This is a genomic window from Rhodoferax sp. (genome assembly GCF_028688795.1).
Taxonomy (GTDB): Bacteria; Pseudomonadota; Gammaproteobacteria; order Burkholderiales; family Burkholderiaceae_C; genus Rhodoferax.
In genome coordinates this window covers 57,363-115,033 of record NZ_JAQTXM010000006.1, presented here as the reverse complement: position 1 = coordinate 115,033, position 57,671 = coordinate 57,363, and the positions used below count along the sequence as shown (strand labels likewise).

The following is a 57,671-nucleotide window of genomic DNA, read 5'->3' as shown; positions in this document are numbered from 1 at the left end:
ATTTTGGATGGCGTGAGCTCCAGCGTGTAAGCCGAGTAATTGCTGGCCAGCACAACACCGTTGCGGTCCAGGATCAGCCCCCGGTTGGGCACGATCGGCACGATGGCGGTGCGGTTGTTTTCTGCCTGGGCGAGCAAGTCATCGTGGCGCACCACCTGCAGAAAAATCAGGCGCGCCACCACCAGCCCAAAACACATCAGCACCACCAGGCTGGCCACCAGCACGCGCACTCGAAAGCGCGCCAACTCAAGCTGAACGTTGCGGATGACGGTCATGGCACCAGGGCGTCAGCAGTCAGACTGCTCACAGCGGGCGGTTGGCGTCAGGGTTGGGCGCGCGCCTTTGCGGTATCAGCAGCAGCACGCTGACCAATGGCCACAGTAGTGCCTCAAGCAAAGGCGCCAGCAGCATCGACCAGCCCGGCGCATCACCACCAGCCAGCAGGCGCACCACCAAGGCCAGGGCGTGCGCCGTGACAAACAGTGGTAACACTTGCGCAGCTTGTGACGGCACACTGAACCACAACAGGCGGCGGTGAATGGCAATGGCCAGAAAGCTTAAAGCCGTGTAGGCCAGCGCATGTTGGCCCAGTAGGGCGCTTTGGTGCACGTCCACCGCCAGACCCAGCACGAATGCCGTGCCCACACCCACGCGCAAGGGCTGGTGTACGGTCCAGAACACCAGCACCAAAGCCAGCACATCGGGTTGCCAGGCAGCGCGCCCCAGCAAGCCCATGTTGATCAGCATATTGGCCGTCAGGGCCAGCACCAGGCTGCTCCAGATGAACAAGGGGCTGGCGGGCAACAGCAGTTGCTGGCCACGCGGCATGATCATGGCTTGGCTCCTTTTTTGACCGGTGCTGCTTCAGGCTCCGGACGCGCCAGAATTTGACCGGCCAGCGGGTGCAAGACCAGCACATGCAGGCTACCAGCCACCCCGGCCACCGGCGCGCAGGTGATGCGTGCAAATGCTGAGTCGGCGCGTCGCTCAATCTTGAGCACTTTTGCCACGGGCAGGCCAGGCGGGTAGATGCCATCGACGCCGCTGGTGGTCAGCAAGTCGCCGGCGACCATGTCGACATTGGCATCGATAAAGCGCAGCTCCAGCGTGCCGCTGCGAGACGCCGAGTCGCCAAACGCCAGTGCGCGCACGCCGGTGCGCACATTGAGCACGGGGATCGCCTGGTTGCGATCAGTGACCAGCGTGACCTCGCTCACCAAAGGGTAGACCCGGGTCACCTGACCCAGAATGCCGGCCTCGTCGAGCACAGGCGCGCCCGGCAGCACGGCGGCCAACGCGCCTTTGTCGATGATCACTTTGCGGCTGTAGGGGTCGGCTGCGTCGTACAGCACTTGGGCCGCCAGGGCGGGAGTGTTCAGGCGCTCACGCATCGCCAGCAGCGCACGCAAGCGCGTGTTCTCAAGCGTTAGTTGTTCCACCTGCAAGGCACGCTGTGACTGCAGCCCCAGCTGGTATTGCGCCGCAGCTTCTTTGGTTTGTGAGGTGTTGAGCGTCTCAAAGTACTGGCTCCCACCCTGCGCCCATATCACCGGTCGCAGGGCAACCCATTGCACCGGGTACAAGGCGGCAGCAAGCAAGGTTCGCAACGGCTGGGTCACATGAAAGCGTGCATCGGCCACCATCAGCAACAGCGCCAGCGTGCTGAAAAGCATCAATTTAGACAGGGCTGATGGGCCCTGTCTGAAAAAGGGTGGGGGCGTTCCGTCCAGCGTACCAAGCGGCATCGCTGCTCAATCCGCTTATTCGGTGGTAAAAATGGAGCCCAGACGTTCCATCTGCTCCAGCGCCATACCGCAACCGCGCACCACACAGGTCAGCGGGTCTTCGGCCACCAACACCGGCAGGCCGGTTTCTTCGGCCAGCAAGCGGTCAAGGTCGCGCAGTAGGGCGCCACCGCCGGTGAGCATCATGCCGCGGTCGGCAATGTCCGCACCGAGCTCGGGCGGGGTTTGCTCCAACGCATTTTTGACGGCCGACACAATGTTGTTGATCGGGTCGGTGAGAGCTTCCAGGATTTCGTTGCTTGAGATCGTGAAACTGCGCGGCACGCCTTCGGACAGGTTGCGGCCACGCACTTCCATCTCTCGCACTTCGCTGCCCGGAAAAGCTGAGCCAATGTTCTTCTTGATGGCCTCTGCGGTCGGTTCGCCAATCAGCATGCCGTAGTTGCGGCGAATGTAGTTGATGATGGCCTCATCGAACCGGTCGCCACCCACGCGCACGCTGCCTTTGTAGACCATGCCGCCAAGCGAGATCACGCCGACTTCGGTGGTGCCGCCGCCAATGTCAACCACCATTGAGCCCGATGCCTCTGACACCGGTAAGCCGGCGCCAATGGCAGCCGCCATCGGTTCTTCAATCAGGTAGACGTCGCTGGCACCGGCGCCCAAAGCGCTCTCGCGAATGGCGCGCCGCTCAACCTGGGTGGAGCCGCAAGGCACACAAATGATGATGCGCGGGCTGGGGCGAAAGATGGAGCGCGGGTGCACCATCTTGATGAATTGCTTGAGCATTTGCTCGGTCACGGTGAAGTCGGCAATCACGCCGTCTTTCATCGGGCGAATCGCCTCGATGTTGCCGGGTACTTTGCCTAGCATGGCTTTGGCTTCCTTGCCGACAGCCTGGATGGTTTTTTTGCCTTGAGGGCCGCCTTCGTGGCGAATGGCCACCACGGAGGGTTCGTCTAGCACAATGCCCTTGTCGCGTACGTAAATCAGGGTGTTGGCGGTGCCAAGGTCGATGGCAAGGTCAGTCGAAAAATACTGACGGAAGGTTCCAAACATGGATAGGTCCTCTGGGGCACAGGAGCGCTTCGGCTCGCATGTCGCCCGGTAATGTTGTCAAAAGGGTGTGTTGTCAGTGAAAAGCCGCGCGCGGAAGCGTCACTGGTCAAAGGCGAGATAATAACCCATCGCCTGCGAGCAACGCCCCGAAAAGTCGGGCTTTGCGTAGTTTTACACCCTGTTTCGAATGCTAATCCATGTCACTTTCTGCTGCCGATATTGACCGCCTGGCCCACCTGGCTCGCCTTGGGCTGGCCTCTGACGAGCGCGAGCGCCTGCGCCCGCAACTGAATGATTTTTTTGGCATTGTGGAGAAAATGCGTGCCGTGGACACCACCGGCATCACCCCGTTGGCACACCCACTCGACATCATGGGCGACGTGGCCTTGCGCTTGCGTGACGACGTGGCCAGTGAACCCAACCAGCGCGAAGCCAACCAGCGCAACGCCCCGGCACTTGAAAACGGTCTGTTTTTGGTGCCGCGGGTGATCGAATAAAAATACCATCAATTCATCATGACCCAAATTTCAGCTGATCTGCATGATCTGACGGTGGCCCAATTGGCCGCCCTGTTGCGCGAGCGCAAAGTTTCCGCGCTTGAGACCGCCCAGCATTTTTTGACCCGAGGCGCAGTTCATGCCGGTCTGGGCGCTTTTCTGGATGTTCAGCCCGATGCCACGCTGGCACAAGCCCGTGCGTCTGACGCGCGTCTGGCCTCTGGCACAGCTGGAGCCCTTGAGGGCGTCCCGTTGGCGCACAAAGACATTTTTGTGACGCGAGATTTTGCGTCCACGGCGGGCTCCAAAATGCTCAAGGGCTACATCTCCCCTTTTGATGCCACCGTGGTGGCCAAGTTAGGCGCTGGTGTGCCGGGCGGTGCTCTGGGGGCTGGCATGGTGACTCTGGGCAAGCTCAATTGCGACGAATTCGCCATGGGGTCAGCCAATGAAAACTCGGCCTACGGTCGGGTCAAAAATCCGTGGGACACCACTTGCACGCCGGGTGGGTCGTCTGGCGGCAGTGCGGCAGCGGTTGCGGCGCGGCTGACGCCAGCGGCGACGGGCACCGACACCGGCGGCTCGATTCGCCAACCCGCCTCGTTTTGTGGCGTGACGGGCATCAAGCCCACCTATGGTCGTGCGTCGCGCTACGGCATGGTGGCGTTTGCCTCCAGCCTGGACCAGGCTGGCCCCATCGCCCGCACCGCCGAAGACTGTGCCTTGTTGCTCAGTGCCATGTGTGGCCCTGACCCGGACCGTGACTCCACCTCGCTGGATGCGCCCGCCGAGGACTTCTCTCGCTCGCTGACGGCTGATCTGGCTGGATTGCGCGTGGGTGTGCCCGCCGAATTTTTTGGTGAGGGGCTGGCGCCTGATGTGCGGGCGGCTGTTGATGCAGCGTTGACGGAATTTGAGAAACTGGGGGCCAAGCTGGTGCCGATTTCTCTGCCGCGCACAGAGTTGTCCATTCCGGTCTACTACATCATTGCCCCGGCAGAAGCGTCCAGCAACCTGAGCCGGTTTGATGGTGTCAAGTTTGGCTTTAGGGCCGACAAGTACACCGATTTGAACGACATGTACTTGCAAACCCGCGCCCAAGGTTTCGGCGATGAGGTCAAGCGCCGCATCATGATCGGCACCTATGTGCTTAGCCATGGCTATTACGACGCGTACTACCTGCAGGCGCAAAAAATCCGCCGCATGATTGCGGATGATTTTCAGCAGGCCTTGAAGGTCTGCGATGTGATCGCCGGGCCGGTGGCACCCACCGTGGCCTGGAAGCTTGGGGGGCACAGTGACCCGCTGGCAGATTATTTGGCCGATATTTTCACGCTCCCAGCCTCGCTTGCGGGTTTGCCGGGCATGAGTTTGCCGGTAGGTTTTGGTGCCGGGAACTTGCCCGTGGGCCTGCAACTGATTGGCAATTACCTGCAGGAGGCGCGACTGCTGAACGTGGCCCACCGTTTTCAGCAAGCCACCCATTGGCATGCCGCCAAGCCACAAGGAATCTGAACATGAACACAACTGTCGAAGAGAAAAAACCAGCGACCAAGTCTCTGTTGGTGAGGGGTTACGAAGTGGTGATTGGGTTTGAAACACATTCCCAGTTGTCCACGAAATCCAAGATTTTCAGCCGTGCCCCCACCGCGTTCGGCGCCGAGCCCAATACTCAGGCGTGTGCTGTGGATTTGGCGCTGCCTGGTACGTTGCCGGTGATGAACAAGGGTGCGGTCGAGCGTGCCATTGAATTCGGTTTGGCTGTAGGGTCACACATTGCACCGCGCAGTGTTTTTGCCCGCAAAAACTACTTTTACCCCGACCTGCCCAAAGGCTACCAGATCAGTCAATTTGAGATCCCGGTGGTGCACGGAGGCGCGGTCGAGTTTTACCTGGGCGATGAGAAAAAATCGGTTCGACTGGTGCGCGCCCATCTGGAAGAAGATGCCGGCAAGTCGCTGCACGAAGATTTCATTGGTCAAACTGGCATTGACTTGAACCGTGCCGGTACGCCGCTGCTGGAAATTGTGACCGAGCCCGACATGCGCTCCAGCGCAGAGGCCGTGGCCTACGCCAAAGAGCTGCACAAAATTGTCACCTGGATTGGCATCTGTGACGGCAACATGCAAGAGGGTTCGTTTCGCTGCGATGCCAATGTGTCGGTGCGCAAGCCCGGCGCAGAGCTAGGTACGCGCCGCGAGATCAAGAACCTCAACAGTTTCAAGTTCATGCAGCAGGCTATTGATTACGAGATTCGCTGGCAGATTGAAGAGCTTGAAGATGGCCGTGCCATCCAGCAAGCCACCGTGCTGTTCAACGCCGACACCGGTGAAACACGGGCCATGCGCACCAAGGAAGACGCCGCAGACTACCGCTATTTTCCTGACCCCGACCTGCCGCCTTTAGTGGTGGCGCCAGAGTGGGTAGCGCGTGTGCGTGCCGAGATGACCGAGTTGCCGCGTGTGATGGCCCAGCGCTTTGTGGACGATTTCGGCCTGTCCGATTACGACGCCACGGCCCTGACGCAAAGCCGCGAGGTGGCAGCGTATTTTGAAGCCGCCGCCAAGGCCTGCGGCCAGCCCAAGCTGGTCGGCAACTGGATCATGGGTGAGTTGGCGCGTCGCGCCAATGTAGATGAGATCGAGATCGGTGCTGCACCAGTCACGCCAGCGCAACTGGCGCAATTGGTGACACGAATTCAGGATGGCACCATCTCTAACAACGCCGCGCGTCAGGTTGTGGATGTGCTGTGGTCGGTGCCAGGCAGCGATGTTGATGCCGTCATCGAAGCCAAAGGCCTCAAGCAGATGAATGACACCGGGGCACTGGAAAAAATTGTAGATGCCGTGTTGGCGGCTAACCCGAAGAATGTGGACGAGTTTCGTGCCGGCAACACCAAGGCGCTCAATGCTTTGGTGGGGCAGATCATGAAAGGCAGCCAGGGCAAGGCGAACCCGCAGCAGGTCAACGATTTGTTGCGACAAAAACTGGTGTCTTAACTGACCTTGTTCGCTACTTGGCAGTTTTGGCCGCTGCGTTCATGTTCCAGAGCGGTTGCAGGCGCGACAGCTCTTCGTCAAAGCGTGCATTGGTTCGCGCCATTTCGTTGTCTTTGTCTGCCAAAAACCGGCCTTGCGCAGCCAAGGCTTGCGCCACTGCATCTAGCTGTTGGCGCAGTCTGACAGGTGCTTTGCTGGGGTCTTTGGTGTAAAAAGCCATCTCATCAAGAAGCTTGCCCCGCTCTGCGAGCAGTTCGGTCACGCGCAGCACAGCCGCTTGTTTGACCAGCATCACCTGGCGCAGCGATTCGGCTCTTTCCTTCTGGTGTAGCGACTTGTTCGGGTAGCGAATCAGCAGGGCACGGTCCCGCTTTTTATCTTCCTCCAAGCGCGTCCGTTCCTGTTGCATGGCACGAGCTTTGGTTTCAATATCGTTGTGTTCCTGCGCCGTCAGGTTTGGTCCAATTCTGGCTTTGACGGTGCCACTGGGGTTCAGAATTTGCTGCTCCCTGTCAACGCATTCGGCGATCTTTCGGTCCGACGTGAGCTTGCGGCCTTTGGCGTCAATGCAAGTGTAGATCTCTGGCGTGGGCGCGGTGGTTTGCGCTGCAAGTGTTGTGCAGATGGCCCCCAACAGCGCCGCTGCCAGGGGGCGCGTTAGCCCTAGGCGCGGGGTCAAAGGCATGAGGCTGCCCCGCTCACACCGTAGCGCGCGCGGTAGGCGCGTACACGCTCTTGCGCGTCAGCCAAGCCAGCCACGCTGTGTTTTTCCAGATACAGCATCAGGTCATCCAGTCGGGCAATGGCACACACCTGCAAACCTAATTGCTGTTGCACATATTGCACCGCGCTGTGTGCCACGTTTTGCCCGGCTTCGGTGGCCTTTTCTTGCCGGTCCAGCGCAATCACAACCGCATGTGCGGTTGCACCCGCGGCCTGGATCAGGGCGATTGACTCGCGTGCGGCTGTGCCGGCCGACATGACGTCGTCCACAATCAGCACACGGCCTTTGAGGGGGGCGCCGACCAGCGTGCCACCTTCGCCGTGGTCCTTGGCTTCCTTTCGGTTGTAGGCAAAAGGAACATTGCGACCGAGCCGTGCCAGCTCCACGGCCAAGGCAGCGCCTAGGGGAATACCCTTGTAGGCGGGGCCAAAAATCATGTCAAATTCAATGCCGCTGGCCAGCAAGCGCTGCGCATAAAATTGTGCCAACCGACCCAGCTTGGCGCCATCGTCAAACAGGCCGGCGTTGAAAAAATAAGGGCTTAGCCGCCCGGCTTTGGTTTTAAATTCGCCAAAGCGCAGCACACCACAATCTACCGCAAACTGAACAAATTCTTGTGCCAACGCGTCCTGTTGAGGGGTTTGCTCGGCATGCAATTCACTACGCTCTGTCATGGAAAAATCCTTGTTCAAATTAACCAGCCTCAACCTCAATGGTATTCGCTCAGCCAGCAGCAAAGGCCTGCAGGCCTGGGTCAGCCAAACGGCACCTGATTGTATTTGTGTGCAAGAAGTCAAAGCCCAGGCTAGCGATGTGGTGGGCCGCTTTGAGCAGATGGCCGACTTGAATGGCTATTTTCATTTTGCACAGAAAAAAGGCTACTCGGGCGTGGGGGTGTACACCCGCCAAGAGCCGACCGACGTCAAGGTGGGGTTTGGCCACCCTGACTTTGACGCGGAAGGGCGCTACGTAGAACTGCGTTTCGACTCAGGCCAGGTCAAGCGCTCCATCATCAGCTGCTACTTTCCCAGCGGCTCGTCCGGCGAAGAGCGCCAGCAGGCCAAGTTCAGGTTTCTGGAAGAGATTTACCCACACCTTCAGCGCTTAAAGGCAGAGCGTGAGTTTGTGCTGTGCGGCGATGTCAACATTGCACACCAGGCCATTGATTTGAAAAACTGGAAGAGCAACCAGAAAAATTCAGGCTTTTTGCCCGAAGAGCGCGCCTGGATGACCAAGTTGCTCAGTGAGGGTGGTCTGGTAGATGTTTACCGCCAGTTACACCCGGACACCACGGATGAAGCCTACACCTGGTGGAGCAACCGGGGGCAGGCTTACGCCAAGAATGTGGGTTGGAGACTCGATTACCATTTAGCCACGCCGGCATGGGCCGCGCAAGCACGTCATGTGTCTATATACAAAGGCGAGAAGTTTTCAGATCATGCACCCATCAGCATTGAATATGCTATTTAATTTATAGCTGCTTACGCTTATTAAATAAGGGTTAGAGTTGAAAAAGTCACATATTTTCTGGAGTTGCCTGGTTTGGCTTGGCTTGGTGGCACCTGCGGCTTTGGCGGTACCAGCAAACGAGGGGCCGGCCGTGGCTTTTTACTATGGCGACAACCCGCCCTGGAGCGAGCTGCAGGCCTTTGATCTGGTGGTGGTGGATCCGGACCATGTGCCAGATCCGAAAGCCATTGGCTTGACGCATACCCGGCTGGCGGCTTATGTGGCGCTGGGCGAGGTGCAACCCTCGCGAGGCTATGCCACAAAAATCCCGGCGACCTGGCTGGTCGGCGAGAACAAGGACTGGGGCAGCCGACTGATTGACCAGTCGCGCCCTGAGTGGCCCCGGTTTTTTACCGACAGCGTCATTGCGCCGTTGTGGGACAAGGGTTACCGAACCTTCTTTCTTGACACGCTTGATTCCTATCACTTGTTTGCCAAAACGCCTGAAACCCGGGCGATACAAGAGGCTGGCATGGTGGCCGTGATGGAGGCTTTGGCAACGCGCTACCCTGACATCAAATTGATTTTTAACCGTGGCTTTGAGATTTTGCCGCAGACGCACAAACGGGTGGAGATGGTGGTGGCAGAGTCGCTGTTCCAGGGGTTCGATGCGGGCAAGGGCCAGTACAAGGTGGTGCCTGCAGAGGACCGCGAGTGGCTCACAGGGCAGTTGCGGCGGGCCAATGAGGCATACCAGTTGCCCGTGGTGGTGATTGATTACGTGCCGCCAGCTGAGCGCGAGTTGGCCCGTGCAACAGCCAAGCGCATCAAGGATGCGGGCTTCACGCCTTGGGTTGCGACGCCTGATCTGGCCTCGTTGGGCGTTGGGGCCGTCGAGGTCATGCCGCGGCGTGTGGCGGTGATTCACAGCGTCTTGAAGGACGACTATGCGCTGCGTCAAATGGCGCCGGTGCGTTATGGTGCGATGCCCTTGCAGTACCTTGGGTTCATACCCGAGTACTTTGACGCGCAGCATTTGCCTGGTTTCTCTTTGCCGGGCCGTTACGCCGCAGTACTGCTTTGGCTTGATGCCACGCCCTCGGAGGCAGATCAGCGTGTCTTGCTGGCCTGGTTGGAAAAACAGCGTGCGGATCAGGTGCCCATTGCCATGCTTGGCGCGCCCACTTTTTTGATGGAAGCGCCATTGGGCAAAAAGCTGGGTTTTTCATTGCCTCCGGCTCGTGCAAGCACCCAGCCTGTGCGGGTGGCCCAAAAGGACGCCATGCTGGGTTACGAGCGTGCAGTTTCCGCACCTGTTGATGACTTTTATCCGTTGGCCATTCAACTTGGTCGACCACTGCTCCAGCTGGCACGCGGGTCGGACACACAGGTTGCTGCGGCGCTGACACCTTGGGGTGGTTATGTGTTAACCACGCATTCTTTGGTGGCGTTACCGGGTGAGTCTGGCATTCGCTGGGTGATTGACCCCTTCGCATTTTTCAAGCAGGCGCTGCGCTTGCCTGACCTACCTGTGCCAGATGTCAGCACCGAGTCGGGCCGACGCATGCTCATGGTGCACATGGATGGCGATGGTTTTATCAGTCGCTCGGAATTGCCGGGGAACCCCATGGCAGGTGCGGTAGTGCGTGATCGCATTGTCAAAACGTACCCCATTCCCATGACAATTTCGGTGATTGAAGCCGAACTGTCACCACAGGGCCTGTACCCGGGTTTGTCCAGTGCGGCTGAAAAAATTGCCAAAGATATATTTGCAGCACCCAATGTGGCGATGGCCTCACACAGCTATTCGCATCCGTTTGTTTGGCGCAAAGCCAGTGCGGACGATGCCAATGAAGGCTACAACCTGCGTTTGCCGGGTTATCAGTTTGATCTGCAGCGCGAAATTGAAGGCTCAATCAGTTACATCGAAGACCGCCTGGCCCCGCCAGGCAAAAAGGTCAGCATGTTTTTCTGGACCGGTGACTGTATTCCTGGCAGTGACGCACTGTCTTGGACCAAAAAATTGCAGGTGCAAAACATGAACGGCGGCGACACCATCGCCACGCGTTCACAACCCACCGTGACGCAAGTTGAAGGGCTGGGTGTACCGCGTGCTGGCGGCTACCAGGTCTTTGCCCCCAATCAAAATGAAAACGTCTACACCAACAACTGGACGGGCCCGTTTTATGGTTTTGAGCGGGTCATTGAAACGTTTGAATTCACCGAAACCCCAAAGCGCCTGAAACCGATCAACATCTACTTTCACACCTACCTCACGACCAAGGCGGCAGGCATGAAGTCGCTCGACAAAGTGTTCACTTATGCGTTGGCACAGGAAACCACGCCGGTGTATGTGGCTGATTACGCGCGCAAAGTGCTGGATTTCCAGACCGTGGCCGTAGCCCGCACTGCCTCCGGTTGGCGCGTGCGTGGTGCCCATGATTTGCGCACTTTGCGCCTACCCGCCAGCATGGGCGCACCAGACCTTGCCACCAGTGAATCGGTAGCTGGTTTTGCCAGCTACCAGGGCAGCGTGTATGCGCATTTGAGCGCCGGTTCGGCTGAATTGGCATTGCGGGATACGGCTTCAGACGCCGTTCGCCTGGTGTCCGCCAATGGTCGAATTGAGGGCTTTGAACGCGTGCCTAATGGCTACCGCTGGAGCCTGAGTGCCTATGTGCCGCTCAGATTCACTTTGGCGAACGCTCAGGCGTGTCAGGTGCGTGTGGGTGGACGGTTGCTAGCGCCCAAGCGCCACGTCGACGGACTTAGTTTTTTTGAGATTCAAGACCATGTTGCCAGACCGCTCGAAGCGATATGCCGGGGTTGACGGCCAAATAGCCCGCCTGGAGCTGGCTGCCAATTGGCAGCTGCTCATGGTGGCCTTGCTGGTTGTTGCGTTACTGACGGCCATTTTTCCACGCAATGCCCTGATTGAGCAGTTGTACCAACAGCAAACGCTGGATGATTTGACACTGTCCTATGTGCAAAACATCTACCGTAGCAACCCCAAAAATGCGGATGCGGCCTTGTTGTTGGCCAGAACGCAGCAGCTTGACTTGGACATCCCCAGGCTGGAGTCCTTGGTGCTCGACCTCACCATCTCCGGCGATGTGCGGCAGCGCAACGAGGCGCGTGCCATGTTGCTGAGCGCCTATCGGGATCAGCTGGGCAAACCCATTGACAAGGCGGCGGCAAGTCAGCTGACGGCACGTCTTGTGAGCTTGATGCAAGCGGCCAAAGTCGATGAGCTGCCAGAAAGTTTGGCACGGGCGTTTGGAGACGAAGCGTTCACGCTGAACAGGCCTCAGCTTGGGATAGATTTTTACCGGAAGCTGCACATTGAGCAGTCTGTTGGTGTTCTGGAGGGCTACGGTAACAAGGCCTTGGGCAACGGGCAACACGCAGCCGCAGCCACTTACTACTTCATGGCGCGTGAGCTGGCTGAGTCTGTCGAAGAATCGCGCCGCTTGTTCCAGCGCGGTGTTAGCACGCTGATGGCTGCCAGCCTGTTCAAGCAAGCCATGGAGGAAGCCCGATCACGGTTGGGCGATCTGGCAGATGACCCGCAAACCTTGCGATTTTTGTCGCGCACGGCCATGTCGGCCGGTGACCCGGTGGCGGCTGCAGACTACGCGCGCCGGCTGGTGTTCAGATGAGAGGCTCGGCGTTGATGAACTTGCGTGGATGGCTGCCGCTGCTGGCACTGGTCTGGCCGATCAGTTCGATGCAGTTGGCTCAGGCAGCACCGCCGCTTGCACCCCTTGCAGCAACCGCCGACGCAACGGAGTCGCTGCGTCCCTTTGAACCGCAGGACTTCTCTTTGGCCTTCGACGTGTTGCTGGGTGCAGGTGATTTACAGCGCGCTTTTCTGGTGGCGCAGCGGGCGGTGCAGGTGTTGCCCAACGACCGCCAATGGCGGCGCAAATTAGCGCAGGTGAGTGACTGGACAAAACGGCCCGAGGTGGCCGCGCAACAGTGGCTGGCTTTGTTTGCCCTGGGTGACCGAACCGAAGACACATTGCAGGCGGTGATTCGTTTAGCACCTTTGGCAGATCAGCCAATGCTGGCATTGCAGGCTTGGGCAGAGCTGGCCAAGCAGCAGCCATTGACCGATGTGCAGTGGCAGGATGTGTTCAACTTGTACGAAATGGCTGCGGAGCCGTTGCAAGGCTCCCAGTTTTTCGAGGCGCAGTTTGCCGCTCGGAAGAACCCTAATTTGCTGGAGTTTTCAGCCCGTTTGGCAGAGAGATCCGGTGAAGATGATCGGGCCCAGCGCCTGTATACCCAGCGCGCAAATATGCAGCCGTTTTCGATGGATGTGACGCTCAGGGCCGTGGTGCTCATGATTCGGCGGGACAAGATGCAGGACGCCCTGGCTTTGCTGCAGGCTCATCAGCATCAGGTGCCGGCTCAGGCGATGGCCTACTGGCATCTTTTGGGCCAAGTGGCTTGGGAGGCGGGTGCTTACGACGCGGCGAAAGCGGCTTATGCGCAGTATGTGGGCCAGCCCGAGGCAACGCTTGAGGACTGGTATCGGTTGATTTTTCTGGTGCGCCAGGAGCACCCGGCGCAGGCTGCTGACCTTGCGTTTCAGGCGTATAAGCGCTTCGGAGCGGTAGATCAACTCTTATTGGCTTTGGGTGTCTATGCGGAGTTGGGCGACATGGCAGCGCAATCCCGCCTGTATGCTGAGTTGGGTGGCACGGCCACAGAAGCGCTGTCCAAAGACACGCGGTTTTTGATGTTGCGCGCGCAGTTCTACCAGCGTCAGAAGAAATCGGAGTTGGCATGGACAGACTACCGTCAGGCACTGAAACAAGCGCCCAAAAGCGCAGAGGTGGTGCTGGCAAACTTGTGGTTTTTGATCGACGGCCAGCGTGTTGAGTTGTTGCCTGCACTGATGCGCGAATATGGTGCACAAGCGGCGGCAGACCCGGCATTTTGGCAAGCTTTTGCGGCGGCAAGCCAGGCTCTGGAGCGTCATCGCGAGGCTGTTTTTTGGTACGCCAAGGCAGCGGCGCAAAACCCCAACGACCCCCTGATGCTGTTGAACTACGCCGATGCCCTGGATCGCACCGACCAGCGTGGCATGGCTGACCGCATGCGACGACATGCCTGGCTACAACTCAAACAGAAATACCCTCAGGCCCAGCCTGCTCAGGCGGCCATGCAAAGCTCGGAATTGCTGGCGCTGGCGCGGTTGCGGCTGATGGACCAGCCGGGCGATGCGGGTCAGGCCTTGGTGCGTCAATGGGTCAGCCAGATGCGTGGCTTGCCAGATGCACCGGCCACCGAGCAAACAGCCGTGCTGGTGCTGGGCTGGGCGATTGTGAAAGAGCAGTTCAACAACGCGCGCGCCTGGATGTGGTCGCGTTATGCCCGCCAGAGCCAGTTGGCACCGCCGCTTTGGGGCGACAGCCAGACTGCGTTGCAACTTCACGAAACCCAAACCATGGACCGGTTGCTGACGCGCCACGGCGAGGCGCTGCCGATCTACAACCGCTACGACACAGCGTATGCGCTGGGTCATGTTCAGCAAGCCGTTGACATGGCTTTCAAAGGCATGTCGCAACAAGACGACGAGCCCTTATATGACCGCTATCGCCAGCACGTGCCCGGACACGCCAACTATGTGCAGCTGGGCCTGGGTGTGGCGCATCAAGGTGGCTTGAATAGCCATGGCCTGCGATTTGAGACCCGGCTGGTGATCAACCCCAAACTGCATCTGACCTTGAGCGGCTCACGCCTGCAGCAGACTGGGGTCGACCCGTTGTTACAGGCGCTCAGCCCAGCGACAGACCGCCTGGCCAGCGTGCAGGCGCGCTGGTTGGGTGAGCGAGGCGACACCAGCTTGACGATTGCCCGGCGTGATGAGCTGAACGGTCTGATGAGTTTTCGCCTGCAGCAGAGTGTTCAATTGGGTGGGCGCCTGAACCTTGAGGGGGGCGTCGATTTCAGAACCGAGTCCACGGTGAGCTTGCCGATGCAAGTGGCAGGCTATGAAAACAGCGTGTATGGTGCCGCAAATTACACCTTGGGCAAGCGGGAATACTTCAGGATTGCACCGCGTTACTCGCGCTATTTCACCCAGTTTGGCGACGAATTAGGCAACGGCAGGATGCTTGACATGGAATTTGGCTACCGCATTCGCACCGAATACCCAGACTGGCGGCTGCGGGCATTTTTGACCCGGCAGCTGTTTTCACGGCCAAGCTCCTACAGCCAAGGGTTAGCGGCGCGCCTGCCTGCAGATTTTGTGAATGCTGTTATTCGAGATCTAAACCCAGCGGACCAGGCCACCTACTTCATTCCCGACAGCAGCACCACTTGGGGCGCTTGCTGGGGCATGGGCGAAAACCTTGCGGGTCAAAATCTGCAAACCACTTACACACGCGCCTGGCGCCCATTTTTTGACCTTTGCCTCAACCATAATACGTTGAATGGCTTAGGCTTGAACCGCATTTTTGGGCTGGCGGGGTCAGTCACAGGGGAAGATCATTTGTTGCTGCAACTGCAAAATGGCGACGGCGCACAACCCGGCAGTTCGCCAACCAACTCGCTGGCGGTGCGTTACCGGCGGTATTTTTAGGACTTTTATCATGACATTTTTAAAGTATTTCTGGCTCGGGCTGTGCATGCTGGTGTTGTCAGGGTGTGCCACATCTATTCAATCGTCAGCTAAGCGCGAGCCGCTTGACCCGGCGGCAAAGTGGGTGCTGCTGCCGATTGCCAACAACACCGACACGCCGCAGGCAGGGCTTTCGGCCGAGGCCATGGTTGAGCACCAGTTACGCACGCGCGGCATTCTGGGTGTGCAGCATTACCCCGCCAGCCTGTCGCGCGACAGCCTGTTTGAGCCCACCGAGCGCAAGGTGACCGAAGAAGCCCAGGCATGGGCACGGGGTCAGGGCGCGCGGTATGCCGTGCTCGGCAGCGTGCAGGAGTGGCGTTATAAGGTGGGCATAGACGGTGAACCTGCCGTTGGCATCGCCTTGAAGGTGCTGGATTTGTCCTCGGGTGAGGTGGCGTGGAGCGCATCTGGTGCCAAAAGCGGCTGGAGCCGCGAAGCGCTGTCTGCCGTCGCACAGACGGTGTTGGCCGAGATGTTGAACACCATTCCTCTGGCATCGTCCGCCGCTGCGAAATAGCCAAACACATGGCGCAGTTTTCTTTTGGCCGGCTGCTGAAGACTGTCTTTGGTGGTGAGGCGTTGGCTCCTGAAGCCACCACCACGCGCATGCAGTGGGTGGAAATTGCAGTCATTACCCTAGGCTCTGTCGCGCTGGCGTGGTGGGCCACACCAGACGACCCCACTTTGGCGCAGCAAGGTTTTCCCTGGCTCTTCTTTGCGCCTGTGTTGGTTGCCCTGCGCTATGGCGTGTTGCCAAGCTTGTTGTCGTTCAGTGTGCTGGTGGCCAATTTCTGGCTGGCTTGGCAACTCGGCCGCTTGCCCGATGGCGTGCCTGAAGCCCTGCTTTTTGGGGGTGGCTTGACGGTGCTGCTTTGTGGTGAGTTCAGCGATGTCTGGCGCGACCGCAACAAGCGCATGGAAGAGGCCTACCTCTACATGTCTGAGCGTCTTGCGCGCTTGACCAAACGGCATTTGCTGCTGAACCTTTCGCATGACCGGCTGGAGCAGGAAATGCTGGCACGACCCGGTTCCTTGCGTGATGCCTTGGCCAGGTTGCGGCTACTCTCCACGGAAGCCACGCCTGACAACCCCATGCCTGGTTCGACCGGCTTGCTGCAACTGCTGTCGCAGTATGTGAGCATCGAGTCAGCGCAAATCTATTTGCTGGAGCCGCATGGGTCGTCTTACGTGTTGGGCCAATCCATTGCCCGCTTGGGCGAGCCAGTGGCCATGTCGGGCAGTGATGAGTTGCTGCAACTGGTGCTGGAAAAAGGCGCTCTAGCGCACATTGCCAACCAAGAGGCCAGCCTTCAGCGTCATACCTCCCAGCTGGTGGTGGCGCCCCTGGTGGCCGGGGACAGCGAACTGGTTGGTGTGCTGGCCGTGACCCGCATGCCCTTTTTTGCATTGACAAATGAAAACCTGCAAATGATGTTGGTCATGCTGGGTTATTTTGCCGACAACCTGCGCTCTGCCAGCGGTGTCGCCACCATTCAGAAACAGTTGCCCGACATGCCCTATTTGTTTGCGCAGGAGCTGGCGCGTTTGCTGCGGCTGCATCAAAAGGTTGCTTTGCCAAGTCACATGGTGGTGATGCACTTTACCGGGCCGCGTCGCAATGAAATTCCGGCTGAGTTCTTGCGCATCAAGCGCGGTCTGGACCTGTATTGGCAAACCTTTGTACAGGATGCACCGGTGTTGGTGGTGTTGATGCCATTTGCCTCAAGCTCGGCCAAAGACGGGTTTTTTCTGCGGGTGGAAGAGTGGTTGCAAAGCCGGTTTCAGGGCGATTTTGCGACCTTGAAAATACAGGTGCAGGTGATCGACTTTGACAGCCGGGACCCGTTGGCAGAGTTGGCTGAGGCGGTGGGCCGTTCGTGAACCCGCTTTACTGGACCTGGTCCGCCGTCGTGGCCGACATCGGGCTTTTGTTGAGTCCCATGGTCTTGTCGACTTCGCCGATGGCTTTCTGGGCGGTGTTGCTCGCGCACGCCTTGGTTAGTGTTGTGGCTGGCTTGGCGACCTACGTGATGCTGCCACGGCGCTTTCACCACCCCAGGCTGCCCGTGACGCTCCTGATGTTCTCCTTTGCTTTTGTAGCGCCGGTGATCGGTGCCATTGGCTTGCTGGTGATGATCCGCGCCAACTTGCGCAAGCCGGTGGAAGATGCCCGGTTTGCCGTGCCGGTGTCGCTGGACCTGCCGCTGTACGACGTGCAGTCGAAGGACCAGCACCGCGGCGGCCAAGGTGCCATTCGTTCCCGATTGAGCGAAGCGGTTCCCAGCGGCATTCGCATGCAGTCGCTGTTGACCCTGCAAGCGGTGCCCAGCAAAGTGTCAAACCCCATTTTGGAGGAGCTTTTGAGTGATGCCACCGAAGACGTGCGCCTGGTGGCATTCGGCATGCTGGACGCCGAAGAGAAAAAAATTGCCAAAGAAATCCGCTTCGAATCTGAACGCCTGAAACGCCAGTTGTCCACCGCGCAACGCTATGACTCATTGCGGCGTCTGGCGGAGCTGAACTGGGAGCTGGTTTACGCCTGCCTGATCCAGGGTGAATTGCGCCAGCACATGCTGCGCCAAGCCCGTGCCTACGTAGACCAGGCGCTGGCCTTGAGCGTGCCTACCGGGTCAGGCCTGGTGTTTCTGCAGGGCCGGATACTGCTTGAGTTAGGCGATACAGAGGGTGCTGAGCAGGCCATGCTGCGAGCCATGGATTTGGGGCAACCCAAAACATCAGCGTTACCCTACCTGGCTGAAATTGCCTTTGGGCGCCGTGAGTTTGTACAAGTCAAACAGCTCATGGCGCAACTGACCTCCCTGAATCTGGCATCGCGCACCCGTGCCGTCGAAGACATTTGGGGCGCGCGAGCCAATGAGATCAACTACCGTGACCGTAAATACCTCCCCCATATCTAAAACGCGTTACCCGACGTCGGACAGCGTGGATGTGCTGCTGCTGCTGGAGGGCACGTTTCCTTTTGTCGCCGGTGGTGTGTCGAGCTGGGTCAATCAAATCATTCGCGGCTTCCCGGACATCCGGTTTGGTGCCGTGTTTTTGGGCAGCCGGCCAGAAGACTATGGCGACATGCGTTATGTCCTGCCCGATAACCTGGTGCACCTGCAGGTGGCCTATATTTATGGCGAGCATGACACGCCCCCGGTCGCGCCGGTGGTGGCAGATGCTGACACCATGGCCATGGTGGAAAGTGTTCATACCCAGTTTGAAACCAACCTGCGTGCACCCCAGTGCGAGCACATGTTTGCACAGCTGATGGACGAGGCCGGCCCTGATGGCAAGTTAAGCGAGGAGGTGTTTTTGTACAGCAAAGCCTCTTGGGAATACATCAAGAAGAGTTACCGCAAGCACAGCACAGACCCGTCGTTTGTGGATTACTTCTGGACTATCAGAACCATTCATGCCCCGTTTTGGCGCTTGCGGGAGGTGGCGCTGAGCTGCCCCAAGGCGCGGGTCTACCACTCGGTGTCTACCGGCTACGCCGGCATCTTGGGGGTGTTGCTGAAGCACCGCAACCAGCGGCCATTGATGCTCAGCGAGCATGGTATTTATGTCAAAGAGCGCAAAATTGACCTCTACCAGGCGCAGTGGCTCAAGGACAACCGCAGTGTGTTCGACCGGGATCCATCGCGGGTGAGCTATTTCCGCCAACTCTGGATCCGTTTTTTTGAACATCTGGGCTATGTGACCTATCAGGCGGCCAACGACATCATTGCGCTGTTTGAGGCCAACCGGCAGCGGCAGTTGCAGGATGGCGCACCGCCTGAGCGCACGGGCAATATTCCCAACGGCGTGGATGTTGCGCGATTTGCAGCGCTGCGCTTGCAGCGTCCCCCAGTGGTGCCCAAGGTGTTGTGTCTGATCGGGCGTGTGGTGCCCATCAAGGACATCAAGACCTTCATTCGTGCCATGGTGACTGTGGTCAAGCATTTGCCTGAAGCGCAAGCCTGGATAGCCGGGCCCGAGGAAGAAGCTCCCGACTACGCGCAGGAGTGCCGCGACCTGGCAGCGCAATTGGGCCTGACTGATGCGGTCAAGTTTTTGGGCTTTCAGAAGCTCACCGACCTGTTGCCAAAGGTCGGGCTGGTGGTGTTGAGCTCCATCAGTGAAGGCCTGCCCCTGGTGATTCTTGAGGGCTACGCCGCCGGTGTGCCCACGGTGGCTACCGACGTCGGTTCGTGCCGACAATTGGTGTTCGGCTTGCCCGGCGAGGATGCCGCGTTCGGTACGTCTGGCCAGGTGGTACGTATTGCTGACCCAGAGGCCTTGGCGCAAGCAGCGCTGGCCTTGCTGGGGGATGAGGCCGCGTGGCACAGCGCCAGCGTTGCGGGCATCAAGCGGGTCGAGGCCTACTATGCCCAGGACGTCATGTTTGCCCGCTACCGGGCGCTTTATGAGCGGAACTTGCAATGGCAGGCATAGGCTTCGAGCTGCGTAAGCTCCTCAAGAAACAGACCTACTCAGGCCTGTTGCAGGCCTACGCGTTTGCCGGGCTGATCAGCTCCGGGCCTTGGGTGCTGTCGATCATCGGCATCATGCTGATTGGCGTGTTGAGTCTGGGCCTGGTGGCGCCCAAAGAGGCGATTTCACAGTTTCAGGTGACGGTGACCTACCTTTTTCTGATCTCATTGATTGGAACTGGCCTGGTGCAGTTGTCGTTTACCCGTTTTGTCGCTGACCGTATCTTTGAGAAAAAAGAAACCGCGATTCTGCCCAATTTCAATGGGCTGATTTTGGTGGCGGTGGTGGTCAGTGTGCTGCTTGCCTTGCCGGCCGCGGCTTTTCTTTTTCCAGAGCAAACGGTGCTTTACCGTTTGTTGTTCATTTTGGGCCTGGCGATCATGTCGGCAATCTGGATTGCCACCGTCTTTTTGACCGGCATGAAGCATTACCGGGCCATTGTGCTGATCTTTTTCATAGGCTATAGCGCCACTTTGGGCTTGGCCATGCTTTTTCGGCCCTTTTTGGGCATGGACGGCCTACTGCTCGGTTTTGTGTTGGGCCACTACCTGTTGTTGATGGGCATGATCTGGCTGATTTACCGCACTTACCAGTCCGACCAGTTCATCGCCTTTGACATTTGGAAGTCTGGCGCCATGTACGGCGCCCTGATGGCTACCGGTTTTCTGTTTAACCTGGGTGCATGGATTGACAAGTTGATGTTTTGGTATTTCCCCGGCACCGGCCAACAGGTGATTGGGCCTTTGCACGCGTCGGTGATTTATGACTTTCCTATTTTTCTTGCCTACCTGTCCGTGATTCCTGGCATGGCCGTTTTTCTGGTGCGCATTGAGACCGACTTTGTTGAGTATTACGTGAAGTTCTATGACGCCGTGCGGGACGGCGCCACATTGGACTACATCGAGCGCATGCGCAACCACATGGTGTATTACGTGCAGCGCGGCTTGTTTGACATTGCGAAGATTCAGGCCATTGCGGTGCTCGTCACCTTTGCGCTGGGTGGCGTGTTGCTGAAGGCTGTGGGTATTTCCACGCTGTACCTTCCCCTGCTGTATGTGGATGTGGTGGGCGTCGCGTTGCAAGTGGTGCTGCTGGGTATTTTGAATGTGCTGTTTTATCTGGACCAGCGTCGGGCGGTGGTCGGGTTGACGGGGCTGCTGGTGGTCTCCAACGCGGTCTTCACGGCGATTTCCCTGTACCTGGGGGCGGCGTGGTTTGGCTACGGTTTCGCGTTGGCCATGTTGCTCACAGTGTTGACCGGTATTTGGGTGCTGAACAGAAAGCTTGAGCGCCTTGAGTATCAGACCTTCATGCTGCAATGATGCAGCCTGCACACAGCGGCTTTTCATCGTTTATTTCTAAATGACCCCGGAAAATATTTCACCTGCCCCAGCGCGGCGCGGCTGGCTGGCCGCCTTCAGGGTTTACCTGGAACCTGCTTCGCTGCGCATGCTCTCGCTCGGGTTTTCGGCTGGCTTGCCGCTGCTTCTGGTGTTAGGCACGCTGAGTTTCTGGCTGCGGGAAGCGGGCATAGACCGCACGACCATTGGTTACCTGAGCTGGGTCGGCCTGGCGTACGCCTTCAAGTGGGTCTGGGCACCGCTGGTGGACCGCTTGCCCATTCCGGTGCTGACGCGAGTGCTGGGACGCCGACGCAGTTGGCTGCTGCTGTCGCAAGTTGCCATCATGGTTGGGCTGGTCGCCATGTCGTTCAACGACCCGCAAGTGGCGCTGCTGCCGGTGATATGGGGTGCTTTGGCCGTGGCCTTTGGCTCGGCCACCCAAGACATCGCGCTGGATGCCTTTCGCATCGAATCGGCTGACATGGACCGCCAGGCAGCGCTGGCTGCGTCCTACCAGACCGGTTATCGCCTGGCCATGATCTGGGCCGGTGCCGGTGTGTTGTGGCTGGCCGCCCGGGCCGAGGTGGCGGGCTCGGTGGGTTACCAGCACGGTGCCTGGCACACCGCTTATCTGGTGATGGCCGCCAGCATGTTGCCCGGCGTGTTGACGGTATTGCTTTCAAAGGAACCTTTGCGCCGCAGTTTGCCGCCCGCTAAAAATGCGCTGGACTGGCTACGCGGCGCGCTGGTTGAGCCGTTTGCCGACTTTGTCAGCCGTTACCGTTGGCAAGCCGTACTGATCTTGGCGTTGATTGCCACCTACCGCATCAGCGACGTGGTGATGGGCATCATGGCCAACCCGTTTTATGTCGATATGGGCTACAGCAAGGACGAAGTGGCGGCCGTCACCAAGGTGTTTGGCGTCATCATGACCCTGGTAGGTGCGTTTGTCGGCGGTGTGCTGGCCATGCGGCTGGGCGTCATGCGGGTGCTGATGCTCGGGGCCGTGCTCAGCGCCGCCAGTAACCTGATGTTTGCCGCCTTGAGCACACGGGGGCATGATTTGAATGGCCTGATTTTTGTGATCTCGGCCGACAACCTCGCCAGCGGCATTGCCTCGGCGGCGTTCATTGCCTACCTGTCGAGCCTGACCAATGTCAACTACTCGGCCACACAATATGCGCTGTTCAGTTCCATGATGCTGCTGTTACCCAAATTTCTGGCGGGCTACTCGGGGCTCTATGTGGATGCTTTTGGCTACGCGGACTTCTTTATCGTCACCGCCCTGTTGGGGGCGCCCGTGTTGCTGCTTGTCTGGCTAACTTCAAGGCTAAATAAGCCTCTAGCCCTTGTTAAATAAGCGTAAGTAGCTATTGTTTTGTTAAAGATCGCTCAGTGGGGCGAAGCCATTCTTGATCAAGCCAATACGGTCTTGATCCTTTGCCGCTTGGTATGCCTACAGCGGCGCGCTGAGCACCACCTGGTTTGCATCTTCATTGCCGACACTGTCAAAGGCGCGGATCAGCAAATAGTAGGTTTTGCCAGGTGCCAGCCCGGTTACAGACTGTTGATACGGGTACAGGTTCTGCAAGGCAGTGTCTGGGTTTGGATGGCCCCAGGTTTGCGCATAACCCTCGCCCACCGTTGGCGACAAAACGACGCGGGTTGCGCCAGTTAACTTCGGGTTGGCTGCAAAGTCGAAGGGCGTGGTCTGGTAATAAAGGGCGTAACTGACGCGGTTCATGTCCAGGGCCACATCCCAAGAAATGCTCAAGCTGCCTGACGTTGTCGCGGCCTTCTGGATACCGACACGTGGCACCGGGGCGGCGGCCGGCCACGCCGCATTGGTGTTGTAGGTGCTAGACCAAACCGGTGGCGTCTTGTCAACCAGATTGGCATGGCGCTCAACAAACGGGTTGATGTAGGTCACGGGTGCATCGGTCAGGTAAGGTCTAAAACCCATCGACAGCGCCTCATCAATGTTCGTCTGCAATTCGGCTATGCCGGTGGTTGAGTCACCGGTCAAGGTGAGGATGTCGATGCCCGGTTTCGGCAATACGCCATCGCCGCCCCAGCCGTTTACATAGTCCAACGAAATCACTTTGAAGCCGTCAGCGCGGTTGGCTTCTGCCATCAATTTGGGTGCGTAGTTGTATTTGTTGTCTGGAAAGTAATCGCTGATGACGCGCGTTGGGTCTGAATCCATTCGATAGCTTTCGAGCAGCACCAGGTCAACGCTGCCGCGTGCAGAAACCTCATAGTGCGGCTCCCTCGGATCAAAGAAAAAAATCCCGCGATTTTGCAGAATCACCTTGTCGGGGTAGCCCCGCCGCAGCCGTTGAATGAAGTCGGTGTAACCCTTGGCTGTCCACTCGGAATTGGAGAGTTCTGGCGCGTAAGAGTTAGGTGCGGCGGTGTCCATGGTGTCAAGAAAAACGCCGTCACAGCCAAGACCCCGCCCGGTGCTGGTGGTCAGCATCTCTTTCAGGCCAGGCGGTGTGTTCGGGTATCCCGGTGGCACCGGCGAATCGGCCAATTCATCGTTCACCAACGCGTACCAGGCCGGATCGCCTGCATTGACCAAGCGCGTCAGAAAGTTGGGGTTTTCGTCGGGTACGCCGCGGCGTGCGGTGGCGTTGTAGTTGGCGTTGTCGTTGACATACCAGGAGGCAAACCCGGCATTGGTTGGCTTGCCGGTTGGGTTTAATCCAAGCAGCGACCGCGTTGTCGGGTTGATGCCACGGGGGTCAACGGAGGGCCCGGTGCCGTCCCCGGTGAAGCGCGGATCTGCGCGCAGCTGAGCGTCAGTCAAATTAAAGGTTCTGGAATCTTCACCGATGGAGATGTAGCAAAGCACCACCACATCATCGGCGGCATTGGCCGGATCAATCCCATTTTGAATGTCACGGATCTGCGACCGAACAATGTTGCCGTTGTGTGGGTGAACAATGACCAGTGGGTGTTGTTTGAGTGCCTGAATGCTGGTGGCATCCAGTTCGCCGTAATAAATGGCGTAACTGTCCGCTGCCATGGCGAGTTGCCGCACCGTGAATTGCCGCCCTGGTGCGGGTGGCGGCTCTGGAATGGGGGGAGGTTGATTGTCAGCGCCACCAGAAGAGCCGCTGTCGCAGCCGACCCAGGACCCGCATCCCGATGACCCGCCACCGCCACCACCACCGCACCCGAGCAAAGCTGCGCAAATGGCAAGGCAAAAACAGTAAATTTGGTAAGGGTGGCGCATTTTTATCCAGGCTTCAGTTTGGGGCGATTCTAGGAGGGATGCGCGGGGGAATCGGTTGGTATTCAATCAAAGACTGGGTTTACCTAACTTTACGCCCTCTTCAAGGCTGCGATGTGGCCGCGTATTAGACTGACCTCATGAACCAACAGCTGCTGATGATTGAAGACGATGTGCGCTTGGCCGACATGGTGAGCGCCTACTTGGGTCAGTCGGGCTATCAGGTCACGCACGCGGGCGACGGGCAGGCGGGCTTGACGCAGTTGCAAGTCAATGCCGCCGACCTGGTGATCCTGGACCTGATGTTGCCCGACATGGATGGTCTGGAGGTGTGCCGTCGCATCCGTGCCCTGCCCGGCGCGTTGGGCCGCACACCGGTGTTGATGCTCACCGCCAAGGGCGACCCGATGGACCGCATCATTGGGCTTGAAATGGGCGCGGACGACTACTTGCCCAAACCTTTCGAGCCGCGCGAGTTGCTGGCCCGTATTCGCGCCGTGCTGCGCCGCCAGGGTGACGGCCCCACGGCGTCGAATGGCACCACGCTGCGTTTTGGCTCCCTCGAGATCGATCGCGATGCACGCACCGTGAGTGTGGCAGGCGTGGCGTGTGACCTGACGTCTTACCAGTTTGACCTGTTGGTGGCACTGGCCGAGCGCGCCGGGCGGGTGTTGACCCGTGACCAGATCATGGAGGCTGTGCGCGGACGAGAACTCGAAGCCTTTGACCGTTCCATCGACGTGCACATGGGTCGCATTCGCGCCGCCATTGAGCTTGATGCAAAAGCTCCTAAACGCATACTGACAGTTCGCGGCGTTGGCTACGTGTTTGCCCGGCAGCAAGACTGATGTTCAAAAAGCTCTACGTTCGCATCTGGCTGGCGGTGGTGATGGCGGTGGCGGTGCTGATCTTGCTGGTGGGCTGGGTCTGGCGCCTGGCCGCTGAGCCGCCGCTGCGCGATGTGGTGGTGCGCAATGAGGCGGGTCAAATCATTGGCCGCGGGCTGCCGCGGGGCGTGGTGATGGATGACGAAGGTCGTCCCTTGCGGCCGCTTCGCGGGTCAACGAGACATGATCGCATGACTCGTGCCGAACACCCTGATGGCCAGGCTGTTTTGCCCACCGCGCCAGATGCTGCAGCATCAAATGCCGCCGCCAATGAGTCAGGCAATGCCGATGAGCCAGTGACGTCGAACCGTCCCGAAGCCGCGGAGCGCGGGTCGGGTGGCGGCGGACCTGAGTTTTTGGTGCGTATGCACGACGGTCAAATGATGCGCATGCATTTGATGCGCCCACCGGCCTCGTTCTGGAGCCGGCCACCCTTTGGCTTTGCCTGGATGCTGGTGTGGGTAGGCCTGGCCGTGGCGTTGGCCACTTACCCGATTGTGCGCAAGCTCACCCGTCGCCTGGAGCGCCTGCAAGACGGTGTGCAGCAGTGGGGCGAGGGCGATCTGTCGGTGCGTGTGCCTGAGGGCGGTCAGGACGAAGTGGGGTTTCTCGCCAAACGCTTCAACCACGCCGCCGAACGCATTCAAACCCTGGTGCAGTCGCATGAGTCGTTGCTGGCGTCGCAAAAATCTCTGCTGGCCAACGCCTCGCATGAATTGCGCTCGCCGCTCACCCGGATTCGCATGGGGCTGGAGCTGATGGGGCCATCCGCCACACCAGCCTTTCGTGATGAAATCTCCCGCAACATCAGCGAGCTCGATCAGTTGATTGAAGAAATCCTGCTGGCCAGCCGCCTGGATGCGCGCGAAGCCGACATGGGCACCATCGAGTCGGTGGACCTGGTGGGCCTGGCCGCTGAAGAGTGCGCCCGGGTAGACGCCGAGTTTGAGGTGCAGTTTGATGCCTCGGGTGACGCGGCCCATGCGACCCGCACGGAGCTTGAGGTTCAGGGCGTGGCCAAATTGCTGCGCCGTGCGGTGCGCAACCTGTTGGAAAACGCTCACCGCTACGGTGCGGGTAGCATCAGCTTGACCCTGCGTCAGATGCCGCAGTTTGCAGAAATCCGCGTGGGTGACCGCGGGCCAGGTGTTCCCGCAGAACTACAGGCCCGTATTTTTGAGCCATTTTACCGCCTGCCGGGTGCCACCGAACGCGATGGCGGTGTCGGCTTGGGGCTGGCTCTGGTGAAATCCATTGCGCAACGCCATGGTGGGCGCGCCTATTGTGAGAGCCGCGCCGGTGGCGGGGCGTGTTTTGTCATTGAGTTGCCGTTGAGCCAAACGTAAAAAAACCAGCTAGCCCCGGCGGCGTACATTTGGTTACTGAAATAGTCTTCAAAATCCCCCAAATGGGGGATACCCAAGTCATTGGATGCCCGCTACAGTATGACCTAACTGCTGTCACAGTATTGAAGCCAAGAAACTCCTGATTTCGTTAAGTTTGAAGAGAGTTCGCGTGAAGTTTCCAACGACGTTCCCCCACGGGGAACTTTTACAAGCCACCTTCGGGTGGCTTTTTTTTAAGCTAAATTAGCCTCTAGCCCTTGTGAATAAAGCGCAAGTAGCTATATTAGTTGTAGCACATTTTCGGCGCTGATGTCGTGCAGGCAACGCGTATGGCCCAGCGGGCAAGTGCGCTCGAAGCAGGGGGCGCAGTCCAGTGGCGGCTGGTAATCGGGCTGGTTCTTGAGCCAAAGCACACTGGCCTGGCCATTCAGGGGGGGGGTGTGCAGCGGACTGCTTGATCCAAAAATAGCGATTTGGCGCACACCAAAACCGGCTGCCACATGCATCAGGCCAGAGTCGTTGCTGACAATGCATTTGGTCGCACTGATCAATGCCAGCGCTTGGGCGAGCGATGTTTTTCCTGCAAGGTTGATGACCGTTGGGTAGCGCGCGGGCAGCGTGTTGTCGGGGTCACTGTTGCTGGGCGTTCGCCCGGCAGTCAGGGTGCTGGCATGGGCTTGCTGACACCCCTGCTCAATCTCGTCGCACAGCGTGGCTTCTTTGCCCGACCCCAGCAACACCACAGGCATTTTGAGTTGTCGCGCAAGCTCCGCAAAGTGCGGGGTGGGCCAGCGTTTGGCCGGGCCGAACTCAGCGCCTGGTGCCAACACGTAGTAGCCACCGCGTTGCAAGCCGAACTGGTTCAGGGTGGCATCGGTTTCGCCGGCCTCAAGCTGTAACCGGGGTTGGTCATGCGTGATGTCGGTGTCGCCACTCAAGGCCGAGTAAAACGCCACCATTGGCGGTCGTTGCGCCTTGGCTGGATTTTTCAGGCGGTGCGTCAACAGTCCCACGCGGGCTTCGCCCAGGTAGCCAACCCGTTTCGGGATGCCCGCCAAAAGTGGCAGCAGCGCGCTTTTAAGGGAATTGGGGCAAATGTAGGCCATGTCAAACTGACCATCGATCTGCCTGGCCAGGCGCAGGCGCTCGCGCAGTTGCAGGCCACCATGGGCAAACGGGAACTCAATGACCTCTGCCACTTGCGGCATGGCCCGGTACACCGGCGCCACCCAGGGCAGTGCGCCAACCGTCAGGCGCTCACCGCGCGTGTGCAGGCGACTTAGCAGCGGCTCGGTCATCACCGCGTCGCCAATCCATTGCGGGGCGATGATCAGGCTGCGCACGCCCGATTCAGTTGCCGGGTGACCGATTGCAGGCGTCAACCTCACTTAATGTTGGCCGTCAAAGTGCTCGCCGTCTTTCAGTTTGTAAACCGTGCCGCAATACGGGCACTTGGCCTGGCCGGTGCGGGCCACGTCCAGGTACACCTTGGGGTGGGTGTTGGCGACCTCCATCTTGGCCAAAGGGCTGGGGCAAAACACCCCGCCCTGATGGTTCAGGTCTTTGGCTAATAGTTCAACAGTTGCGTTTGTCATGGTGTTCAGACCTGGGTTAGCCAATGGGCGTATTTGGGGTTGCGGCCGTTGACGATGTCAAAGAACGCGCTCTGGATTTTCTCGGTGATGGGGCCGCGGGTGCCCACGTAATGGGCCTTGCCCAGTTCAATGCGGTCAAGCTCGCGGATCGGCGTGATCTCTGCTGCCGTGCCACTGAAGAAGGCTTCATCGCTGATGTACACCTCGTCACGGGTGATGCGCTTTTGTACCACTTCCAGCCCGAGGTCTTTGCAGATGTGCAGCACGGTGTTACGGGTGATGCCGTTTAGCGCGCCAGCCGACAGGTCAGGCGTGTAGACCACGCCATCTTTCACCACAAACAGGTTTTCGCCGGCACCTTCGCTCACAAAACCGCTGGCGTCGAGCAGCATGGCTTCGTCGTAGCCGTCGTCGGTGGCTTCCATGTTGGCCAGAATCGAGTTGGTGTAATTGCTCACCGCCTTGGCTTGGGTCATGGTGATGTTGACGTGGTGGCGGGTGTAGCTGGAAATCTTCACGCGGATGCCGCGTTTCAAGCCTTCTTCACCCAGATAGGCGCCCCAGGGCCAAGCGGCGACCATCAGGTGGATGGTGTTGCCCTTGGGTGACACACCCAGTTTTTTATCGCCAATCCAGGTCAAGGGGCGGATGTAGCCGGATTCAAGCTGGTTGTCGCGGATGACAGCTTTTTGAGCCTCCATGACTTCTTCTTTGGTGAACGGGATTTTCATGCGCAGGATTTTGGCGCTGTTGAAGAGGCGCTCCGTGTGCTCTTCAAGCCGGAAAATGGCGGGACCATTCACCGTGTTGTAAGCGCGCACGCCTTCAAAAGCACCGCAGCCGTAGTGCAGGGTGTGGGTCAGCACATGGATCTTGGCGTCGCGCCAATCCACCATCTGGCCATCCATCCAGATTTTGCCGTCGCGGTCGGCCATCGAAGGGGGTAGGGGGCTCATCGGTTGTTCCTTAAAAGTCAGCATGGCGCTGAAGGTCAAAACCGGTATTTTACGGGGCTGACCCGATCCGGGTCAGCCCTCGATTGGCCCTTTTCTGAGTGCGCTTTCGCGCGCTGCAATCAGGCGAAGCTGTCAGCCATCAAGGCAGTGAACCATTCGTTCATGTCCTCGAAGTTCTCTGTGTCCCAGCCCACCGATGCGCCAGAACCTGCCACCGAAGCGACCATGGCGGCGGTTGCCGGGTTGTACTGAAACACCGCCTCCAGCCATGACGCTTGTGTCATGGTGATGGTGGAGTAGCAGGCCGAGTTGGTCACGGGCGCCTGGTCAGGCTGCAAACCGGCAAAAGAGCGCACGATGGCATCGGCGCACACTTTTGCCTCCTGATTGGCAATGTGGCCGGCTTTGGGTTGTGGTGTGGCGCTGGAGTCGCCAATGACGTGCACCTTGCCCGCGCCGCTCACTGTGCTGGCGTAGCTCAACTGGTTGACACCGGCAAACCTGAAGGCGCTGTCACCGATCAGCTTGGTGGCGTTGTTTAGGCCTGCTGTGGTGATCAGCTTGCCAGCGCGTTGCCCCGGAATCAGGTTGACCACACCGTTGTTGATGAAGTTGCCCATGGTGGTTGTCAGGCTCTTGGTCGCCGGGTCCACACTCAGGATTTCAGCGTTGGGCACATAGGTGATGCCGTGCATGGCAAACGCTTTGGTGAAGTTGTCGACTTCGGTCACGATGCCGGGGTTGGCATCGAGCACAAACATCTTGGACTTGGGCTTGCGGGTTTTAAGCCAGTCGGCCATCAAGCAGGCACGCTCATACGGTCCGGGGGGGCAACGGTAAGGCACCTTCGGAATCGTCAGTACCACCGGAGCACCATCGGTCATGCTGTTGAGTTGACTGGCCAGCAGGGTCGTTTGTGCACCGGCTTGCCAGGCATGAGGCATGACATTGGTGTCGATCAGACCGGGGACCGCATCAAACTCGATGCCGGTGGCCATCACGATGCGGTCGGCCGTCAAAATCGTGCCGTTGGCCAGCTTGACTTTCACGCCGACGGGGTCGATCTCGACGACATCACCCTTGACCACAGTCACGCCATACGCCGACGTCAGTTTGCTATAGCTGTAGGTCAGGCTGGAGACCGTGCGCTGGCCGGTCAGCACCATCGAACTCATGATGTTGGAGATGTAGCTGCTGTTGCGCTCGATCAGCGTCACAGCAATGTTGTCGCCCCACAAGCGCAGGTATTTGGCCACTGTGGCACCAGCCATGCCGCCGCCAATCACGATGACGCGAGACTTGGTTGTGCCCGTTGGCGGTGTCGTGGGGTTTGGCGCAGGCGTTGTGGGCTCAGTGGTTTTGGGCTTGTCGTGGTGATCGCTCGATTTTTTTGATTTCTTCTTATCGTCATCTGCCCAAGCCAGTGGTGAGGCTACTGCCAAAGCTGCGCTGCTCTTTGACAAAAAATTTCTTCTATCCATGATGATGCTCCGGGTGTTTATGGGTTAGCGCTGTGTAGACAGCCAGCTGGAGAGAGACAGCAGTTGTGCGTCGGTATAGCCCATGGCGTGTTTGGCCATGATGCCGTTGCCCTCTTTCCCGGACTGGAATTCTTTGAGGTCTTTGTAGATTTCTGAGGATGACTTGCCGCTCAGCTTGTCAAAGCCCGGGCCGGCACCATTGGTGCCGTGACACTGGAAGCAGTTGGAGGCCAACAGTCGCCCGGCGGGCGGTGCGGTTTGGGCTTGCGCAGCCAAACTCAAACCGGCTGCGCAGAGGGCTGCGCCTGTGAGGCGAAGAACAGGGTTCATTTTTTTCCTTTGGTTGTTAGTAATAGGCCGACAGTCATTGTGGATATAAAAGTTGTATATCAGTGTCAAATTATGTAAGGAGATGTAAGGGGTTTTCCCGCTCGCTGGAGGGCTCCCTGGCGAGGGTAAATCAGCGGGAGCGGGCAGTCGGCACAGTGGCCGTTGTCGATGCGGCTGCAGCGGCCCAGCACACCTTCACGCACAGGCCGCCCAGCCGTGCCGAGCGGTGCACATCGACCTGTGCCGCATAGACGTTGGCGATGCGGCGAACGATTGACCAGCCCAGGCCGCTGCCGGTCTGCCCAGTGCCCAGCACTCGGTAGAAGCGTTCGCCCAGTCGGGCCATGTCGGCATCGGACATGCCTGCGCCGCTGTCATCAACGCGCAAAGTCACATCGTGGGCATCACAGGTCACCGACACCAACACCTGGGCGGCGTCCGGGCTGTAGCGCAGGGCGTTGTCCAGCAGGTTGCGCACCAGCACGCTGGTGAGCATCTCATCGGCGGCGATGAAGGCGTGTGCCGGGGCGTCCAGCACCAATTCCTGCTGGCGCGCCAAGGCGGTTAGCGCCAAGTCGGCGGCCACGCGCTGCGCCACGGCTGACACGTCGACCATGCTGCTGGGCGCCGCGCTACTGCAAGATTCCAGCCGTGACAGTGTCAGCAGTTGCTCCACCAGATGGGCGGCCCGGTCACAGCCGGCCAGGGTGTAGTTCAGGGCGTGGCGACGCTCATCGTCAGCGATGGCGCCCAGAGCCACTTGCGCTTGGGTGCGAATGGCCGCAATGGGCGTGCGCAGTTCATGCGCAGCGTCGGCGGTGAAGCGCCGCTCTGAGGTCATCATGGCCCCGATGCGCTCAAACAGGGCGTTCAGCGACTGCATCACAGGCTCAATTTCGGTTGGCAGGTCTTTCAGTATCACAGGCTCCAGGGCCTGCGGCTTGCGCTGCGCCAGCGCCTCGCTCAAGTGCCGCAGTGGCGCCAGGCCATTGCGCACCGCCAGCCAGCCCACCACGGCCAGCAGCGGCAGGGCGTACATCAGTGGCATCAGCACCGCCTTGAGCACCGCCCACAAAATGCTGTTGCGGGAGTCGATTTGTTCGCCGACAAACACCTGCACATCGCCCTCGTTGCCCCGCGCGCCAAACACCCGCCACTCGCCTTGGTCCTTGAGTTTGACAGTGGCAAAGCCTTTGGTCTTGTCCGACATCGGGGTGCTGATGGCGTTGGCCGAGCGCAGAGTCAACTGGCCTTCATGAAACACCTGAAAGGCCACGCGTGGGGCGTATTTGTGCAGCGAAGGCGCGTCTTCCACATGATCGCTTTCTAACGCGTCACTGGACTTGCCACCGCCGTGGCCGGTCTGCTGGACGATCAGCAGCGCGGCAGACTGGGCCAGATGGCCGTCGAGCAATTCATCGAGTTCGTCCTTGGCATCGACCCAGGTCAACACGGCCGCTGCGACCCAGACCAGGGTCACCATCAGCAGCAGCAACGCCAACAGACGCGCTTGCAGGGATTTGAGTTGGGGCAAAAGGGTCATATGACCAATGTCAGGCGGGGTCTTTGGGGCGCATCAAGGTGTAGCCAATGCCGCGCACGGTCTGGATCAGTTCTGGCGTGAGTTTCTTGCGCAGGTGGTGAATGTGCACCTCGATGGCATTGCTTTCAACTTCATGGCCCCAGCTGTAGAGCTGTTGTTCAAGCTGCTCGCGCGACATGACGCGGCCTACCGCCAGCATCAGGGCATGCAGCAAGTCGTATTCGCGGGTTGACAGCGTCACCGCATGGCCCTCAAAGGTGACTTCTCTGCTTGCCGGGTTCATCTGGACCGCGCCGCAAGTCAACAGCTCCTGGATTTGGCCGTGTGCACGGCGTACCAATGAGCGCAGGCGTGCACCCAACTCGTACAGGTCAACCGGCTTGAGCACATAGTCGTCAGCGCCCAAGTCCAGGCCTTTGATGCGGTCGGGCACGGCGTCGCGGGCGGTCAGCACCAGGATGGGCGTGGCAATTTTTTTGCTGCGCAGGGCTTGCAGCACGTCCATGCCGTCTTTTTGCGGCAGGCCCAGGTCAAGCACGGCGGCCTGGTAGTCGCCGGTGCTGATTTCCCGCTCGGCGGCCATGCCATCGCGTACCCAGTCCACCTGAAAGCCTTGCTGGCGCAGGCCGGCTCGCAGGCCGTCGCCCAGCATGGCATCGTCTTCAGCCAACAAAATGCGCATGTTTTACCCCGTGGTGATGGTTGATGGATGGCTCGGTCAGCGCCGCCGCTGAGTCAGTCATGGTCATTTTGCCGAAAGCGTTGAGGCCACCTGCACCAGCGTTGTTTAAAAAATAGGGGAAAACGTGACATCGTGGACTTCCAACGTTTGGGCGTTGGCGGTAATGTAGGGTGTGCGGATTAAGCAAATCTTAAGGGCGGGTCGTACTGGTTGGCGCGGACGGAAAAAGTCTGTCGGGCGCAGTATCCTCGGGGCCTTTTCGTGAGCCGCAAGTTCTTTGGGGCCTTTTTTTATTTCAGGAGCATTTCATGACATCGACATTCACACCTCGTTCTTTGGTTTCCTGGCTCGCCACCGGCTTGTTGCTGGGTGCCTGCAGCCTGGGCGCCCAGGCACAAACCTGGTCCAGCAACCCACAGGCCGCGCCCACGGCCAAAGAAGCCAAGTCCCGGTATGAGGCCGACAAGAAACTCTGCGCAGACGAGGCCTCGTCCGAAGCCCGCCTGCAATGCCGTCGTGACGCGCAAGCGGTATATAACAAGGCGCTGGCTGCAAGCAAGGTCAGCAAGGCGATGCCAGCCAATAAGGCCGGCACGGTCTACACCAGCCAGTCGGCGCAACCCGTCTGCACCGACTGTGGCCATGTCACCGCCGTCACCGTGGCTGACAAACCTGGTGACAGCAACGCCGTGGGCCTGATTGCTGGCGGTGTGGCCGGTGCCGTGCTGGGCCACCAAGTGGGTGGTGGTTTGGGCAAAGACCTGGCCACCCTTGCTGGCGCTGCAGGCGGTGCCTATGCGGGTAAAAAAATTCAAGAAAACATGAACACCAGCAAGGTCTGGACGGTCAGCGTGAAGTACACCGATGGCCATACGGCCAACTTCACGTTTGAACAAGACCCAGGCCTGGCGGTGGGCGCTGCGGTCAAGAACTCAGGCAACACACTGGTAAGAAATTAACAGTGTTTTAGGCCTCTAGCCCTTTTAAAATATGCGCAAGCAGCTATTTTTTAAATAGCTATTTTCAGACCAGACCGCGCACCACTTCCATGGCCTGCTCGACCCGCTCCACGGCGTGAATGGTCAGGCCTTCAAAGTCTTTGCTTTTGAGGTTTTTGGGTACATTGGCCTTGGGCACCACGGCCACGCTGAAACCCAGTTTGGCCGCCTCTTTCAGTCGCTCTTGGCCGCGCGGCGCGGGGCGTACTTCACCGGCCAAACCGACCTCGCCAAAGGCAAAAAAGCCCTTGGGCAGTGGCTTGCCTCTGAGTGAGGAGGTGATCGCCAGCAGCACGGCCAAATCGGCGGCCGGCTCGCTGATGCGCACACCGCCCACCGCGTTGACAAACACATCTTGGTCCATACATGCCACACCGGCGTGGCGGTGCAGCACCGCCAGCAGCATCGCCAGGCGGTCTTTGTCCAAGCCCACGCTCAGGCGCCGGGGTGATGGGCCGCCGCTGTCGACCAGCGCCTGAATCTCGACCAACATCGGCCGCGTGCCCTCCAGCGTGACCATGACGCAACTGCCCGGCACGGGCTCGGCATGCTGGCTCAAAAAAATCGCACTGGGATTGCTGACGCCCTTCAGGCCTTTTTCGGTCATGGCGAAGACGCCGATTTCATTGACTGCGCCAAAGCGGTTCTTGATGGCGCGCACCAATCTGAAGCTGCTGTGGGTGTCGCCTTCAAAGTAAAGCACGGTGTCGACCATGTGCTCCAGCACGCGCGGGCCCGCCAAAGCGCCTTCTTTGGTGACGTGGCCGACCAGCACGATGCTGGTGGCACGGCCATGAGGTTTGTCGTCTGAGCGTCCGCTTGCTTTGGCGTAACGCGTCAGGTGCGCGGCGCATTCGCGCACTTGCGCCACCGAGCCGGGGGCCGAGGTGAGTTGCTCGGAGTACACGGTTTGAATCGAGTCGATCACCGCCACGTCGGGCTGCATGGCCTCTAGCGTGGCCAGAATTTTGTCCAGACCAATTTCGGCCAGCACCTTCACTTGTGAGCCGTCCAGTCCCAGGCGGCGCGCCCGCAGCGCCACTTGCGCGCCGCTTTCTTCGCCCGTGACGTACAAGGTGCTTTGGCCACTGCGCTGCAACGAATCCAGTGCCTGAAGCAAAAGTGTCGATTTGCCAATGCCGGGGTCGCCACCGATGAGTACCACACCGCCTTCGACCATGCCGCCACCCAGCACGCGGTCAAGCTCTTCGTGGCCGGTGGGCGTGCGGGCAAAATCGACCGCGTCAATGTCGCCCAGCACCGCCACGCCAGCGGTTTTTGCCAACGATGCAAAGCGGTTTTTGGTGGGGGTGCTGCTCTCGGGCACCGATTCAATCAGTGTGTTCCAGGCGTTGCAACTGGGGCATTTGCCCTGCCATTTGGGGCTGCTGCCGCCGCAATCAGAACAGACGTAGTGGGTTTTTTCTTTGGCCATGGCGAGGATGTTACTGTATAAAACAACAGATAAGCGGTCTGTCGGCGGCCATGGCGAGGCGAAAAGCAACGCAGTAGCCTATGCTGCCGAAACCCGTGGCCGGTCGCGCGCCACTTGCCGTCGTTGTGAGTTGACTACCACTGCACCAGTTGAATTTCTCCCGAGTCACTGGCCAAGACGGCGCGTGAACCCGACAGCGGGCTCACGCTGGGGCGCATGTCATGCGCAAAAGGAATGCGTAGCAATTCCTTGCCATCGGTCACGTCCAGAACATGCAGCACCTGGTTCATGTCCAGGCAATACACCCTGTGCTCGAACGTGACGATCTCGGCCATCATGGGCCCCCAGTTGGCGGCGCTGTTGCCGTAGCGGGTGGTCTGGTGGCGCCAGCGCACCTTGCCAGTATCCACATCAATGGCGTAAACCCAGCCGGTGGGCGACCACAAATAGGCGGTGTCACCCGACACATGGTGCGAATTGATGAAGTTGCCGACCTTGAACTTCCACAAGATTTTGCCAGTGTCGATGCTGATGCCGTACAGCAACTCGGTGTAGGTGCCCGCCACCAGCACCTTGCCAGCGACGTAGAGCTGGCGCGTGTATTGCCATTCCTTGCTGTCGTCAAGCTGCCATTTGAGTGTGCCGTCGGCCTTGTTCAAAGCGTACAGCAGGCCGTTGCCTGGGCCAAAAAACACGGTTTCACTGGCCACTGTGGGCGCGTAACTTGCCAGCGTGTCGGGCGTGCTGGCAAAGCGCCAGTCAATTGCGCCGTTGGTGTTGTTCAACGCCAGCAACTCGTGCCCATCCCCTACATAGGTGTGCTGCGGGGTCACAAACGGGGTACCAACCTGCGTTAGCGCTTGGTGTAGCCAACGGGGCTTGCCATCGGCGAGTTGCCAGGCGCCCAGTTCCTGTTGGCCGCCCGCGATGACCAGCTGTCCGGCAGCGCGTGGCCGGTAAACCGCTTGGCTGCTCAAGTGGTGTGGCACGTTCCACAGGGGCGTTGCAAATTCCGGGTCAATGCGGCCCAGTGTTTTGTCGCCGCTGAACAAAATTTGCCCGTCCATCACCGCCAAGGGCGTCAAGACGCTGTTGCCACTGGCCCAGCGTCGCACCAGGCGCGGTGTTTGGGTGGATGCAGACGCAACAAAGGTGGGCAAAAGCCCACCTGCTGCAAGTGCCGCCACAAGTTGGCGGCGGTTTAAATGGCCCGCTGTCATCAATCGCACTTGGCCCCTTGTTTGATCCAGGCCGACAAAATGGTGGTGTTTGGATGGTCTCGTGCCTCAGCGGGGCTGATGCCGGGCGGCATGCGGTCTTCCGCCAGATGCTGCCAGACAAAACTCAACTCGGGCTTGCCCGGCACGATCACCTTGGTGGATTTGTCCACGCCCTTGGCCACTGAGTCGGCGCCCAGCATGATGCCGGCGTGTGTGCTCAGGTTCAGCTCGTGAAAGCTTGGGGGTTCCTGGTTGGACATGTGACAGGCCGTGCAGGCTGGTGTGTTGGGTCCAAAGGCATTGGCGGTTGAGAAAAGCGGCAGCACATTCTTTGTGAAATGGTCGTCGTTCTTGGCGCCTTCTGCAATCCAGTTTTTCACCAGCATGTGGCTCGGTGTGTAGGTGGAGTTTTCAAACCCCAAGCCCAATGGCATGCGGTTGTTGCGCAGGCGGCGAATCAGGTGGTCGCGTTTGGGGTCAACGCCTGGGGTAAACACGGTGTGTTTGGGCTTTTCAGTGGTGCCTTCGATCATGCCCTTGCAGGTGGACAAGTCCAGGCCACGGTAACTCTTGCTGGCATCTTGCGAGTTGTGGCACACGGTGCACGCCACGCCAGGGCCAAAGGCATTGGGCGTGTTCATCAGGATGTTGATGTACTTGTAGGTGATTGGAATGCTGCGCTTGATGATCAGCTCTTGGACCACATGGTCTTCAGCACCGGCCTCAGCGATTTTTCCTTCTTGCATGTCATGAATGAATTGTTCGGCGATGGTGCGCTTGACGGACGGGTGATCGTCGGCAAAGCTGTTGCCAGCCAAGGTAACCCCCAAAGCCGCAACGACGCAACCGGCTTTAGCGATGTGAAAAAGCCGCCATTTGGAAAGGGGTGTGAATGACATGAAAGTCTCCTTATGAATTGAATGCCATCAAATCTTAAGAGCCTTAAGCCGTGTCAAGCATAGGGGTTTTCGTTAACAATAGTTACAAATTGACACAAATTTCTTGCCACCTGACAGCTGGGTGTTGATGCGTATCAAGAAACAGCATCCTTAGAGAGGTGCATGGCGTTGCTACGGCACATGCTTGGCGTGACTTGCCGCACAGTGCAAATCGTTCTGAAGTGCTAGCATCAGACCAAAAGGCAACTTACTATTAAATATATAGCTATTAACGCTTGTTTAATAAGGGTTACAGGTCAATATATCGATGATGATGCGAGATTCAAGAGCTACTGACGAGGTGAGCGGACTGAGCACAGCCGAGGCTGCTTCGCGGCTCACCCGCTTCGGCCCAAACCGGCTCAAGCCGTCGCTGCAACGCGCGGTGGCCTTGCAATTTTTGTTGCAGTTCAAAAACCCGTTGGTGCTGGTGCTTCTGGTGGCCAGTGCCATTTCAGCCGCCACGGGCGATGCCAGTGGCGCCCTCATCATTGGCCTGATTGTGCTGATGAGCGTGACGCTGGATTTTGTGCAGTCTTACCGTGCCGGCCGCGCTGCCGACCAGCTGGCGTTGCAGGTGGCCGTCACGGCCAATGTGCTGCGCGATGGTGTGCCGCGCGAATTGCCGGTGGCTGACCTGGTGCCCGGCGATGTGGTGCTGCTGTCCGCCGGTGACCTGGTGCCTGCCGACGCACAGGTGCTGCAGGCCAATGACTTCTTCGTCAACCAGGCGCAGCTCACGGGGGAACCCTACCCGGTGGAAAAGCGCAGCACGGGCACACTTCCTCAGCAGCCGGTGCAGCCTGCTTCGGCCGCAAACCCGCCCACCGGCAATAACAGTGACAGCCATGACACCAGCCAAGGCCACACCCATGCCGCTGTGGAAGCCGATGATGCTGTGGCGCCAGACCGTGTTTTCATGGGCAGTTCGGTGGTCAGTGGCTCTGCGCGGGTGCTCTTGGAGCGTACTGGTAGCCAGACGTCGCTGGGGCAAATTGCGGTCAGCTTGACACAAACGGCGCCACCCACCGCTTTTGAGGTCGGTACGCGCCGCTTCGGCATGTTGATCATGCGCCTCACCTTGCTGCTGGTGCTGTTCACCTTGCTGGTGAATTTGGCGCTGCACCGCCCGTTGCTGGAGTCGTTTTTGTTTGCCGTGGCGCTCGCCGTGGGCCTGACGCCTGAGCTGCTGCCGATGGTGGTGTCGGTGACGTTGACGCGCGGGGCGCTGCGCATGGCGGCCCTGAAGGTGATCGTCAAACGCCCCTCGGCCATTCAAGACCTGGGGGCCATGGATGTGTTGTGCACCGACAAAACCGGGACGCTAACTGAGGCCCGCATTCGCCTGGAGCGCCATGTTGATGCCAGCGGTGCCGACAACCCGCAGGTGCTTGAATTAGCCTACCTCAACAGCTATTTCGAGAGCGGCCTGAAAAGCCCGCTCGACGATGCCATCCTGACGCATGAAGAGGTGGATGTGTCGGGCTGGACCAAGATTGACGAGGTGCCTTTTGACTTTGAGCGCCGCCGCGTCTCGGTGCTGGTGGAGCGTTGCAGCGCGCGCCGCTTGGTGGTCAAGGGCGCACCTGAAGACGTGTTGCGCCTGTGCACCCACTATCAGGACGCAGGTGGCCTGACAGTGGCGTTGGATGAAGCAGCGCAGGCCCGCATCAACACCCTGTTTGACCACTTGGGCGAAGACGGCTTTCGGGTGCTTGGCATTGCCTGGCGAGATGTGGCACTGGACCACCCGCACGCTGTGGTGTCGGATGAAAGTGCCCTGATTTTTGCGGGTTTCGCCGCCTTTCTTGACCCGCCCAAAGCCAGTGCCGGGCAAGCCATTGCCGCCATGGCAGCCAGTGGCGTGGCCGTGAAAATCGTCACCGGTGACAACGAACGCGTCACGCGCCATGTCTGCACCCAGCTTGGTGTGGGCATTGACGGTGTGCTCACCGGCACCGAGGTGGCGGCCATGAACGACGACGCCCTGCGCGCCCGGGTGGAGGCCGTCAACCTGTTTTGCCGTGTGAACCCGGCACAGAAAAACCGCATCATCCTGGCATTGAGGGCACGCGGCCATGTGGTGGGTTATTTGGGGGACGGCATCAACGACGCGCCCTCGCTGCACACCGCTGATGTGGGCATCTCGGTGGATGGCGCGGTGGACGTGGCCAAGCAGGCTGCCGCCATGATTTTGCTGGAGCGCGACTTGATGGTGCTGCACGCAGGCGTGCTGGAAGGGCGGCGCACTTTTAGCAACGTCATGAAGTACATCATGATGGCCACCAGCTCCAACTTTGGCAACATGTTCAGCATGGCCGCTGCCACGCTGTTTTTGCCGTTTCTGCCGATGCTGCCTTTGCAGATATTGCTCAATAACCTGCTCTATGACGTGTCAGAGGTTACCCTGCCGCTTGACAATGTGGACGCTGAAGACCTGGCGCAGCCCAAACACTGGGACATGGGCTTTATTCGCAACTTCATGTTGACCATTGGCCCGATCAGTTCGCTGTTTGATTTCTTGACCTTTTACCTGCTGATCAAATTGTTTGAGGCGCACGAGGCTATGTTTCGCACCGGCTGGTTTGTTGAGTCCATGGCGACCCAAGTGTTGGTGATTTTTGTCATCCGCACCCGGCGCAACCCATTGCGCAGCCAGCCCAACCGCTGGCTGGTGTTGACCTCCTTGGCGGTGGTGCTGGCCGCCATGCTGCTGCCGTTCACGCCACTGGCACCTTATCTTGGTTTTACGCCGCTGCCACTGGCATTTTTTGCGTTGCTGGCGGGGCTTCTGGTGTGTTATTTACTGATGGTTGAAGGGGGTAAACAATGGTTTTACAAACGACAGACAAGACGGTGAGCGCAGCGCCTGGCTCTAAAAACGGGGCAGAACCACAAGGTTTGAGCGCCGTGCAAGCCGCGCAGGCCCTGCAGGACAACGGCCCCAACGAATTGCCCGGCGCATTGCACCGTGGCTTGTTGGCGATTGCGCGTGAGACGCTGTCCGACCCCATGTTTGCCCTGTTGCTGGCCGCAGGTGTTCTGTACCTGGTGTTGGGTGATTTGCAGGAAGGTCTGATCATGTTCGGCCTGGTGCTGGTGGTGCTGGCCCTCACCTTGTACCAGGAGGGCAAGACCGAGCGCGCGATTGAGTCGCTGCGCGACCTCACCAGCCCGCGTGCGCTGGTCTGGCGCGACGGCGTGGCGCAGCGCATTGCCGGGCGCGATGTGGTGGTGGGGGATGTGCTGGTGTTGTCTGAGGGTGATCGTGTGCCCGCCGACGCGGTGCTGATTCAGGGCAGCGAGGTTCAGGTGGATGAATCGCTGCTCACAGGCGAGCCCTTGCCGGTGGACAAAGTGGCCGCAGACAGCGCCACCGTTGAGCCCGATGGTGTAGAAGCAATATCGGAGCTGGTTGTCAATGCCTCTGCGGGCGATGGCAGCCAGTCAAGCTTGTTCTCGGGCACGCTGCTGGTGCGCGGGCAAGCCATGGCGCGAGTCACCGCCACGGGGGCCCGCAGCGAAATTGGCCGCATTGGGCTGGCGCTGGGCGGCTTGAATGCAGAGGTGTCGCCGCTCAAGCAACAAATGGCGCGACTGGTCAAGGTGCTGGCCATGGTGGCGGTGGGCGCCAGCCTGTTTTTGTTGCTCGCCTACGGCCTGATGCGTGGTGATTGGTTAGGTGCGTTGCTGGCCGCTATTGCGCTGGCCATGGCCCTGCTGCCGCAAGAGTTCAGTGTGGTGCTGACTGTCATCCCCGCCTTGGGTGCTTGGCGCTTGTCCAAACAGCAGGTGTTGACCCGGCGCATTGCCGCCATTGAAACACTGGGGGCCACCAGCGTATTGTGCGTGGACAAAACCGGCACACTCACCGAAAACCGCATGACGGTGGCTGAGCTTTATGTGCCGCAGCCGGTGCTTGATGCTTCTTTGTCGGCGCTTGTTTTGGTGGCGGGGCAAAGTGAAGGGGCCACGGCGCAAAGTTTGAGCATTGACTACGCCAACACCACCGAGCTGCCAGAGCACTTTCATACCCTGGTGGAGTTTTCGATTCTGGCCAGCGTGACTGATCCGTTCGACCCGATGGAAAAAGCCTTTCGCCGGCTTGGTCAACACTTTTTGCAAGACACTGAGCACTTGCACCGTGATTGGACGCTGATGCAGACCTATGGCCTCACACCCGAGCTGCGTGCCATGTCGCATGTCTGGCAGGCGCGTGTGGGTGATGCCCACGTGGTGGCCGCCAAAGGGGCGCCCGAAGCCATTGTGGATTTGTGCCATCTGGCACCGGCTGCCCAAAAAGTGATTGCCAGTGCGGTTGATGCCATGGCGGCCAAAGGCTTGCGTGTGCTGGGTGTGGCGCGCGCCAGATTTGAGGGAGACAACTGGCCGGCCATTGAGCACGACTTCGAATTTGAATTTGTCGGACTGCTCGGCTTGGCCGACCCTTTGCGTGCCGAAATACCAGAGGCCATGCGCCAGGCCTACGCGGCCGGCATTCGGGTGGTGATGATCACCGGGGATTACCCGGCAACGGCCCAGGCCATTGCGCGACAGGCCGGGTTGCGGACGGCCTCACCGATTGACCAGGCTCTGGTGCAGAAGTCCGCGAAACCCCCTGGGATTGCCGTGGCGCAACCCGATGACTGGCTGCTCACCGGTGAGGCCTTGGCGGCATTGACCGACACCGAACTGCAGCAACGCATGCGCACCGTGAGTGTTTGCGCCCGAATCGCTCCGGCGCAAAAGCTGCGCATTGTGCAAGCCCTGAAGGCCGACGGCGAGGTGGTGGCCATGACCGGTGATGGTGTCAACGACGCACCCGCCCTGAAGGCCGCCCATGTGGGTGTGGCCATGGGTGGGCGCGGCACCGACGTGGCGCGTGAGGCGGCGTCCATCGTTCTGCTGGACGACAACTTTGCCTCTATCGTGGGGGCGGTGCGCCTGGGGCGGCGCATTTTTGACAACCTGCGCAAGTCCATGAGCTACATCCTGGCGGTGCATGTGCCGATTGCCGGCATGGCCTTGCTGCCGGTGCTGCTGGGCTGGCCCACGGTGCTGTTTCCGTTGCACATTGCATTTCTTGAACTGGTGATTGACCCGGCCTGCTCGATGGTGTTTGAGAATGAGCCGGCTGAGGCGGATGTGATGCAGCGCCCGCCGCGCGATGTGTCCGCCCCCCTATTTGGCGGCATGACACTTTGGCTGGCGCTGCTGCAGGGCTTGGGTGCTCTGGCGCTGGTGCTGGCAGCCACGGTGTGGGGTGCGGCACAGCTCACCGAGGGGGCCGCGCGGGCCTTTGCATTTGCGGCGCTGGTGTGCACCAATCTGGCGCTGATCTTTTCTAACCGCAGCCGCGTGGGTTCTTTGTGGGCGAGCTTGTGGGTGCCCAACCGTAGCCTGTGGCTGGTGGTGACGGCCGCTCTGAGCCTACTGCTGCTGGCGCTGTATGTGCCGTGGTTGGCGCGCCTGTTTGCGTTCCAGATGCTGCCGGTGTCTTATCTGGCGGGGGCCGTGGGCCTTGGGCTGGTCAGTGTGCTGTGGTTTGAGTTGGTTAAACCCCGTGCTGCTGGCGCAGTCGCTGCACCTTCTCAAGGTTGACGCGCACGTTGACCTGGTTCGCAGGCAGCGGTGCGCGCACGGTGTGATCGACCAGGCGGGTATCGCGGTACAGGTAGCTGCTCATGGGCATGCCTTTGGCGTTGATGAGGCTGGCCACGTGCGGCGTGGCGGCGCGTTCGCCGCGGGCGATCACCACCGCCACCTCGCCATTGGCCAGCTGCACATAGGTGCCGGGCGGGTAAAAGCCCATCACAGAGGCCATGGCGATGCGCTCGGTTTGGGTTTGCGCGGTGGCCTCCAGCACCAGCGACTTGGCCGCCCCCAGCGCCGACATGGCCGGGCGGCTGATGCGCGGCGCCATCTTGGCCACCAAGGTGTCGGCCAGGTGCAGCAGTTGCAGGCCTAATTGCTGCTCGGCATGCCCGGTGGTGCCTTCGGGGGCGTGATGCCAATGCACCATGTCCAGCAATTCGGCGTCTTGCACACCAAAACCGCGCAAGATGTCGGCGCTGGTGGGCGGGTGGGTGGTGATGATGCTGCGCTGTGCAGGGCTCGGTGGTTGGTGTTGGCGCGCCAGGCTGTCTTGTGGCCGTGCCATGCCAATGTTCATGACCAGGGCCGAGCGCAGCAACACCGTTCGGTTGCCTGGCGGCAAGGCCAGCTTGTCGGCGGTAAGTGCCGCCACCGCGCCACTGAGCAAGGCGTGGGTGGCGCAGTAACCAAGCCCCAGGTCTGGCAGGGCCTGAAACAGCACAAACAGGCATTCATCCGGGTCCTGGTTCAACAATGCCACGGCTTTTTGTTCAATGCCCTCCAGTCGCGGCAATGGTTTGGTGGCTGCGGCGCCCTGGTACAGCAGGCCACGCAATATCTCCTGCAAATCCAGCCAGCCGCCGTCCACCGTACGGCCTTCCAGGTAGTCCGTGTCGAGAATTTCAGCGGGCATGGGTGTGCGGGCGATCTCGGCCGAGGGCACGCCATTCAGGCGCATGGTGCGCATTTCCCGCTCATGGGCTCGCTGCCAGGCGTGGGCGTCGGTCTCGGTCATACAGGCCTGGTGACCGGCCAGCATCTCGCGCTGCGCCTCGGATTGCAGCACCTGGCCACGGCGCAACAGCAGACGGCCATCCGGCGTGCGGATGTCCACCGGCATGGTGCGGCCCAGCTGTACCCGGCTCAGGGGCACGGGCAGGTGGGCCATCATCAGTCAGCCACCTGCACCGGTACCCGTTGCGCCAAGCCACACATCAGCTCATACCCAAGCGTGCCAGCCGCCCGGGCCACCTCGTCAATGCCCAGCACGACGCCGTTTTGGGCGCGGCCCCACAGGGTGACAACGCTGCCCATGCCAGCCTGCGGCAAGTGGGTTAAATCGACCATGACCATGTCCATGCTGACGCGCCCGATGAGGCGGGTGCGCACACCATCCACCAACACGGGAGTGCCAGTGGGCGCCACGCGCGGGTAACCATCGGCATAGCCGCAGGCCACGACACCCACACGCATTGGGTTGTCTGCAATAAATGTTGAGCCATATCCGACGCTAGACCCTGAGGATATTGCCTGAGTAGCTATGATTTTAGAAGAAAGTGTCATGGTGGGCTGCAGGCCCCAGTCGGCAGCGGTGTGTTCCGGGTGGTCTGGCGCGCTGCCATACAGGCTGATGCCCGGGCGTATCCAGTCGGAGGCAGCCACGGCATCGGGGTGGCGCAGGGTGGCGGCGCTGTTGCTCAAAGAGCGCTCGCCGGGCAGGTCACGTGTGGCCTCGGCAAAACAGGCCATTTGCGCGGCAATGCCTTTGCCGCCATCGGCATCGCTGAAGTGTGTCATGAGTGAAATTTCATCGACCTGTGGCAAGGCACTTAGTCGGGCCCAGGCGCTGCGGTAACGCTCTGGCGTGAAGCCAAGCCGGTTCATGCCGCTGTTCATTTTTAAAAAAACCCGGTGCGCCACATGAGTCTTGCAGGCGGCCAGCCAGTCGATCTGCTCGTCGCAATGCACCGTGTGCCAGAGGTCAAGGCGTGAGCACAGCTCCAGGTCGCGCGGCTCAAAAATGCCTTCTAGCAACAGAATCGGTCCGCGCCAGCCCAGGGCGCGCAAGGCTTGAGCCTCATCCAGGTCCAGCAATGCAAAACCGTCGGCGCTGCGCAGTCCTTCAAAGACGCGCCCAATGCCATGGCCGTAGGCATTGGCCTTGACCACAGCCCAGACTTTGGCCTCCGGGGCGGCGGCCCGACTGCGGTTCAGGTTGTGCTGCAGTGCAGCAGGGTAAATGGTGGCTGATATCGGGCGTGGCATGGTGGTGTGGATTAATGCAGTGGGCTGATTTTGACACTGCCGTGCCGTGCTATAACCCGTACCGTTTGGAGACACGTCACCCCTTAATGCGCCGCAACAAGCGGTCGCCAACAATATCGATGAAACGCGGCTTCTTTACCATCATGGCAGCGCAGTTTTTCAGCTCGCTTGCCGACAATGCCTTGTTCGTCGCTGCCGTGCAATTGCTGCGCACCAGCAAGGCGCCCGAGTGGCAGCAGGCCGCATTGGTGCCCATGTTTGCCTTGTTTTACGTGGTTTTGGCGCCTTTTGTCGGGGCTTTTGCCGATTCCATGCCCAAAGGCCGGGTCATGCTGATCAGCAACTTCATCAAAGTGGCAGGCTGCCTCTTCATGTTGTTTGGCACGCACCCGCTGCTCGCTTACGCGGTGGTGGGGCTGGGCGCTGCCGCTTATTCACCGGCCAAGTACGGCATCCTGACCGAACTGCTGCCAGCCTCGCAACTGGTTAAAGCCAATGGCTGGATCGAGGGGCTGACGATTGGCTCAATCATTTTGGGCGTGCTGCTGGGTGGGCAACTGGTGGGGTCATTGATATCACCGCACCTGCTGGCGGTTGATTTTCCATTCATCACGACCTCCGTGGACACCCCGCCTGAAGCCGCCATTGCCGTGCTGATTTTTGTCTACTTGTTGGCTACTTGGTTCAACACCCATATTCCGCTCACCGGTGTGCTGATGCGGCCCATGCCCAAGCCGCGGCACTTGCTGGCCCTGTTGCCTGATTTCTGGACCTGCAACGCCCGCTTGTGGCGTGACAAGCTGGGTCAAATCTCTCTGGCGGCCACCACGCTGATTTGGGGCGTGGCCGGCAATTTGCGTTTTATTGTGCTGGCTTGGGCGGCGGCTGCGCTGGGGTATTCGGTTACGCAGGCGTCTGCCTTGCAAGGTGTGGTCGCCATTGGCATGGCGGTTGGCGCCATGGCCGCTTCCATGCGCATGAAGCTTGAAGATGGCCCCCGCGTGATCACCTTGGGTATCGTGATGGGCTTGCTGATCATTGGCCTGATCTTCATTACCAATGTTTGGGTGGCAGCACCGTTTTTGATCATGCTGGGGGCCCTGGGCGGCTTTTTGGTGGTGCCCATGAACGCCTTGTTGCAGCACCGTGGCCATAATTTGATGGGGGCTGGGCGCTCGATTGCGGTGCAAAACTTCAATGAACAGGCCTGCATTTTGGGCTTGGGCGCGCTTTACAGCCTGTCCACCGGGTTGGGGGTGCCAACTTTTGTGGCCATCACCGGGTTTGGCGTGGTGATTGCCGGCTTTATGCTGCTGATTCGCCGCTGGCACGCACGCAATCTGGTGCAGCATGCCGACGAAATTGAGCGCTTGCTAGCCATTGCCAGAAACGACAAGGCGCATGGCTAAGCGAATATGAAGGGCAAGGAATGACAACGGTTTATGACTTCGAGGCGCTGTCAATCGACGGCAAATCTGTTGCCATGAATCAGTTCAAAGGCAAAGCCTTGTTGATTGTCAATACCGCCAGCGCCTGCGGTTTCACGCCGCAATTCACCGGGCTTGAGCAGTTGCATGAGCGCTATGGCAAAGATGGTCTGGTGGTGCTGGGCTTTCCGTGCAACCAGTTTGGCGCGCAAGATGCGGGCACGAATGACGAGATTGCAAGCTTTTGCCAGCGTAATTACGGCGTGACGTTTCCGATGATGGCCAAGATAGAGGTCAATGGCGAGCAGGCACACCCGCTCTACCACTGGCTTTGTTCAGAAGCGCCTGGCCTGCTGGGCAGCAAGCGCATCAAGTGGAATTTCACCAAGTTTCTGGTGGGGAAAAATGGCCAAGTGCGCAAGCGTTATGCGCCTACCGACATGCCAGAGAGCCTGAATGAAGACATTGAGGCAGCTCTGGCCGCTTGAGATCAGGCGCACGGGTTGTGCGCAAAGAGCCTGTTAAATGCCGGGCGTGGCCAGATAAGCGGCAATGTTGCTGGCAACGGTGGCGTTTACTGAACTGCTCAAGTAGCCCATGCCGCCCTTGTTGCTGCTGATGGCGCTCAAAATTGTGTTTGAGGCATTGGCCCCCTTCAGAATTTTGCTGACATTGTTGGCCGGGGTTGCGGTGTGGCATGCAATACACAAACTCATGTAACTGGCTTTGCCTGCAGTGGCTGATGCCGTGGGCGCTGCAGGTGTTGTCGGCGTTGTGGGTACTGTTGGTGTGACAGGCGTTACAGGCGTTGTTGGCGTCACGGTGCCCGTTGTGGCACATGCAGGCACATAAGGCACCAGGTTTTTGATGTCATCTGAAGTTTTGTTACTGTGGTCAGACTCTGCGATTTGACGAATAGCTTCCAGGTTATTCAGCAAGTTGCTTTCGATGTGGTCTTCCCTGGCGTGTTCGTCCTGCTCGCTCTGTTCATTGCTGGAATGGCTTTCACTGCTGTCATTTTTTTCGCTGCTGGTGCGTGTTTCGGCGTTCGCACTGGCTAATTGGGTGCTGCTTGTGGGGCAAGTGGACGCTGTCCCTGAGGCCGTCGCCTGCGCATCATGCTCCTTGGATTTTTGAACGCTCAGCACATAGGTTGCGGCAAACACGCCGGCTTTTTTGTGATCGTCACTGCTGCTGCGTTTGGCAACATAGTCGTCAAAAACAGACACGGTGGTCGCCGTCAGACCCATTTGGCTCTTGATATGGGTTTCAGCAGTCTCAATGCTGGTGTTGACTCCGGCTGCTTTGTCGGCGTCAATCTTCGTTTGGACCAAGGTGGTCAGTGGGCTGATCACACTGTGCTTGCCCGCTGGCGTTTGCATGCTGTAGGCCGTTTTCACGGCACCAGTGTCAGCGTCGGTGGCGTCCAGACCAATTTGAGCGACCAAGGTGACAGTTGCCAGGTCGGCTGTGGGCACATTGAGTGTGACCTGGCCGGCGGCATTGGTGCGCCCTTGGGTTTCAGTTGTTTGACAAATGCCGTCGTTGTTGCTGTCCACGCAAACCTGTGCGTTGCTGATCAAGCCGTCCATGACCGTGGTGGTGACTGGTGTAAGTGCTGCAGCGGTGAGGCTTGCAGGTGCCGTGGCGGTACTGCCACCCCCACCGCCGCAAGCGGTGAGGGTCAGGGCCGCAGCTGAAATCAGGCTGAGGGTGAAGTGGTTGGTGTGAAATTTCATGGTGAGCTCCGGTAGTTGTGTTGGATTGGCCTTGCTGACGCTAAGCGGCAACTTGGCGTTTAAGCGTGGCATCAGCAGTACCCGATGCAAGTCATCGAGCGTGCTGATGCATCGGTTTTGCGTTACAGATTGGGGGTGGCCAGGTAAGCAGCCAAGTCATTCAACTGCTGCGTGGAAAGCTTTCCTGCGAACATGCCCATGCCGCCGGCGTTGCTGTTGATCGCGCTCAGAATGCGAGTTGGGTTATTTGCGCCGTTCAGAACTTTCTGAAGGCTCGGCGGCGTGCCGTGGCAATTTGCACAACTTAAAACGCTGTTCGTGGTGTACAGCACTTTGCCGTTGGCTGCAGAATTCACCACAGGTGCTGCGGCCACGGTGAAGCTACGTGCCACCGCTGTTGCGCCAGAGAAACTGGCATTGCCCGTCTGGGTTGCCGTGACGCTGCAAGTGCCTGCCGCCACCAGCGTCAGCGTTACGCCACTCACCGTGCAAACTGCCGGTGTAGTGGACGCAAAGCTGACCGCGAGTCCGGAATCCGCATTGGCACTCAAGGCCGGTGTGGCTACGCCCATGGTCTGGTTGGCTGGTTGCGCAAACGTGATGGCCTGTGCTTTGAGAGGCGCAGCAGCCACTTTGAATGTGATTGAGACCGGTGTGGCAGCTGCGTAGCCGGTGTTGCCAGCCTGGTTGGCAGTGATGGTGCAGTTGCCTACAGCCACTAGCGTCAATGCTGTGCCACTGACCGTGCACACCGCAGACGTTGCAGATGTGAAGGTAGCGGCTAGCCCAGAACTTGTGGCGGCGCTCAATGCAGCAGGTGATGCGCCCAGAGTCTGGGCGCCAGGGCCAGCAAACGTGATGGTTTGTGCGGCGGGTGCTGGCGTCGATGCAGGGGCAGACGCCGCGGGTTGCGTGGCCGATGCCGCTGCTGCGGGTGACGACGCCACCGGTGTGGGTGCCGCAGGCGCTGGTGTGGGTGTGATAGCGGCTAGTTCGAGGCCAGCCGCTTCTATGGTTTTTGTCCCCAGCTTGATCTTGAGCTGGTCCAGCACCTGATCGGTGTCGTCGCCAATGCCAGGCAAGGCCACCGTGGCCGCGACCAGTTTGGTGCCAATGGGGTCAAGCGCCAACCTGGATGTGTCCACGCCCAGACTGGTCAGGTAAGCCTTGACGCCGGTCAGGGCAGCAGACACCTTGGCAGCGTCGTAGGTCTTGACCGTGGCGGCGTCAAAGTTGTCAAAAGCCGAGGCCGCAGTGCCTTTGACAAGGTTGGCAAGGACCAAGTCAGTGACTGGGGTGATGTTGGCGTTGCCCAATGCGCTGACCAAAGTGTGGAGTTTTTGTGCGGTGCCGAAATCCACCCGTGCCAGGCACGGCAAGGTCAGGCCAGTAGCAGGTACGTTGTAGCTGCCATCGGTGTTGGTGGCGACGGCAGCTGCCGTGCCGCTGACGCATTTAAGGGACACACTGCCGCCAGAAATGGCCAGACCGGTGGCGGCCACGCCGGAGATGGTCGGCGCGACTGCGGGTTCGTTACTGCTGCTGCCTCCGCCGCAAGCGGTGAGCGTGGCCACAGCTGCGGTGATCAGGCCAAGTGAAAAATAGTGCGTGGTGTTTGTCATGGTGAAGTTCCTCGGGGCGGGGTGGGTGAAAGCTAAGAAAGTTGGAATGGGAATAGATGTCGTGAGCGCATAGACAGATGTGGATAGACGCTTGTATGTGCACGAAAAATGGTGGGTGGAACAGGCAGCAGGCTCAACAAGCACTTGGGCCGCGCAACACCTGGCCATCGTGCTGCACGGCCAGGTAACGCAGGTTTTGCGATTGCAGCCAATCCACAGCGTTCGGACCTTTGAGCATGGCGATAGTGGCTGCCGCACCTGCTGTGGTGGTGTTGCTGGTCAGCACGCTGATGGACTGCCAGTGGCTCACCGGCCAACCCGTCTGTGGGTTTAGCACGTGGCAATAGCGCACCCCATCCTGAATAAAAAACCGTTCGTAGTCGCCACTGGTGGCCAGGCCACCGCGTGACAGTGCCAATGTCGCCAACGTTTTGGCTGCACTTGCCGTGTCGGGCCGGGGGTGTGCCATGTCGATTTGCCAGGCTGTACCTTGCAGTTCTGGCAGGCCACGCCCACCCAAAGCGTGTAAATCACCTCCCAAATTCACCAAAGCGTGTGCAAACCCATGGCTTTGCAGCACGGCAGCAGCCCGGTCGGCGGCGTATTCTTTGCCAAAGCCGCCAAAATCCAGCGTCATACCGGGCTGTGTCAAACGCACTTTGCGGCCCTGGCGCTCAAGCCCTTGCAAGCCTACCAAGGGCAGCAAGGCCTGCAGCTGGGTCGCTGTGGGTCGCTTGGCTTGTTTGAAGTCCCAGGCACGTTGCAACACCCCGGAGGTGATGTCAAACAAGCCCTCGCTTTGCACCCAAAGCGCTTGGGCAAAGTCAAGCAGGCCCATGGTTTCGGCATCTACTGGCACGGCCGCCATCCCGGCCGCACGGTTGATACTGCTGATGACGCTGGCGGCGCGGAAACGTGAAAATTTGTGTTCAATGCGCTGCACCTCGGCGATCGCCGCCTTGGCAGCCCGACGCATGACGCGTTCATCCTGGCCATCAAGCAGCAAGCTACAAGGCGAGGCCATGGCTGAAAAGTCAAAACGCAACGCGCGCCAGCGGCTCATGGACGGCTTTCTAGAAGCGGTGCGTCAGGCCAACTTGGGTGAAGTTGGCATTGAACGTGTCTAACCCTGGACTACCGCTGCCGCCCAGGTGCAACCCCGAGGTCTGGCGGTAGTTCTCAAACTTGACATCCACCACGGTGTTGGGTGTGACGGCATAGCTGGCCTTGATCGACAGTGTGACCGCACCAAAGGCAGAAAGACGCTGGTCGGCGGACTTGTAAGTCATGTTGCCTGTAGGCGCCAGCGTGGCACCCAGGTCGTATTGACCTTGTGCGTCCAGCACCGCGTCAAAGTAGAAATTGGCTGCGCTCTGGCTGTAGTAGCGCACGCCTGGCGTGAACGTCCATTTGCCAATGGGTTGCACCCATTCAACCCCAAAAGTGTGTGAGTTCACGCCAAAGGTGTCGCTGTAATAGCGGTAGCTGCTGTGAATGGCGGCGTCAAAACGCTCAACATAGTGGTTCCAGCGTGCCAATGCAATCCAGGTGTTGCGCTGCTCGGGGCGCTGGTCAAACAGTTTGTAGGGGTCAGTGAAATAGCCGCTGCCAACGCTGCGGGTCAGGTTGAGTTGGGCAATGTCTGTGGGGGTAAGCACTTGCGTGACGCCTGCCATGTACTCATGTGTACGCTTGTGTTTGTCAATGGCAGTGCCAAGGGTGAGGCTGTTGTCGATGCTGTCATTGGACGTGCCATAACCCACTGTCCAGGTTCGGTTGTTGTCTTCGCTGGACCAGCGTGCATCCAGCCCAATGGCGGTCGAGGTGTAGTCGTGTTCGTCAGAATAGGCCACGCTTGCCGACACCGCCGCACGGGGAAAATAGCGGGTGACTTTAAGGTCGCTGGCACTGCGGTAATCACTCATCCGGCTGGCACCGCTTTTTTGGGAATGCCACCGCGGTGAAGCGCCTGACACGCTGTCGCCTACCCAAGAGCCTTCAAGGGCCCATTCACTGCCGATGGGCGCCTGCACGTATACGTGCGGCGCCTTCACGCTGACGCGATCCCAGCCGGCCTGGCCATCGTCATAGATGCCGTACTTGATGGCGATGGTGGTTTTTTCCGGGGCGTTTTCGGCAACTGCCGACAGAGGGGCAAAGCCGGCCAAGGCCACCAGGCCAGGTAGCACCAAAGAGGCCAACAAGATCCCGGTGGCGTGCTGCTGAGACATGGGGTTTGATTTTTTCATGCTGAAAGTTATGCTTTAGTTGCAACCACAGCCGCCGCCGCCAACGCCATAGCCGCCGCTGGAGTTCTCTTTGCTGCCATAGATGTGTTGCACAAAGCGCTGCTCGAGTGCATCGCCTTCAAAGGTCATCATGGGTTTGGCCAGGTTGCCTTTTTCCCAGGCTGTGACCTGTCCCAGACTGCTGCAGCCGCTTAGCCACGCCATTGCCGTGACCGTCAGGATCTTCATCAAAGCATTTTTCATCGGGTTTCCATTGAGGCGTTTCAGAGGTGCAGGGCTTGCTTGATTTGTGTCTCCAGCTCCGCCCGATGTTCGGCCTTGAAGCCGTTGTGAATGCTGATCACTTTGCCGTCCGGGCCAATGAGCACCGAGGTGGGCATGCCGCGAATGGCGTAGTTCTTCGGTGTTTGGCCAATTGCGTCAAACGCCACGGTGAAATTGGTCGGGTTGTCTTTCAGGAACAAGGTGGCGTCAGCATGGCGTTGGTCCACGTTGACTGCGACCACACGCAAGCCCTTGCTGCTGTATTTGGTTTGCATCTCGTTCATCCAGGGAAACGACTGCTTACAGGGGCCGCACCATGACGCCCAGAAGTCAAGGTACACGGTTTGGCCTTTGAAGCTGCTCAGGTCCACTGCCGCCTGTACGCCGGGCAAGCTGAAGAGCGGCGCGGGCTGACCAAGGTCCAGTGCTTGTGCAGTCACGCCCAGCAGGGTGGTCAGCAGCAAGGCGGCGATTTTGGTGATGACTTTTTTCATGAGCGAATGACTTTCAAAATGTGTGTCAAAAAGTGTCTTAATTTGGGAAAATTTCCCAAAAAATATGTCGGTGAGGGATTATCATTGAAATTTAAAACTTTGGGAAAAAAACCCGAATTTTTGTGTGTAACTGAACGTTAAGGCACAATTCAGGCACCAAACGCATTGCGCACTCCTTACGCCCGCCATCCATGTCCACCCCTCAAGAAACCCCTCAGCCTGCCCTGCGTACTGCAGGTTTGCCTGAGCCTGCCTTGGCTGGGCAGGCCATTGCACAGGTGTTGCAGCCCTTGGCTCGTCTGATGATTGGGCATGGTCTGCAATTGCCATCGATGGTCGAATTACTTAAAAAAGCCTTGGTCGATGAAGCCGTAGGTGCTTATGGCCTAGCCGACAAAGGCAGCTCGGATACCCGTATTGCCTTACTCACAGGCGTGCACCGCAAAGATGTGAAGCGCCTGCGCGAAGCGCCAGAATCAACCGATCTGGTCACGCCCATGGTGCCGGTTGCGGCCTCTGTGGTGGCTCGATGGATCAGTGAGCCGCACTACCTCAATGCCGACCAAAGCGCCCGCCCACTGGCGCGTACGCCCAAGCGCGGGCAGATGGGCGAGCCAGACTTCACCACACTCGTCGCCGAGGTGAGCCGCGACGTTGGGGCCCGTGCGGTGCTTGATGAACTGGAGCGGCTTGGCGTGGTGAGCCTGCAAGACGACGGCTACGTCGCGCTCAAGAGCAACGCCTTTGTGCCCAAAGAGGGTTTAAGTGAGTCGTTCCACTTTTTGGCAGCCAACGTCAGCGACCATCTGGCTACTGCTGTGCACAACCTGGCGCCAGATCGCCCTGGGCCTCTGATGCTTGAGCAAAGCGCCTTTTCGCTTGACCTCTCAGAGGCGCAAGCGCAGCAATTGCAGATCAGGGCGCGACAACTCTGGTCGGTTGCGTTGCAGCAATTTTTACAAACAGCGACGGTTGCCAAGCAGCGCAGCCTGGCGGACAGCGGCCCCAAACACCGGGTCAGATTTGGCGTGTATTTTCATGACGCCATGTCAACCCGACCGGCAGCCAGCCTGGCCAAGCCTCAGACCATAAAACAAACCAAACGACAAGCCAAGCCATGAGTGACGTTGACCTTATTGAAAATAGCCTGAACCGGCGTGCCTGGATCATCATGGCCGGGACCGCCCTGAGCGCCTGTGGCGGGAGCGGGAGCGGTCAGTATGCTGGTTCGCCTGGAACCGGTGGCACGGGGTCGCCGCTGTATGCCCAAGGCTCAATCGCCGGGTTTGGCAGTGTCATTGTCAACGGCATCACCTTCAACGATGTTCAAGCGCAAGTGCAGCTCAATGGCGTTGCAGCCACGTCCGCCGACTTGCGTCTTGGCATGGTGGCCGATATCGAGGGCGAACGCGGGATTGACCTGACGATGGCAACGGCTACCCGAATCGAAGTCTGGTCCATCGGGCAAGGGGTCATCAGCCAAATCGTCGGCAGTGATTTTGTCGTCTCTGGCATGACCATTCAAACCAAAGCCAACACCGTGTTTGACGGGGTGGCCGCGGTGAGCCAATTGCGCGTGGGCCAGGCGGTGGCCGTGTGGGGGCTGCAGGTGAGCGCTGACGGCAATGTCTGGCAGGCCACGCGCGTGGCCACCTTGCCGGCCGTGACGCAGGTGGTGAGCAGTGGCCAGGTGCTGGTGGCAAATCAGCAAGTGTCTTTGAATGCCTGGGTCTTGACGGGCAGCAAACTGGCCGAACTGGCCGCCGGCAGTCTGGTGCGTGTCGAAGGCGTGCCGTCTGTGGATGGGCTTGGTTTGAACGTGACACAGGTGCGGTCTCTTGCTGCAGCTGCGGTCAACCCGAGTGAAGGCGAGGTTGAAATTGAGGGTTTTGTGACAGCGTTGGTGGCTGGCAGCCAGCTCACCCTGGGGAACATTGAGGTGGACATCAGCAACGCCAGCTACAGCCCGGTTGGTGCGCAAATTGGCTTGGGCGCGCGGGTGGAAATTTATGGCACCTGGGTGGCTGGCTTGCTCAAAGCCCGCCGCGTTGAGCTTGAAGATGAGCAGTCTGCACACGTCACAGAAATAAGTGGAACCATCACCAGTTTTTCCAGCATTGCCAGCTTTATCGTGCGCGGCCAACGCTGTGATGCCTCGACTGCCGAGATCAGCCACGGCAACGCCAGCGACTTGAAAGTTGGCGTCCAGATCAAAGTCAAGGGCAGCACGGTGGGTGATGTACTGCTGGTGACTAAGCTGGAGTTTGACGACTGATCGCGTCATGCGCTGATGAAAAAAGCGGCACATGTGCCGCTTTTTTCATCATGCCAACCTGCCAATGCCTTTAAGCAGTTGCCATCCTTAAAGTATTTGGGCGGTGCCCAAGGAGGCCAAAAAATCCTTAGGGGCCTGGTACCCAATGACCTTGTGAATCACCTGTGCATTGTCCTCGCCATCAAAAAAGACGATGCCCGGTGGGCCGAACAGGCCAAAGCGCTTGAGCAAGGCTTTGTCATCAACGCTGTTGGCGGTGACGTCCACCTGCAGCAATTTGACGCCGTTCAAGCGTTTTTGTACGCTGCTGTCGCTGAAGGTAAACGTCTCATACTCTTTGCACGACACACACCAGTCAGCATAAAAATCCAGCATTACGGTTTGCCCGTGCTGCTTGGCTTGTGTCAGTGCAGCGTTCAGCGCCTGCACGTTGGCGACTCGTTCGAACTTCAGGCCGGCATGGGCGATGGCACCCGGTAGATTCCCCGCCTGCGCCAGACCCAAATGGCTCAAAGGCTGCAAAACCGATTGGCCCCCGGAGGCAGCGCCAATCAGCAACACCAGTGCCACGGCAGTAAAACCGGCCCCGCTGGCACGCGCCGCCACGGGGGTACGTGCGTGCTGAGGTGTGGCAGCGCCAAAAACACCCAGCAGCGCGGCGGCCGTCAGCAGCCAGATAGCCCATAACAACATGTGCGCTGCAGTCGGTATCACCGGTGACACCATCCAGATCGCCACCCCCAACAGCATCATGCCAAACACCTGCTTGACGCGCTCCATCCAGGCGCCGGCGCGTGGCAGTAGGCTACCTGCGGACAAACCCACCAGCAGCAGGGGCACACTCATGCCCAGCGCCATCGAAAACAAGGCCAGACCACCCAGCACCACATCGCGTGTCTGACTGATGTACACCAATGCCCCCGCCAAGGGTGCCGCCACGCAAGGGCCAACGACCAGCGCCGACACGCCACCCATGATGAACACGCCAACAAACGAGCCGCCCTTGAAGCTGTTGGACCATTCGGTGGCGCGGCTCTGGATAAAGCTGGGCATCTGCAACTCATAGAACCCAAACATCGACATCGCCAAGGTTGACAGCAGCAAGGCAAAGGCGCCCAGCACCCAGGGGTTTTGCAGCGCTGCAGCCAAGCCTTCGCCCGCCAACCCGGCTGCCACACCAAAACCGGCATACACCAAGGCCATGCCAAATGCGTAAGCGAGTGACAAGCCAAAACCTTTGCCACGGCTGACCGGGCCAGTTTGCCCGGCGATCAGTGATGACAAAATTGGCACCATGGGCAACACACAAGGGGTAAAAGCTAACAACAAACCCGCCAGCAAAAATGCCCCCAAGGTTTGCATCAGACTGCCTGAAGCTAGGGTTTGTGCTATTGAATCAGGAGCTTGTTGCGTTTTTATTGAAAGGGCTACAGGTATTTTTGATGCATTTAGTGCGACTGATGCTGTTGCCGTAACGCCGCTTGGGGTGATCGGGGCAGCGGTGTCCTCTGTCGCCCCGACACTGGCCAGTTGAATGCCGTTTTTTCCGGCACCCATGCCGGTCAGCGCAACTTGCAGCTGTTGGCTGTCAGGCTGGTAACACAGACCGGAATCGGCACAACCCTGCCAGCCCACGGTTAGGGGAATGGCTGCATTGCCTTGTGTCATCTTCACATCAACATCGAGTGTGTTTCTGAACACAGCCACCATTTTGCTGAAATTGGTGTCGAATTCTTCCGTGCCAGCCGGGATCATCAGGGCTTGCCATGTCACGTTGGGGGCATCAGCTTGCACGCTGATGCGGTCACGGTACAGGTGGTAACCCGGCGCAATGGTCCAGTGCAGCCTGACGGTGCTGTCGTTGATGGCGCTGGCGGTAAATGCAAACGCTTGTTCGGGTGGCAAGAACTCCTCGGCCCACGCGCTGCTTGCGCCCACACCTGCCAGCATGCTGGCCCAAATCAAGAGACTGCGAAAAATCCGGTAACACTGTGCCATGGCTAAAACTCCAATCGAGACTGAAATCTTGATTGGATCATAATTTTTGGGAAAAATTCCCAAAAATTACAACTGTTTCAACTCTGAAGGCTGAGTCAGGTCGGGCATGCCAAGCTGGCACTTGCCGATGCAGCGGTGTGTGGCCTGCGCCTCAAGCCAGCAAGC

48 protein-coding genes (1 of these 48 only partly in view) are annotated in these 57,671 nt (G+C 59.2%); 22 read left to right on the top strand and 26 right to left on the bottom strand.

The window, feature by feature from the left end; translation table 11 throughout:
• The 4 genes in view from mrdA to PHQ58_RS06630 are tightly spaced (at most 28 nt apart) and all read right to left on the bottom strand, a layout consistent with a single transcriptional unit that may run on beyond the window.
• Window positions 1–275: the beginning of a penicillin-binding protein 2 gene (gene mrdA / locus PHQ58_RS06645; protein ID WP_300108742.1), read on the bottom strand. 1,756 nt of this gene lie to the left of the window's left edge; only the first 275 of its 2,031 coding nucleotides appear in the window; its start codon is at window positions 273–275; its stop codon lies beyond the left edge, outside the window.
• Between the two features lie 28 nt (window positions 276–303).
• Complete coding sequence (gene mreD / locus PHQ58_RS06640) at window positions 304–834, bottom strand: rod shape-determining protein MreD (protein ID WP_300108739.1); 531 nt, start codon at window positions 832–834, stop codon at window positions 304–306.
• On the bottom strand, window positions 831–1,745 hold the full coding sequence (gene mreC, locus PHQ58_RS06635; protein WP_300108736.1) for a rod shape-determining protein MreC: 915 nt from the start codon (window positions 1,743–1,745) through the stop codon (window positions 831–833). Before mreC ends, mreD begins: the two co-directional genes overlap by 4 nt.
• Window positions 1,746–1,760: 15 nt before the next feature.
• Window positions 1,761–2,804 carry a rod shape-determining protein gene (locus PHQ58_RS06630; protein ID WP_300108734.1) on the bottom strand — a complete coding sequence of 348 codons (1,044 nt, stop codon included), beginning with the start codon at window positions 2,802–2,804 and terminating at the stop codon, window positions 1,761–1,763.
• Window positions 2,805–3,001: 197 nt separating this feature from the next.
• Between PHQ58_RS06630 and gatC the strand changes: the two genes are divergently transcribed.
• From gatC to gatB, 3 genes are read left to right on the top strand one after another with little or no spacing between them, the layout of a single operon-like run.
• Window positions 3,002–3,301: an Asp-tRNA(Asn)/Glu-tRNA(Gln) amidotransferase subunit GatC gene (gatC, locus tag PHQ58_RS06625; protein ID WP_300108732.1), complete on the top strand. Its 300-nt coding sequence runs from the start codon at window positions 3,002–3,004 to the stop codon at window positions 3,299–3,301.
• Window positions 3,302–3,319: 18 nt separating this feature from the next.
• Entirely contained in the window at window positions 3,320–4,816 is a 1,497-nt protein-coding gene (gatA, locus tag PHQ58_RS06620; RefSeq protein ID WP_300108728.1) for an Asp-tRNA(Asn)/Glu-tRNA(Gln) amidotransferase subunit GatA, read from the top strand.
• A 2-nt stretch (window positions 4,817–4,818) separates the two neighbouring features.
• Entirely contained in the window at window positions 4,819–6,300 is a 1,482-nt protein-coding gene (gatB, locus tag PHQ58_RS06615) for an Asp-tRNA(Asn)/Glu-tRNA(Gln) amidotransferase subunit GatB (protein ID WP_300108725.1), read from the top strand.
• Window positions 6,301–6,313: 13 nt separating this feature from the next.
• On the opposite strand, the gene PHQ58_RS06610 is transcribed toward gatB, so the two are convergent.
• Window positions 6,314–6,985, bottom strand: coding sequence for a DUF4124 domain-containing protein (locus PHQ58_RS06610; protein WP_300108723.1), 672 nt, complete (start codon window positions 6,983–6,985; stop codon window positions 6,314–6,316).
• Window positions 6,976–7,698, bottom strand: a complete 723-nt coding sequence (gene pyrE, locus PHQ58_RS06605; RefSeq protein ID WP_300108720.1) for an orotate phosphoribosyltransferase — start codon at window positions 7,696–7,698, stop codon at window positions 6,976–6,978. Before pyrE ends, PHQ58_RS06610 begins: the two co-directional genes overlap by 10 nt.
• Before the next feature lie 10 nt (window positions 7,699–7,708).
• On the opposite strand from pyrE, the gene PHQ58_RS06600 reads away from it, so the two are divergent.
• Genes PHQ58_RS06600 through PHQ58_RS06555 form a run of 10 tightly spaced genes read left to right on the top strand, consistent with a single transcriptional unit; the run spans window position 7,709 to window position 22,289 of the window.
• Window positions 7,709–8,494 (top strand): exodeoxyribonuclease III, encoded by a 786-nt coding sequence (locus PHQ58_RS06600; RefSeq protein ID WP_300108717.1) that lies wholly within the window; start codon window positions 7,709–7,711, stop codon window positions 8,492–8,494.
• A gap of 37 nt (window positions 8,495–8,531) precedes the next feature.
• Window positions 8,532–11,303 (top strand): endo alpha-1,4 polygalactosaminidase, encoded by a 2,772-nt coding sequence (locus tag PHQ58_RS06595; protein WP_300108714.1) that lies wholly within the window; start codon window positions 8,532–8,534, stop codon window positions 11,301–11,303.
• Window positions 11,266–12,132 carry a hypothetical protein gene (locus PHQ58_RS06590; protein ID WP_300108711.1) on the top strand — a complete coding sequence of 289 codons (867 nt, stop codon included), beginning with the start codon at window positions 11,266–11,268 and terminating at the stop codon, window positions 12,130–12,132. The genes PHQ58_RS06595 and PHQ58_RS06590 overlap by 38 nt, the downstream gene beginning before the upstream one ends.
• A 14-nt stretch (window positions 12,133–12,146) precedes the next feature.
• Window positions 12,147–15,065 (top strand): tetratricopeptide repeat protein, encoded by a 2,919-nt coding sequence (locus PHQ58_RS06585; RefSeq protein ID WP_300108708.1) that lies wholly within the window; start codon window positions 12,147–12,149, stop codon window positions 15,063–15,065.
• A gap of 10 nt (window positions 15,066–15,075) precedes the next feature.
• A complete protein-coding gene (locus tag PHQ58_RS06580; RefSeq protein WP_300108706.1) occupies window positions 15,076–15,624 on the top strand; it encodes a penicillin-binding protein activator LpoB in 549 nt (182 codons plus the stop codon).
• 8 nt (window positions 15,625–15,632) lie between these two features.
• Complete coding sequence (locus PHQ58_RS06575; RefSeq protein WP_300108704.1) at window positions 15,633–16,988, top strand: PelD GGDEF domain-containing protein; 1,356 nt, start codon at window positions 15,633–15,635, stop codon at window positions 16,986–16,988.
• A complete protein-coding gene (locus PHQ58_RS06570) occupies window positions 16,985–18,025 on the top strand; it encodes a hypothetical protein (protein WP_300108702.1) in 1,041 nt (346 codons plus the stop codon). Before PHQ58_RS06575 ends, PHQ58_RS06570 begins: the two co-directional genes overlap by 4 nt.
• Complete coding sequence (pelF, locus tag PHQ58_RS06565) at window positions 17,997–19,547, top strand: GT4 family glycosyltransferase PelF (RefSeq protein ID WP_300108700.1); 1,551 nt, start codon at window positions 17,997–17,999, stop codon at window positions 19,545–19,547. Before PHQ58_RS06570 ends, pelF begins: the two co-directional genes overlap by 29 nt.
• On the top strand, window positions 19,535–20,908 hold the full coding sequence (gene pelG, locus PHQ58_RS06560; RefSeq protein WP_300108698.1) for an exopolysaccharide Pel transporter PelG: 1,374 nt from the start codon (window positions 19,535–19,537) through the stop codon (window positions 20,906–20,908). The genes pelF and pelG overlap by 13 nt, the downstream gene beginning before the upstream one ends.
• Window positions 20,909–20,948: 40 nt before the next feature.
• The gene (locus PHQ58_RS06555; RefSeq protein WP_300108696.1) at window positions 20,949–22,289 is read left to right on the top strand and encodes an AmpG family muropeptide MFS transporter; all 1,341 of its coding nucleotides are present in this window, start codon (window positions 20,949–20,951) and stop codon (window positions 22,287–22,289) included.
• 96 nt (window positions 22,290–22,385) lie between these two features.
• On the opposite strand, the gene PHQ58_RS06550 is transcribed toward PHQ58_RS06555, so the two are convergent.
• Entirely contained in the window at window positions 22,386–23,960 is a 1,575-nt protein-coding gene (locus PHQ58_RS06550) for a hypothetical protein (protein WP_300108694.1), read from the bottom strand.
• A gap of 347 nt (window positions 23,961–24,307) precedes the next feature.
• Between PHQ58_RS06550 and PHQ58_RS06545 the strand changes: the two genes are divergently transcribed.
• Window positions 24,308–25,015: a response regulator transcription factor gene (locus PHQ58_RS06545; protein ID WP_300108692.1), complete on the top strand. Its 708-nt coding sequence runs from the start codon at window positions 24,308–24,310 to the stop codon at window positions 25,013–25,015.
• Entirely contained in the window at window positions 25,015–26,400 is a 1,386-nt protein-coding gene (locus PHQ58_RS06540; protein ID WP_300108690.1) for a cell wall metabolism sensor histidine kinase WalK, read from the top strand. Before PHQ58_RS06545 ends, PHQ58_RS06540 begins: the two co-directional genes overlap by 1 nt.
• Window positions 26,401–26,678: 278 nt before the next feature.
• On the opposite strand, the gene waaF is transcribed toward PHQ58_RS06540, so the two are convergent.
• The 7 genes from waaF to PHQ58_RS06505 all read right to left on the bottom strand — a co-directional run bounded on the left by waaF (window position 26,679) and on the right by PHQ58_RS06505 (window position 32,987).
• The gene (gene waaF / locus PHQ58_RS06535) at window positions 26,679–27,782 is read right to left on the bottom strand and encodes a lipopolysaccharide heptosyltransferase II (protein ID WP_300108688.1); all 1,104 of its coding nucleotides are present in this window, start codon (window positions 27,780–27,782) and stop codon (window positions 26,679–26,681) included.
• Window positions 27,783–27,788: 6 nt separating this feature from the next.
• Window positions 27,789–27,995: a zinc-finger domain-containing protein gene (locus tag PHQ58_RS06530; RefSeq protein ID WP_300108686.1), complete on the bottom strand. Its 207-nt coding sequence runs from the start codon at window positions 27,993–27,995 to the stop codon at window positions 27,789–27,791.
• Window positions 27,996–28,000: 5 nt separating this feature from the next.
• A complete protein-coding gene (locus tag PHQ58_RS06525; RefSeq protein ID WP_300108684.1) occupies window positions 28,001–28,951 on the bottom strand; it encodes a branched-chain amino acid transaminase in 951 nt (316 codons plus the stop codon).
• Window positions 28,952–29,070: 119 nt separating this feature from the next.
• Entirely contained in the window at window positions 29,071–30,432 is a 1,362-nt protein-coding gene (locus tag PHQ58_RS06520) for an FAD/NAD(P)-binding oxidoreductase (protein WP_300108672.1), read from the bottom strand.
• A 24-nt stretch (window positions 30,433–30,456) separates the two neighbouring features.
• Complete coding sequence (locus PHQ58_RS06515) at window positions 30,457–30,762, bottom strand: c-type cytochrome (protein ID WP_300108669.1); 306 nt, start codon at window positions 30,760–30,762, stop codon at window positions 30,457–30,459.
• Window positions 30,763–30,892: 130 nt separating this feature from the next.
• A complete protein-coding gene (locus PHQ58_RS06510) occupies window positions 30,893–32,305 on the bottom strand; it encodes an ATP-binding protein (protein ID WP_300108667.1) in 1,413 nt (470 codons plus the stop codon).
• Between the two features lie 10 nt (window positions 32,306–32,315).
• Entirely contained in the window at window positions 32,316–32,987 is a 672-nt protein-coding gene (locus PHQ58_RS06505; protein WP_300108664.1) for a response regulator transcription factor, read from the bottom strand.
• Window positions 32,988–33,295: 308 nt separating this feature from the next.
• On the opposite strand from PHQ58_RS06505, the gene PHQ58_RS06500 reads away from it, so the two are divergent.
• Window positions 33,296–33,946, top strand: coding sequence for a glycine zipper 2TM domain-containing protein (locus PHQ58_RS06500; protein ID WP_300108661.1), 651 nt, complete (start codon window positions 33,296–33,298; stop codon window positions 33,944–33,946).
• A 64-nt stretch (window positions 33,947–34,010) separates the two neighbouring features.
• On the opposite strand, the gene radA is transcribed toward PHQ58_RS06500, so the two are convergent.
• From radA to PHQ58_RS06485, 3 genes are all read right to left on the bottom strand, one after another.
• Window positions 34,011–35,420, bottom strand: coding sequence for a DNA repair protein RadA (gene radA / locus PHQ58_RS06495; protein ID WP_300108658.1), 1,410 nt, complete (start codon window positions 35,418–35,420; stop codon window positions 34,011–34,013).
• A 134-nt stretch (window positions 35,421–35,554) separates the two neighbouring features.
• On the bottom strand, window positions 35,555–36,580 hold the full coding sequence (locus tag PHQ58_RS06490) for a PQQ-like beta-propeller repeat protein (RefSeq protein ID WP_300108655.1): 1,026 nt from the start codon (window positions 36,578–36,580) through the stop codon (window positions 35,555–35,557).
• Between the two features lie 59 nt (window positions 36,581–36,639).
• Entirely contained in the window at window positions 36,640–37,539 is a 900-nt protein-coding gene (locus tag PHQ58_RS06485) for a hypothetical protein (RefSeq protein ID WP_300108653.1), read from the bottom strand.
• A 313-nt stretch (window positions 37,540–37,852) separates the two neighbouring features.
• Here PHQ58_RS06485 and mgtA point away from each other — a divergent pair, with 313 nt between their 5' ends.
• Together mgtA and PHQ58_RS06475 are read left to right on the top strand one after the other, a co-directional pair.
• Complete coding sequence (gene mgtA / locus PHQ58_RS06480) at window positions 37,853–40,438, top strand: magnesium-translocating P-type ATPase (protein ID WP_300108650.1); 2,586 nt, start codon at window positions 37,853–37,855, stop codon at window positions 40,436–40,438.
• Window positions 40,408–43,179: a cation-translocating P-type ATPase gene (locus tag PHQ58_RS06475; RefSeq protein ID WP_300108647.1), complete on the top strand. Its 2,772-nt coding sequence runs from the start codon at window positions 40,408–40,410 to the stop codon at window positions 43,177–43,179. Before mgtA ends, PHQ58_RS06475 begins: the two co-directional genes overlap by 31 nt.
• Here PHQ58_RS06475 and PHQ58_RS06470 read toward each other — a convergent pair.
• Together PHQ58_RS06470 and alr are read right to left on the bottom strand one after the other, a co-directional pair.
• A complete protein-coding gene (locus tag PHQ58_RS06470) occupies window positions 43,133–44,344 on the bottom strand; it encodes a hypothetical protein (protein WP_300108644.1) in 1,212 nt (403 codons plus the stop codon). The genes PHQ58_RS06475 and PHQ58_RS06470 overlap by 47 nt on opposite strands.
• Entirely contained in the window at window positions 44,344–45,438 is a 1,095-nt protein-coding gene (gene alr, locus PHQ58_RS06465) for an alanine racemase (protein WP_300108641.1), read from the bottom strand. The genes PHQ58_RS06470 and alr overlap by 1 nt, the downstream gene beginning before the upstream one ends.
• Window positions 45,439–45,557: 119 nt before the next feature.
• Between alr and lplT the strand changes: the two genes are divergently transcribed.
• Both lplT and PHQ58_RS06455 read left to right on the top strand, forming a co-directional pair.
• Window positions 45,558–46,847, top strand: coding sequence for a lysophospholipid transporter LplT (lplT, locus tag PHQ58_RS06460; protein ID WP_300108639.1), 1,290 nt, complete (start codon window positions 45,558–45,560; stop codon window positions 46,845–46,847).
• Between the two features lie 20 nt (window positions 46,848–46,867).
• Window positions 46,868–47,353 (top strand): glutathione peroxidase, encoded by a 486-nt coding sequence (locus tag PHQ58_RS06455; protein WP_300108636.1) that lies wholly within the window; start codon window positions 46,868–46,870, stop codon window positions 47,351–47,353.
• Window positions 47,354–47,386: 33 nt separating this feature from the next.
• On the opposite strand, the gene PHQ58_RS06450 is transcribed toward PHQ58_RS06455, so the two are convergent.
• From PHQ58_RS06450 to PHQ58_RS06425, 6 genes are all read right to left on the bottom strand, one after another.
• A complete protein-coding gene (locus PHQ58_RS06450; RefSeq protein ID WP_300108633.1) occupies window positions 47,387–48,604 on the bottom strand; it encodes a hypothetical protein in 1,218 nt (405 codons plus the stop codon).
• A 122-nt stretch (window positions 48,605–48,726) separates the two neighbouring features.
• Complete coding sequence (locus PHQ58_RS06445; RefSeq protein WP_300108630.1) at window positions 48,727–50,226, bottom strand: cytochrome c; 1,500 nt, start codon at window positions 50,224–50,226, stop codon at window positions 48,727–48,729.
• A 133-nt stretch (window positions 50,227–50,359) separates the two neighbouring features.
• Entirely contained in the window at window positions 50,360–51,289 is a 930-nt protein-coding gene (locus PHQ58_RS06440) for an FAD:protein FMN transferase (RefSeq protein ID WP_300108627.1), read from the bottom strand.
• Between the two features lie 10 nt (window positions 51,290–51,299).
• Window positions 51,300–52,475, bottom strand: coding sequence for a DUF3570 domain-containing protein (locus PHQ58_RS06435; protein WP_300108624.1), 1,176 nt, complete (start codon window positions 52,473–52,475; stop codon window positions 51,300–51,302).
• Window positions 52,476–52,490: 15 nt separating this feature from the next.
• Complete coding sequence (locus tag PHQ58_RS06430) at window positions 52,491–52,718, bottom strand: DUF4266 domain-containing protein (protein WP_300108621.1); 228 nt, start codon at window positions 52,716–52,718, stop codon at window positions 52,491–52,493.
• 20 nt (window positions 52,719–52,738) lie between these two features.
• The gene (locus PHQ58_RS06425) at window positions 52,739–53,233 is read right to left on the bottom strand and encodes a TlpA disulfide reductase family protein (protein ID WP_300108618.1); all 495 of its coding nucleotides are present in this window, start codon (window positions 53,231–53,233) and stop codon (window positions 52,739–52,741) included.
• A 191-nt stretch (window positions 53,234–53,424) separates the two neighbouring features.
• Between PHQ58_RS06425 and PHQ58_RS06420 the strand changes: the two genes are divergently transcribed.
• Window positions 53,425–54,354, top strand: a complete 930-nt coding sequence (locus PHQ58_RS06420) for a DUF6502 family protein (RefSeq protein WP_300108615.1) — start codon at window positions 53,425–53,427, stop codon at window positions 54,352–54,354.
• The gene (locus tag PHQ58_RS06415) at window positions 54,351–55,508 is read left to right on the top strand and encodes a DUF5666 domain-containing protein (RefSeq protein WP_300108612.1); all 1,158 of its coding nucleotides are present in this window, start codon (window positions 54,351–54,353) and stop codon (window positions 55,506–55,508) included. Before PHQ58_RS06420 ends, PHQ58_RS06415 begins: the two co-directional genes overlap by 4 nt.
• Window positions 55,509–55,595: 87 nt before the next feature.
• Here the strand turns inward: PHQ58_RS06415 and dsbD are convergent, their stop codons facing one another.
• On the bottom strand, window positions 55,596–57,506 hold the full coding sequence (gene dsbD / locus PHQ58_RS06410) for a protein-disulfide reductase DsbD (protein ID WP_300108609.1): 1,911 nt from the start codon (window positions 57,504–57,506) through the stop codon (window positions 55,596–55,598).
• Between the last annotated feature and the right edge of the window lie 165 nt (window positions 57,507–57,671).

Excerpts from the sequence above, each read along its gene's own strand:
- pelG (WP_300108698.1), top strand. The coding sequence starts at position 19,535 with ATGGCAGGCATAGGCTTCGAGCTGCGTAAGCTCCTCAAGAAACAGACC.
- gatC (WP_300108732.1), top strand. The coding sequence starts at position 3,002 with ATGTCACTTTCTGCTGCCGATATTGACCGCCTGGCCCACCTGGCTCGC.
- PHQ58_RS06425 (WP_300108618.1), bottom strand. The coding sequence starts at position 53,233 with ATGAAAAAAGTCATCACCAAAATCGCCGCCTTGCTGCTGACCACCCTG.
- dsbD (WP_300108609.1), bottom strand. The coding sequence starts at position 57,506 with ATGGCACAGTGTTACCGGATTTTTCGCAGTCTCTTGATTTGGGCCAGC.
- PHQ58_RS06415 (WP_300108612.1), top strand. The coding sequence starts at position 54,351 with ATGAGTGACGTTGACCTTATTGAAAATAGCCTGAACCGGCGTGCCTGG.
- PHQ58_RS06430 (WP_300108621.1), bottom strand. The coding sequence starts at position 52,718 with ATGAAAAATGCTTTGATGAAGATCCTGACGGTCACGGCAATGGCGTGG.
- PHQ58_RS06445 (WP_300108630.1), bottom strand. The coding sequence starts at position 50,226 with ATGACAAACACCACGCACTATTTTTCACTTGGCCTGATCACCGCAGCT.
- PHQ58_RS06575 (WP_300108704.1), top strand. The coding sequence starts at position 15,633 with ATGGCGCAGTTTTCTTTTGGCCGGCTGCTGAAGACTGTCTTTGGTGGT.
- PHQ58_RS06450 (WP_300108633.1), bottom strand. The coding sequence starts at position 48,604 with ATGAAATTTCACACCAACCACTTCACCCTCAGCCTGATTTCAGCTGCG.
- mreD (WP_300108739.1), bottom strand. The coding sequence starts at position 834 with ATGATCATGCCGCGTGGCCAGCAACTGCTGTTGCCCGCCAGCCCCTTG.
- PHQ58_RS06545 (WP_300108692.1), top strand. The coding sequence starts at position 24,308 with ATGAACCAACAGCTGCTGATGATTGAAGACGATGTGCGCTTGGCCGAC.
- PHQ58_RS06590 (WP_300108711.1), top strand. The coding sequence starts at position 11,266 with ATGTTGCCAGACCGCTCGAAGCGATATGCCGGGGTTGACGGCCAAATA.
- PHQ58_RS06510 (WP_300108667.1), bottom strand. The coding sequence starts at position 32,305 with ATGACCCTTTTGCCCCAACTCAAATCCCTGCAAGCGCGTCTGTTGGCG.
- PHQ58_RS06555 (WP_300108696.1), top strand. The coding sequence starts at position 20,949 with ATGACCCCGGAAAATATTTCACCTGCCCCAGCGCGGCGCGGCTGGCTG.
- mreC (WP_300108736.1), bottom strand. The coding sequence starts at position 1,745 with ATGCCGCTTGGTACGCTGGACGGAACGCCCCCACCCTTTTTCAGACAG.
- PHQ58_RS06420 (WP_300108615.1), top strand. The coding sequence starts at position 53,425 with ATGTCCACCCCTCAAGAAACCCCTCAGCCTGCCCTGCGTACTGCAGGT.
- lplT (WP_300108639.1), top strand. The coding sequence starts at position 45,558 with ATGAAACGCGGCTTCTTTACCATCATGGCAGCGCAGTTTTTCAGCTCG.
- PHQ58_RS06610 (WP_300108723.1), bottom strand. The coding sequence starts at position 6,985 with ATGCCTTTGACCCCGCGCCTAGGGCTAACGCGCCCCCTGGCAGCGGCG.
- PHQ58_RS06475 (WP_300108647.1), top strand. The coding sequence starts at position 40,408 with ATGGTTTTACAAACGACAGACAAGACGGTGAGCGCAGCGCCTGGCTCT.
- PHQ58_RS06630 (WP_300108734.1), bottom strand. The coding sequence starts at position 2,804 with ATGTTTGGAACCTTCCGTCAGTATTTTTCGACTGACCTTGCCATCGAC.
- radA (WP_300108658.1), bottom strand. The coding sequence starts at position 35,420 with ATGGCCAAAGAAAAAACCCACTACGTCTGTTCTGATTGCGGCGGCAGC.
- PHQ58_RS06500 (WP_300108661.1), top strand. The coding sequence starts at position 33,296 with ATGACATCGACATTCACACCTCGTTCTTTGGTTTCCTGGCTCGCCACC.
- PHQ58_RS06550 (WP_300108694.1), bottom strand. The coding sequence starts at position 23,960 with ATGGCAGCGGACAGTTACGCCATTTATTACGGCGAACTGGATGCCACC.
- PHQ58_RS06585 (WP_300108708.1), top strand. The coding sequence starts at position 12,147 with ATGAACTTGCGTGGATGGCTGCCGCTGCTGGCACTGGTCTGGCCGATC.
- PHQ58_RS06530 (WP_300108686.1), bottom strand. The coding sequence starts at position 27,995 with ATGACAAACGCAACTGTTGAACTATTAGCCAAAGACCTGAACCATCAG.
- gatA (WP_300108728.1), top strand. The coding sequence starts at position 3,320 with ATGACCCAAATTTCAGCTGATCTGCATGATCTGACGGTGGCCCAATTG.
- PHQ58_RS06485 (WP_300108653.1), bottom strand. The coding sequence starts at position 37,539 with ATGTCATTCACACCCCTTTCCAAATGGCGGCTTTTTCACATCGCTAAA.
- PHQ58_RS06520 (WP_300108672.1), bottom strand. The coding sequence starts at position 30,432 with ATGGATAGAAGAAATTTTTTGTCAAAGAGCAGCGCAGCTTTGGCAGTA.
- pyrE (WP_300108720.1), bottom strand. The coding sequence starts at position 7,698 with ATGACAGAGCGTAGTGAATTGCATGCCGAGCAAACCCCTCAACAGGAC.
- PHQ58_RS06540 (WP_300108690.1), top strand. The coding sequence starts at position 25,015 with ATGTTCAAAAAGCTCTACGTTCGCATCTGGCTGGCGGTGGTGATGGCG.
- gatB (WP_300108725.1), top strand. The coding sequence starts at position 4,819 with ATGAACACAACTGTCGAAGAGAAAAAACCAGCGACCAAGTCTCTGTTG.
- PHQ58_RS06470 (WP_300108644.1), bottom strand. The coding sequence starts at position 44,344 with ATGATGGCCCACCTGCCCGTGCCCCTGAGCCGGGTACAGCTGGGCCGC.
- PHQ58_RS06455 (WP_300108636.1), top strand. The coding sequence starts at position 46,868 with ATGACAACGGTTTATGACTTCGAGGCGCTGTCAATCGACGGCAAATCT.
- PHQ58_RS06525 (WP_300108684.1), bottom strand. The coding sequence starts at position 28,951 with ATGAGCCCCCTACCCCCTTCGATGGCCGACCGCGACGGCAAAATCTGG.
- PHQ58_RS06435 (WP_300108624.1), bottom strand. The coding sequence starts at position 52,475 with ATGAAAAAATCAAACCCCATGTCTCAGCAGCACGCCACCGGGATCTTG.
- alr (WP_300108641.1), bottom strand. The coding sequence starts at position 45,438 with ATGCCACGCCCGATATCAGCCACCATTTACCCTGCTGCACTGCAGCAC.
- PHQ58_RS06440 (WP_300108627.1), bottom strand. The coding sequence starts at position 51,289 with ATGAGCCGCTGGCGCGCGTTGCGTTTTGACTTTTCAGCCATGGCCTCG.
- PHQ58_RS06580 (WP_300108706.1), top strand. The coding sequence starts at position 15,076 with ATGACATTTTTAAAGTATTTCTGGCTCGGGCTGTGCATGCTGGTGTTG.
- PHQ58_RS06515 (WP_300108669.1), bottom strand. The coding sequence starts at position 30,762 with ATGAACCCTGTTCTTCGCCTCACAGGCGCAGCCCTCTGCGCAGCCGGT.
- PHQ58_RS06505 (WP_300108664.1), bottom strand. The coding sequence starts at position 32,987 with ATGCGCATTTTGTTGGCTGAAGACGATGCCATGCTGGGCGACGGCCTG.
- mgtA (WP_300108650.1), top strand. The coding sequence starts at position 37,853 with ATGCGAGATTCAAGAGCTACTGACGAGGTGAGCGGACTGAGCACAGCC.